The 41,217-nt window shown below is 66.9% G+C and carries 36 protein-coding genes and 2 tRNA genes; 27 read left to right on the top strand and 11 right to left on the bottom strand.

What is annotated here, in order from left to right; all coding sequences use genetic code 11:
• Positions 1 to 1,582 (bottom strand): glycosyl hydrolase family 18 protein (locus ACR2MZ_RS11480; protein WP_434005172.1); only part of this gene is annotated, 1,582 nt, incomplete at its 3' end.
• A 134-nt stretch (positions 1,583 to 1,716) separates the two neighbouring features.
• Here ACR2MZ_RS11480 and ACR2MZ_RS11485 point away from each other — a divergent pair.
• Together ACR2MZ_RS11485 and ACR2MZ_RS11490 are read left to right on the top strand one after the other, a co-directional pair.
• On the top strand, positions 1,717 to 2,865 hold the full coding sequence (locus ACR2MZ_RS11485) for a MiaB/RimO family radical SAM methylthiotransferase (RefSeq protein ID WP_434005173.1): 1,149 nt from the start codon (positions 1,717 to 1,719) through the stop codon (positions 2,863 to 2,865).
• The gene (locus ACR2MZ_RS11490; RefSeq protein WP_434005174.1) at positions 2,865 to 4,331 is read left to right on the top strand and encodes a sulfatase family protein; all 1,467 of its coding nucleotides are present in this window, start codon (positions 2,865 to 2,867) and stop codon (positions 4,329 to 4,331) included. Before ACR2MZ_RS11485 ends, ACR2MZ_RS11490 begins: the two co-directional genes overlap by 1 nt.
• An 89-nt stretch (positions 4,332 to 4,420) precedes the next feature.
• Here the strand turns inward: ACR2MZ_RS11490 and ACR2MZ_RS11495 are convergent, their stop codons facing one another.
• Together ACR2MZ_RS11495 and ACR2MZ_RS11500 are read right to left on the bottom strand one after the other, a co-directional pair.
• Positions 4,421 to 6,892: a DUF8189 domain-containing protein gene (locus tag ACR2MZ_RS11495; RefSeq protein ID WP_434005175.1), complete on the bottom strand. Its 2,472-nt coding sequence runs from the start codon at positions 6,890 to 6,892 to the stop codon at positions 4,421 to 4,423.
• Between the two features lie 471 nt (positions 6,893 to 7,363).
• Positions 7,364 to 8,368 (bottom strand): hypothetical protein, encoded by a 1,005-nt coding sequence (locus ACR2MZ_RS11500; RefSeq protein WP_434005176.1) that lies wholly within the window; start codon positions 8,366 to 8,368, stop codon positions 7,364 to 7,366.
• A 10-nt stretch (positions 8,369 to 8,378) separates the two neighbouring features.
• On the opposite strand from ACR2MZ_RS11500, the gene ACR2MZ_RS11505 reads away from it, so the two are divergent.
• The 3 genes from ACR2MZ_RS11505 to ACR2MZ_RS11515 all read left to right on the top strand — a co-directional run bounded on the left by ACR2MZ_RS11505 (position 8,379) and on the right by ACR2MZ_RS11515 (position 10,772).
• The gene (locus ACR2MZ_RS11505; protein WP_434005202.1) at positions 8,379 to 8,834 is read left to right on the top strand and encodes a YbaK/EbsC family protein; all 456 of its coding nucleotides are present in this window, start codon (positions 8,379 to 8,381) and stop codon (positions 8,832 to 8,834) included.
• Between the two features lie 55 nt (positions 8,835 to 8,889).
• Positions 8,890 to 10,005 carry a radical SAM family heme chaperone HemW gene (hemW, locus tag ACR2MZ_RS11510; protein WP_434005177.1) on the top strand — a complete coding sequence of 372 codons (1,116 nt, stop codon included), beginning with the start codon at positions 8,890 to 8,892 and terminating at the stop codon, positions 10,003 to 10,005.
• 113 nt (positions 10,006 to 10,118) lie between these two features.
• On the top strand, positions 10,119 to 10,772 hold the full coding sequence (locus ACR2MZ_RS11515; protein WP_434005178.1) for a DUF998 domain-containing protein: 654 nt from the start codon (positions 10,119 to 10,121) through the stop codon (positions 10,770 to 10,772).
• 14 nt (positions 10,773 to 10,786) lie between these two features.
• Here the strand turns inward: ACR2MZ_RS11515 and ACR2MZ_RS11520 are convergent, their stop codons facing one another.
• Positions 10,787 to 12,340, bottom strand: a complete 1,554-nt coding sequence (locus ACR2MZ_RS11520; RefSeq protein ID WP_434005179.1) for a DUF2142 domain-containing protein — start codon at positions 12,338 to 12,340, stop codon at positions 10,787 to 10,789.
• Between the two features lie 113 nt (positions 12,341 to 12,453).
• Between ACR2MZ_RS11520 and ACR2MZ_RS11525 the strand changes: the two genes are divergently transcribed.
• From ACR2MZ_RS11525 to ACR2MZ_RS11550, 6 genes are all read left to right on the top strand, one after another.
• Positions 12,454 to 13,965, top strand: a complete 1,512-nt coding sequence (locus tag ACR2MZ_RS11525) for an NAD(P)/FAD-dependent oxidoreductase (protein WP_434005180.1) — start codon at positions 12,454 to 12,456, stop codon at positions 13,963 to 13,965.
• Positions 13,966 to 15,075: 1,110 nt separating this feature from the next.
• Positions 15,076 to 16,092, top strand: coding sequence for a heat-inducible transcriptional repressor HrcA (gene hrcA, locus ACR2MZ_RS11530; protein ID WP_434005181.1), 1,017 nt, complete (start codon positions 15,076 to 15,078; stop codon positions 16,090 to 16,092).
• 119 nt (positions 16,093 to 16,211) lie between these two features.
• Positions 16,212 to 16,736, top strand: coding sequence for a nucleotide exchange factor GrpE (grpE, locus tag ACR2MZ_RS11535; protein ID WP_434005182.1), 525 nt, complete (start codon positions 16,212 to 16,214; stop codon positions 16,734 to 16,736).
• Between the two features lie 86 nt (positions 16,737 to 16,822).
• Positions 16,823 to 17,929, top strand: a complete 1,107-nt coding sequence (gene dnaJ, locus ACR2MZ_RS11540; RefSeq protein ID WP_434005183.1) for a molecular chaperone DnaJ — start codon at positions 16,823 to 16,825, stop codon at positions 17,927 to 17,929.
• A 99-nt stretch (positions 17,930 to 18,028) separates the two neighbouring features.
• A complete protein-coding gene (locus ACR2MZ_RS11545) occupies positions 18,029 to 19,069 on the top strand; it encodes a M4 family metallopeptidase (RefSeq protein WP_434005184.1) in 1,041 nt (346 codons plus the stop codon).
• 57 nt (positions 19,070 to 19,126) lie between these two features.
• On the top strand, positions 19,127 to 19,417 hold the full coding sequence (locus ACR2MZ_RS11550; protein WP_434005185.1) for a protealysin inhibitor emfourin: 291 nt from the start codon (positions 19,127 to 19,129) through the stop codon (positions 19,415 to 19,417).
• 24 nt (positions 19,418 to 19,441) lie between these two features.
• Here ACR2MZ_RS11550 and ACR2MZ_RS11555 read toward each other — a convergent pair whose 3' ends face one another.
• The 3 genes from ACR2MZ_RS11555 to ACR2MZ_RS11565 form a co-directional block, all read right to left on the bottom strand.
• On the bottom strand, positions 19,442 to 20,203 hold the full coding sequence (locus ACR2MZ_RS11555; RefSeq protein WP_434005186.1) for an ABC transporter permease: 762 nt from the start codon (positions 20,201 to 20,203) through the stop codon (positions 19,442 to 19,444).
• Positions 20,200 to 21,147 (bottom strand): ATP-binding cassette domain-containing protein, encoded by a 948-nt coding sequence (locus ACR2MZ_RS11560; protein WP_434005203.1) that lies wholly within the window; start codon positions 21,145 to 21,147, stop codon positions 20,200 to 20,202. Before ACR2MZ_RS11560 ends, ACR2MZ_RS11555 begins: the two co-directional genes overlap by 4 nt.
• 91 nt (positions 21,148 to 21,238) lie before the next feature.
• Positions 21,239 to 21,877, bottom strand: a complete 639-nt coding sequence (locus tag ACR2MZ_RS11565) for a PadR family transcriptional regulator (RefSeq protein ID WP_434005187.1) — start codon at positions 21,875 to 21,877, stop codon at positions 21,239 to 21,241.
• A 264-nt stretch (positions 21,878 to 22,141) separates the two neighbouring features.
• Here ACR2MZ_RS11565 and ACR2MZ_RS11570 point away from each other — a divergent pair, with 264 nt between their 5' ends.
• Positions 22,142 to 22,321 (top strand): hypothetical protein, encoded by a 180-nt coding sequence (locus ACR2MZ_RS11570; protein ID WP_434005188.1) that lies wholly within the window; start codon positions 22,142 to 22,144, stop codon positions 22,319 to 22,321.
• 37 nt (positions 22,322 to 22,358) lie between these two features.
• Here ACR2MZ_RS11570 and ACR2MZ_RS11575 read toward each other — a convergent pair whose 3' ends face one another.
• Positions 22,359 to 24,191, bottom strand: a complete 1,833-nt coding sequence (locus tag ACR2MZ_RS11575) for a bifunctional homocysteine S-methyltransferase/methylenetetrahydrofolate reductase (RefSeq protein ID WP_434005204.1) — start codon at positions 24,189 to 24,191, stop codon at positions 22,359 to 22,361.
• 19 nt (positions 24,192 to 24,210) lie between these two features.
• A complete protein-coding gene (locus ACR2MZ_RS11580; protein WP_434005189.1) occupies positions 24,211 to 24,582 on the bottom strand; it encodes a hypothetical protein in 372 nt (123 codons plus the stop codon).
• A gap of 45 nt (positions 24,583 to 24,627) precedes the next feature.
• On the opposite strand from ACR2MZ_RS11580, the gene ybeY reads away from it, so the two are divergent.
• Genes ybeY through mazG form a run of 4 tightly spaced genes read left to right on the top strand, consistent with a single transcriptional unit; the run spans position 24,628 to position 30,278 of the window.
• Positions 24,628 to 25,131 carry an rRNA maturation RNase YbeY gene (gene ybeY / locus ACR2MZ_RS11585; RefSeq protein WP_434005190.1) on the top strand — a complete coding sequence of 168 codons (504 nt, stop codon included), beginning with the start codon at positions 24,628 to 24,630 and terminating at the stop codon, positions 25,129 to 25,131.
• Positions 25,132 to 25,183: 52 nt separating this feature from the next.
• On the top strand, positions 25,184 to 25,870 hold the full coding sequence (gene pth, locus ACR2MZ_RS11590; RefSeq protein ID WP_434005191.1) for an aminoacyl-tRNA hydrolase: 687 nt from the start codon (positions 25,184 to 25,186) through the stop codon (positions 25,868 to 25,870).
• Complete coding sequence (gene mfd, locus ACR2MZ_RS11595; protein WP_434005192.1) at positions 25,867 to 29,424, top strand: transcription-repair coupling factor; 3,558 nt, start codon at positions 25,867 to 25,869, stop codon at positions 29,422 to 29,424. Before pth ends, mfd begins: the two co-directional genes overlap by 4 nt.
• Positions 29,421 to 30,278 carry a nucleoside triphosphate pyrophosphohydrolase gene (gene mazG, locus ACR2MZ_RS11600; protein WP_434005193.1) on the top strand — a complete coding sequence of 286 codons (858 nt, stop codon included), beginning with the start codon at positions 29,421 to 29,423 and terminating at the stop codon, positions 30,276 to 30,278. The genes mfd and mazG overlap by 4 nt, the downstream gene beginning before the upstream one ends.
• A gap of 39 nt (positions 30,279 to 30,317) precedes the next feature.
• Here the strand turns inward: mazG and ACR2MZ_RS11605 are convergent, their stop codons facing one another.
• Positions 30,318 to 31,040, bottom strand: a complete 723-nt coding sequence (locus tag ACR2MZ_RS11605; RefSeq protein ID WP_434005194.1) for an anti-sigma factor — start codon at positions 31,038 to 31,040, stop codon at positions 30,318 to 30,320.
• Positions 31,037 to 31,684 (bottom strand): RNA polymerase sigma factor, encoded by a 648-nt coding sequence (locus tag ACR2MZ_RS11610; RefSeq protein ID WP_434005195.1) that lies wholly within the window; start codon positions 31,682 to 31,684, stop codon positions 31,037 to 31,039. Before ACR2MZ_RS11610 ends, ACR2MZ_RS11605 begins: the two co-directional genes overlap by 4 nt.
• 188 nt (positions 31,685 to 31,872) lie before the next feature.
• Between ACR2MZ_RS11610 and ACR2MZ_RS11615 the strand changes: the two genes are divergently transcribed.
• The 11 genes from ACR2MZ_RS11615 to ACR2MZ_RS11665 all read left to right on the top strand — a co-directional run.
• Complete coding sequence (locus ACR2MZ_RS11615; protein WP_434005196.1) at positions 31,873 to 32,532, top strand: COG4315 family predicted lipoprotein; 660 nt, start codon at positions 31,873 to 31,875, stop codon at positions 32,530 to 32,532.
• A 327-nt stretch (positions 32,533 to 32,859) separates the two neighbouring features.
• Positions 32,860 to 33,213, top strand: coding sequence for a YciI family protein (locus tag ACR2MZ_RS11620; protein WP_434005197.1), 354 nt, complete (start codon positions 32,860 to 32,862; stop codon positions 33,211 to 33,213).
• Positions 33,214 to 33,421: 208 nt separating this feature from the next.
• The gene (locus ACR2MZ_RS11625; RefSeq protein ID WP_434005198.1) at positions 33,422 to 33,844 is read left to right on the top strand and encodes an FtsB family cell division protein; all 423 of its coding nucleotides are present in this window, start codon (positions 33,422 to 33,424) and stop codon (positions 33,842 to 33,844) included.
• 31 nt (positions 33,845 to 33,875) lie between these two features.
• Positions 33,876 to 33,947 (top strand) — tRNA-Met (locus tag ACR2MZ_RS11630).
• Between the two features lie 156 nt (positions 33,948 to 34,103).
• Positions 34,104 to 34,178 (top strand) — tRNA-Met (locus tag ACR2MZ_RS11635).
• A gap of 140 nt (positions 34,179 to 34,318) precedes the next feature.
• Positions 34,319 to 35,671 carry a tRNA lysidine(34) synthetase TilS gene (gene tilS / locus ACR2MZ_RS11640; RefSeq protein WP_434005199.1) on the top strand — a complete coding sequence of 451 codons (1,353 nt, stop codon included), beginning with the start codon at positions 34,319 to 34,321 and terminating at the stop codon, positions 35,669 to 35,671.
• 72 nt (positions 35,672 to 35,743) lie between these two features.
• The gene (gene ftsH / locus ACR2MZ_RS11645) at positions 35,744 to 37,540 is read left to right on the top strand and encodes an ATP-dependent zinc metalloprotease FtsH (RefSeq protein ID WP_434005205.1); all 1,797 of its coding nucleotides are present in this window, start codon (positions 35,744 to 35,746) and stop codon (positions 37,538 to 37,540) included.
• 205 nt (positions 37,541 to 37,745) lie between these two features.
• On the top strand, positions 37,746 to 38,894 hold the full coding sequence (rpsA, locus tag ACR2MZ_RS11650) for a 30S ribosomal protein S1 (protein ID WP_434005200.1): 1,149 nt from the start codon (positions 37,746 to 37,748) through the stop codon (positions 38,892 to 38,894).
• A gap of 100 nt (positions 38,895 to 38,994) precedes the next feature.
• Entirely contained in the window at positions 38,995 to 39,495 is a 501-nt protein-coding gene (locus ACR2MZ_RS11655) for a GNAT family N-acetyltransferase (protein ID WP_434005206.1), read from the top strand.
• Complete coding sequence (locus ACR2MZ_RS11660; protein WP_434005207.1) at positions 39,492 to 40,388, top strand: hydroxymethylglutaryl-CoA lyase; 897 nt, start codon at positions 39,492 to 39,494, stop codon at positions 40,386 to 40,388. The genes ACR2MZ_RS11655 and ACR2MZ_RS11660 overlap by 4 nt, the downstream gene beginning before the upstream one ends.
• A gap of 186 nt (positions 40,389 to 40,574) precedes the next feature.
• On the top strand, positions 40,575 to 41,217 hold a 643-nt coding region (locus ACR2MZ_RS11665), incomplete at its 3' end, for a Clp protease N-terminal domain-containing protein (RefSeq protein WP_434005201.1).

A 41,217-nucleotide genomic window follows, 5' to 3' on the forward strand; every position in this document is an offset into this window, starting at 1 on the left:
CGGAGCCGGTGGCGAACACCTCTCCCCGACCGTCCTGGTTGAGCGCCGTGGCGGGCGCGGTGAGCAGGGCGGGACCACCCTGGGCCAGCAGCGACCAGCTGCCCCAGGCGCCCTCCCAGCTGTGGACCATGGCACCGCTCTGGCTCCGACCGAACGCCTCCAGATGACCGTCCGCGTTGACCAGCAGCGAAGGCGAACCAGTAGCGGGCCCGAAGCGCAGAGTTTGGCCGCGGAAGTGGCTGGCCAAGGCGCTCCACAGCTCAGCGCCGCCGCCGCCGTAGTCGAGCGTGAACATGCCCGCGCCGCGGAAATTGCGCTGGTTGACGAGGTCGTACTTGTAGCCCAGCGAGAGGGGGTCGTCCCAGTACTCCTCCCGCCAGCAGGAGGCGTAGTCACTGATGAAGCTTGCCCAGGGTTCCTGGCCGGCTGGATCGAGTCCGTCGCGGCGCACGCCGCTCCAACTGTGGATCTTGGGATCGCCCGGATAGCTCTGGATGGTGAGGTACGAATCCGCGCCGAAGTTGCCCCGGCTCTGGGCGTTGGGCGGGGGGTTGGGGTCGACGCATGCCTTGTGCCCGTAGTAGGGAAAGCCCAGGATCACCTTGCTCGCCCACGGCGCATAGTCGTTCGCCGCCCGGGTGACGTTCCAGGGATACGCGTTCTGAGGGTTGTTGGCCAGCGGTGCGACAGCCCCCATGCAGGTGGAGCAGGGACCGTTGGAGATATCCATGTCGTAGGCCATCACGAAGATGCTGTCCACGATCTGGGCAAGCGAGGGAATGTCGAAAAAGCCGCCGCCCTCGGGCGCTCCCGCATACGCGTCGATGGAGAGGTAGCCCAGTCCCCGGTTCTTGAAAGCCTGCGCCAGCTGATTGATCTTGGCGGGCAGACTCTGGCCGTCCGGACAGCTGCCGCTGTTAACGCCCTCGTAGTCGAGGTTCACGCCGTCGGCGCCGAGCAGGTTGGCCGCCGTCTGATTGACAGTGTTTTGGATGCTGCCGGCGCTGAGGGTGCTGCAGAGCGTGGCCTGGTCATGCGCTGTCAGGCTCACCACGACCCGAACGCCGTTCTGATGGGCTGTGTTGAGGAGCCCGCTGGCGGTGCCCGAGTGCCACACGTTCCAGCCGGTGTTGCCCTGCGCCAGGCTGCCGTCAGCGTTCACCGCCAGACCGAAGTAGGCGACAGTGGAGAGCAGCGAGAAGTCCCAGGTGGTGTAGCCGACACCGCTATCGCCCAAGTTGCCGGCGTTCACGAAGCCGAAGACCTCGCGCTGCAGGGCGCTACCGGCAGCGATGGCGCCGCCCTGTGGCTTGAGCGGTCGCACAGAATTGCGCGGCGGCAGGGGAGCGCCAGGCTGCCTCACCGCGGACTCCAGGGCAGCCGTGATGATCGGCTTGGTGCCATCCGGTCCGGGTCTGGCCACAGGTTTGCTCGTCGCCTGACCCGGCATGGGGACCTGGCCGCGATACGGCTCGCCGGCCGGTACCGGTGCCGCGGCCGCGTCAAGAAGCGTGAGAGAGAGGAATAGGAAAAGCCCTGCCTTGGCAATGGCGGACCGTACCCCCCAGCGGTACAGGGTCATTTGGCGGTGCGAGCGGCACTCTACCGCGGACCGCCAACCTACGTCAAGTTGCCAGCCTGTGCCCCGTAGGCAGCCACGAGGCAGCGAGCTCGGCTGGCTTAGCTGGCGCGGCGCCTTTCCGGAACAATTGAGGGATGGCCCCGCCTCGCTTCATCAACCTCGGCTGCCGCACCAATGCCGCCGAGACCGAAGAGCTGGCCTCAGTCCTTCAGGACACAGAGGACATCGTCGTCGTCAACTCCTGCACAGTGACGCGAGCCGCCGACCGGGACACCCGTAAAGCGGTGGCGCGAGCCCGCCGGGAGCAGCCAGATGCCGCACTGCTGCTCATGGGCTGCTACGTCGACGCCCACCCGGGCGACTCACTGGGTGCCGACCTGGTGCTGCCCAACCGCTGGAAGCAGGCAGTGGAGAACGTAGCGCCGGAGGAGCCGCCAGGCACGAGGCGCTCCCGCTACGTGCTCAAGGTGCAGGACGGCTGCGACAACCGCTGCACCTTCTGCATTGTCTGGCAGGCTCGCGGCCGCTCGATCTCCCGGGTGCTGCCCTATCTGGAGCAGCGGGCTCGCCGCGCCGCCGAGGCCGGTTACCGAGAGATAGTCCTCACAGGGATCGACCTGGGCTCCTATCGTGGCGGCCTCGCAGCCTTGGTGGCCCGGCTGCTGGACGCGGCGGCGCCGGCCCGGATCCGGCTCTCCTCCATCGATCCTTCCCACGTCGATGCGGATCTGGCTCGGCTCTTCGAGCATCCCCGCTTGTGCCCCCACCTGCACCTGCCGCTCCAGTCCGGCTCCGATGCGGTCCTGGCGCGGATGCGGCGGCGCTATGATCTCGCCACCTTCGAGCGGGCAGTGGCCATGGTGCGTCAGGTCCAACCAGCTCTCGCCCTGACCGGGGACGTGATGGTCGGTTTTCCCGGCGAAACGGAGGGGGACTTCGAAGCCACTCTGGCGGCCATCGAACGCGCCGGCTTCATGGACCTGCACGTGTTCCGGTACTCCGCCCGGCCACGCACGGCGGCGGTGCGCTACTCGGACGCCGCTCCAGTCGCGGTCGCCCGGGAGCGCTCGCGCCGCACGATCGAGCTGGGCAAACGCCTGCATGCCCAGTACGAGGGCAGTTGGGCAGGCCTCGAGGTGGACGCGATCTGGGATCGGGAGAGGGACGGTCTGATCCGGGGCGTCGCCGAGAACTACCTCACCGTCACCGCTCCCGCCGCCGGCCGCCGTCCCGGCCAGTTGGAGAGACTGCCGTTCCGTCCTCTCGGTGTCCTCGAACCATGATGTCGCGCGTGCTGGTACTGGCGGTGGCTGTCCTGTTGGCGCTCGCGTCTTGCAGCCAGCCCACCGGGGTCGCGACCACGACGGCTACGCCGATCGGGCACCCCAATATCGTTTTCGTCTTGACTGACGATCTGTCTTGGAACCTTGTCGATCGCATGCCACATGTGAAGCAGCTGATGCAGCAGGGCGTCACGTTCGATCACTACTACGTGACCGATTCCCTCTGCTGCCCTTCGCGGTCGTCCATCTTCAGGGGCCAATTCCCCCACAACACCGGCATCTTCACGAACGGCGGCTCGGACGGCGGCTTTGCGGAGTTCTATAGACGCGGGGAGCAGAACTCGGCAATCAACACTTGGCTCCACTCGGGCGGGTACAGGACCGCCATGATGGGCAAGTACCTGAACGGCTACATGGAGGTCACCGACCCGCCCAGAACATACGTGCCGCCTGGTTGGGACGAGTGGGACGTGGGCGGCAACGGCTATCCCCAGTACGACTATGACCTCAACCTCGACGGCCAGATCGTCCATTACGGCACTTCCGAAGCCGACTACCTGACCGACGTCATCGCCAGCAGCGGTCAGCAGTTCATCCAGACGTCCACCAAGGCCGGCAAGCCGTTCTTCCTCGAGCTGGCCACTTTTGCGCCACACGCTCCCTACACGCCGCCCAAGCGCTATCTGGGGAAGCTGGGCGGTATTTCCTACCCGAAGACTCCGGCCTACGATGCCCAGGATCTCAACGCGCCCAGGTGGCGGGTGGCTGCGCCTCCGTTGACCCCGAAGGAGAATGACACCGTGAGAGCCGATTACGAGAAGCGCGTCGAGGCCGACCTTGCCGTCGACGACCTCATCGGCAACCTGGAGAAGACCCTGCGGGAGACAAACCAGCTCCAGAACACCTATTTCGTCTTCAGCTCCGACAACGGCTATCACATGGGCGAGCACCGCCTTCATGAGGGCAAGCAGACTGCCTTCGACACTGACATCAACGTGCCTCTGGTGATCAGCGGCCCGGGCGTCCCCCGGGGCCTCACTCAGCACCAGCTCGTCATGAACATCGACCTCGCCCCGACCTTCGCTCGTCTCGGCGGCGTCCCCGCTCCGGATGTGGATGGTGTCTCGCTCCTCCCGCTGCTGCGATCGAACGGCTCGCCAGCCTGGCGGCAGGCCGCGCTGGTCGAGCACCATGGTCCTAATGCCTCGCCAAACGATCCTGATTACACGCGATTTCGCAACGAGGATCCACCCTCATACAACGCCATCCGAACAGCGCAGTACACGTACGTGGAGTACCTGAACGCCCAGCAGCAGCCGGTCTACAACGAGATCTATGACGACCGGAAGGATCCGTATCAGTTGAGCAACCTGGCCGGTTCGGCGGATCCCGCGATTCAGCGCCAACTTCACGCACTGCTTCAGAAGCTGACAGCCTGCCACGGCGCCGACTGTTTCGTGACCTGATTCAATGGACCCAGCGGCGGCTTCAGAAACCGTCGATTCCCTAGACGAATTGCAAGGCCATTGGCGGCCCCGGACGATCGCTTATCGCGTCAGAGCTTGGAGGCGTCTCCCCGGTTCGGGGGCGCCATCGGTCTGGTCCGAGCCGGTGAAGCGCTGGAAAGCGGCTCGTGGTAGAGGGCACCGTCAGTCCCGGTCACGAACACTTCCGCGGCTCCCAGGTCCCGCTTTACGACGGACGGCGTCTGGGGAGTGGCACCCCCCAGGGATTGCCACGGGCGCCAGCCGCCGTTGTACTGCAGGCGCTGGAGCACGTTGGCGGTGCCGGAAACTATCACGTCGAGCTCGCCGTTCGCAGAGGCCGCCGCTGACGGCCCCGTACCGTTCGAGAGGCTGCCGGCGAACCACTCCCACGTCGACCACTGGCCGCCGTCGTACCAGCGGTGACCGAGGGTGCCGTCCACATTGCGGATGAAGAGGTCGAGCCGGCCGGCGCCCCAGGAGGTCACGGCCGGGTCGGAGTTGGTCTGGCCACCGAGCGGTTCCCAGCCGCTCCACTGACTGCCGTCCCAAAACTTGTGCCAGATCTGGCTGTCTGTTCCCTGGACCATGACGTCCAGCCGCCCCGCGCTCCAGGAGGCGGCGGTTGGGCTCGATCTGAGGACGCCGCCCAGCGCCTCCCAGCCGTTCCACTGTGTGCCGTCCCACCACCTGTGGTAGAGCTGGTCGTCAGTACCCCGGACGAAGACGTCCAGTAGTCCGGGGCCCCGCGCAGCAGCACCAGGGCCTGAGGCTAGCACGCCGCCCAGTGGCTCCCAGCCGTACCACTGTGTGCCGTCCCACCACAGGTGTCCCATCTGCTGATCCGGGCCGCGCGCGAAGACATCGAACCGGTTGGGCGCCCAGGAGGCCGCCCCCGGCTTCGAGGTGAGGGAGAGGCCGCCGATTCCCTGCCACGCGACAGGGAGCGCTGAGGGCCGGGGAAGCCCGGCGGTTTGTCGAAGCAGGGTGGGGTCGAGGGCGCCCGGCGCGACCTTCACCGCCCGGTACTCCAGGTCACCGTTGGGGTAGGTCACGTCCAGCAGTTGGGCGCCGGTGGCGTCGACCTCAGTGAAACCGGAACCGCTCTTGAATCCCCACGCGATCACGTTGTCATTACCGTCGGGTGACCGCCGGAAGCCCCCGGTGGCAGGAGCGTTCTGACCGTCGGGCGAACGGTACTCCCAGAGCCAATTCGCGGTTCCAGCCTGGTCGTTGATCGCGTACTCGACGCCTCGCGCGGGCGGACCCGGAGGGGATGCTGAGTTGTTACAGTCGAAGGGGGCCGAGCAACCAGGCGGCGAGGTGGAGTGATCGTCGTACAGCGTGACGTCTGTACTGCTCCCGTTCATCCGGAAGCGGGCATCGTGTTGGCCAAAGAACCCCCCTTCTGAATCACCAGTGAGGCTCAAGTGCTTGGCTCCAGGGTCCTTGAGTGGCGTTTGGTTCCCGCCCATCTTCCAGGCGACGAGGCCCGTCGCCTTCGTGATCCGGTAGACGGCGTCGGTATGGCGCATTGACACCAGCATGTCACCGGTCCCGGAGTCGTCAATGGAGTTGCAGTGAAAGATGTCCGCAACGTCCTTACCGTTGTAGTTGACGATGGCGGGGCGATTGGATTCTCCAACATTGATATGCTTGCTGGCCCTCCATAGTTGGCCCACCAGTTTTCCCTGGGGGTCAAGCTCCTCGATTACACAGTCCACGATGGTGCCGTTCTTGGCGTACTGGTATTGGGGAGTATTGAACTGCGCCAAGGGCGTCAGATCCACACCGTCCTGAAGCGGCGTGGCGATCATCATGCGATTCCCGTTGGCAAGTTGGAGCAGCTCGTGAGGGTCGGTTGGCGGCACAGGAGCCGCCAGAGACGATGATGTTTGTGTGTCCAGCTGGTAAAGGTTGTAGGCTCCGTTCGGGTTCGAACCCACTCCTGGGCCCAGGCTAGGTGCCCAGGCGAGGGTGTTTTTCGAGTACGGCAGCAGCTCAACGTTGATGGCCCCGCCGGGTGCCGGCTGGTACCAGACTGGAGTCCCGTTCTCGTCCAGGATCATCGCGTAGGTGCTGCTGCTGTTGTCCGGCGCCGGCACGACAGTGCCGGTGAGATACCAACCAGGCGACGGAGTCCCCGGCTTGCTCACGTTCATCTGCGGAAAGTCGTGAGGCAGGCAGCGGATCCAGTACTGAATCTGGCCGGCGGGATTGTTGGGGTCTGTTGCTTGAACAACGGCCGCCTGGCTCTCCGCGAGCCCCACAGTGACTGTCGCCGTGGAACCGCTCTGATAGCCCACCTGGATCGAGCCTGCGGGCATTGCCACGAGGGTAAAAGTGACCTGGTTCACGCCGGTTTGGCAGCGCACGACATAGTCGTGGACCGCCGGCAAGAAGCCAGGCGTGAGGCTGTAGGGGGAAGCTGTGACGATATTGGATAAGGGACTGCCCGCCACAGGAATGTCGACCTGGTCGGCGGGAACGTCAGCCCGGGCAGGCCTGATCGACAGCGCAGCCGAAAAGCTGGCGGCCGTCATCGCCAGAGCGGCAAGCAGGAGGAGCCGGTGTCTGGATCCAGTCCCGCGGCGTCGCCCAGCCATCGCCGGCTGCGGTGGAATCGGTGCCGCGAACAGGGACATCGGGGGATTATGGCACAAGCTCCACCAGCGCCGTGCGGTGTGCGCTCGACCTAAGTGAGGTGCGACCGATGGGTGTCGCTGGGCGCCCACCACCAGCCCAGGTCCAGCGCGTATCCCGGGCGGGGAGCGCCGCGAGCGGCCGTCCTCAGGGGAAGGAGTCGACGGCCTTGTTAGGTGCGCGCCTGAGAACGGTCGCGGTTCGCCTTTGGTTTCAGAGGCTCCCGGTGGCCGCGGGGATACACGCAATTTGCCAATCACCCCCCCAGCGGCCGGGACCCACGGGGCTAGTAATCGCGCTACCCGTTTAGATGAGACCTGTATCGCGGCCACTCAGGCGTTGAAGACTGGCTTTGCGCGCTGGGGGCTTTCTCAGTCCTGGAAGAATTGCCGAGCACGCTCAGCGAGCAACTCCGGCGCCTGATCCACAAGGGCGGTCCCGTGCAGGCGTTCGAAGTAGGTGACGTCCGAGCGGTAGGTCTCCTGGAGCCCGGCGCGAGCCACCAGGCGCAGGTTTAGCACGTGAGCCGGGCGCGGCGCCCCGAAGAGCGCCCAGTTGAAGCTGCTACAGCCGAGTTCGTTGTACAGCCGCAGGGCGGCGACCAGACCCTCGCCAAGCTCTTGGACCACCGGCTCCGGCAGCTGCTCTGGGCTCTCGAAGCGGGGCAGGAAGGCGCGCAGATCATGGAAACCGGCCGGTGCGAAAGCCGCCAGCCACTCGACCTCTCCGCTGCTGGCGATGTGCCGCTCACCCTTCGATCGCTCGGCCGCCAAATATTCGCCCACCAGCTCGCGCGGCACATCTGCTGAGATGGCCTGCTGGGTGGTGGGGAAGGGATCGACAGCACCCTGAACGTGGGGATGGAAGAGGGAGCTGCCGGACGGAAGCATGTGGTTGGCGCTCAGCGAGACCCAGGTCGCCTCTCCGTCCGCCCGGCGGGCGCCGCGGCAGAACTCGATCTGCGTCTGCAGGTTGTCGGCCACCAGCCTCGGTGTCATCTGGTCCAGCGGCAGGAAATGGCGTTCGGGGCCGTAGATCGAGACCGAGGCGTGTCGAGCGTAGCTGGCGAGGTTGGGGAAGCAGAGCGCCTCGCCGCGGCGGAACACGCCTTCCGCGGTGATCGCCGCTGCAAAGCGCGGCGTCACCCTTTCCACCCGCTCAGCGCAGAAGGGACACCAGCTCCTGCTCTGCTCTCCGAAAGCCGCCAGATCGAATTCGCTGCTGGGCAGGAGGTTGCTCTCCGGCAGCAGCTTGCAGGCCTGAGAAGTCAGCGGATCCCAGCGCATCTCGTAGCCCGTTCGGCGCGGCTCGTAGCCAGAGTCGCTCGGCACCAGGATCTCTCCCTCGACGCGCTCCCGGCGGAAACTCACGCTCATGCCCAGAATTATGGCCGTGAGCAGATTCGAAAGCTGGCTGCAGCAAGCCGGCCTGGAGCTGGAGGTTTGCCACTTTCCGCAGGGGACGCGGACGGCTCAGGATGCGGCGGCGGCGATTGGCTGCGAGGTGGGTCAGATAGTCAAATCCCTGGTCTTTCAGGTAGCTGGCCGGCCGATAGTCGCGCTGGTCAGCGGCAGCAACCGGGTCGATCTGACCCAACTTGCGACAGCGGCGGGCGGCAAGGTGGAGAGGGCGGATGCCGAGCTAGCTCGGACGGCGACCGGCTATGCGATCGGCGGCGTGCCCCCCTTCGGCCATGCCAGCGAGCTGCCTGTCTTCTTGGACCAGGACCTTCTGCGCTACGAGCTGATCTGGGCAGCCGCCGGGCGGCCGGATGCCGTGTTCGCGATCACCCCTCAGCGGCTGCAGGAGCTGGCCCAGGCGACAGTGGTGAGCCTGGCCTGAGCCAGTCGCGCTCTAGCGAGTCTCTTTGCAAGCCAACGGCCGATACTTAGAGCCAGTGCTCCCCTTCCGGCATCTCTACCTGCACATCCCCTTCTGCAAGCACAAGTGCGGTTACTGCGATTTCAACGCCTACGCGGGGATGGACAGGCTGATGCCTGACTACGTGGACGCGCTGCTGCGCGAGCTTGAAGCGGCCAGCGCAGCGCAAGAATTCGCCTCCCTGCAAACCGTCTATCTGGGCGGCGGGACCCCCAGCCTCCTGCCGCCTGCGCTGATCAGCCGCCTGCTGGCTCGAGTGCGGGAGCTGTTCAGCGTCGTTGCTGAAGCCGAGATCACTCTAGAGGCGAACCCCGCCTCCACCGATCCGGAGCGGCTGGCCGCCTGGCGGGCCGGCGGCGTGAACCGCCTGAGTTTGGGCGTGCAGGGCTTCGACCGCCAGGCCCTGGCGGTGCTGGAACGGCGCACGGACGGAGCGCTGGCCCGGCAGGCCTTCCAGCTGGCGCGCGCTGCGGGCTTCGAGAACATCAGCTTGGACCTCATCTATGCAGTGCCCTTTCAGAGTCGTGAGAGCTGGCTCGAGACAGTCCGTCAGGCGGCGGCTCTGGGGCCCGACCATCTCTCCTGCTACTGCCTCAGCTTCGAGTCTGGCACCCTCCTCCACAAGCGGCGGTCGGCCGGCGTTCTCCCCGAGGTGGACGCCGACTTCCAGTGGGAACTGCTCGACGCCGGAGATCGGGTCCTGAGCCGCTCGGGCTTCAAGCGCTATGAGGTTTCCTCCTGGGCCCTGCCCGGCCGCCGGTCTCGCCACAACCAGGCGTACTGGGACTGCCGCCCCGTCTACGGCGCCGGCGCAGGCGCCCACTCCTACGCCAGTGATGGTGAGCGCGCCTGGCGCTGGTGGAACGTCGCTCGGCCGCGCGAGTATCTGGCCGCCGTGACCGCCGGCAACGTCGTGGCGGGCTCAGAAGAGCTGGCTCCGCGGCTGGCGGCCGCCGAGCGCGTCATGCTCGGCCTGCGCACAACTTCCGGACTGCTGCCGCCGTCAGGTTTCGAGGCGGCGCTGGCGGAGCTGGCCAGCGCCGGCTTGGTAGGTGCAGATGAGAGTGGTGTCTGGGCGCCCACGCGGCGCGGTCTGGACCTCCACAACCAGATAGCGCTCGCCGTGCTTTAGGTGAGCTCTGCGCCTCTGAGCGGTGATCAGGCGCTGGGGAGGTCGACCACGGGAGGACGGTTCGCGTGATCAGTCCCGGATTGGAGGAGCAGAGTGTCGAGCAGCGGCGACCCGTGCCTCGTGCACCTCTGCTCTGGCTCACCGGCGGGATGGCGGGATGGGTACTCTTCACCGCCGTCTACCTCATCGAGAGAGCCACCCGGCCCGGCTATGACAGTTGGCAGCAAGCCATCAGCACACTCAGCCTGGGTCCTGGTGGATGGATTCAGCAGGCCAACTTCATCGGCCTCGGTCTGGTCACCCTGGGTCTGGCGGTCGTCTGGCGGGGAATCCTGAAGGGCGGGGTGGGCGCGACTTGGTATCCGATCATTCGCGGGATCGAAGGTTTGAGTCTTATCAGGATCGGCTTCTTCTCAACTGATCCCGCGCCGGGCTATCCTCCGGGAACTGCCACGACGGGACAGTTCGCCACCGCTCACGGAGTGATCCACTTCTCTTTTCTGTTCTTGATCATCGGCGCCATGATGATCGGGCTGTTCGTCATGGCCCGGCGCTTCTGGGGAGACCCGAGATGGCGCGGTTGGGTTTTCTACTCGGTGGCCAGCGGAATTCTGATCAACGTGTTCATTGCTCTCTTCGGCGTGGCCAATAGTCGTCACTTCGAGTACGCCGGAGTCCTTGAGCGGCTCGCGACCAACGTAGAGACCATCTGGGGGCTGGTGCTGCTCGCCCGCTTGTGGGCGGGGGCGAGATTCTTTAGCGGCTAATTGGCGGGTGCAGCTCAGGCCGCGCGGTCACTGGCGGTGTGAAGCCTCAGATGCCGAGCTGGAGAGACGTTCTGGACTATAGCCGCCGCCATCAGGGCCGAGCCGCCCACCAGGGCCAGCAAGAGCCACGGCCACCAGGTCAGCGCCGGCTGCCACTGGGGGTTCAGCATGAACAGCCAGGCGCCCCGGGTACCTGTCGCGTAGCGGCGGCTGTTGACCAGCCAGGCACCCACTTGCACGACCACAGTGGCGGCGGCGATCGCCAGCGGCAGCGATGCCCTCAAACCGACCGACAACCGACCGCGGTTGGCGTATACGACTTCGCCGCAGGCCATTGGCAGCAACACTCCCACGGGTAGCGCGTAGCGGCCCTGGCCTGCCACTCCAAACGGGAGATTGAAGATCCCTGTGGTCACGACTATGGCTGCCAGGTCAGCGACCAGCAGGCCGATCAGCGCCAACCTCTGGCGCCAGGTGCCCAGCCAGAGCGCCAGTCCGCCAAAGCCAGCCAAGGCCGAGAGCCAGAGGCCGGTCAGCGGCCTGGGCAGCGTGACGTCGAGCCAGCCGAAGCCCCCGATCTGCTGCGGCGCCAGCCAGCGCAGCTGCTGGGCCGCCTGGGCCATGCCATTGGCGACAGCAGCCAGCGTGACGACTGCGCCCTGGTTGATCCAAACGCCCCACGCGAGCGCCAGAATCAGCCCGCCGCCCACTGCGGCCAGTGCCATCCGGCCGCACCGGTCAGGCTGCAGCAGCCGCTGGCGGAAGCCCAGGCTCGGCACGAACGCGAGCACGGCGAAGATGTCGGCGATGAGCCAGCCGGGCCCCAAGGCACGACTCGTGGCCAGGAAGAAGCCGCCCAGAGCAAGCGCCGTCCACTCGAGCTTCAGCGGTTGACGGCGCCCTGTTGCGATCCGCAGAACTGCAGCGAAGAAACAGGCACTCGCCGCCACCTCGACCCCGCTCGGTGCCAGCGTCGTCGCGAGGAAGAGAACCATGGGCGTGATCGCCAGCTGGAATCCGGCCAGGGCGAGCAGGCTGCGGCGGCCCCGCCAGAGCGTCAGCGCCGTCAGAATCAGTAGGCCAGAACAGAGTAAAGCGATCCCCAACCTGCCCAGATAGAGCGCCTCCACCGGCTGCTCGGCCAGCGCCATCAGCGCGGCGGCGGGAAGGTAAGCGAAGGGCGGATAGACGCCCACGTAGCTCAGCCGACGACCGGCGTTGCCGGCCTGGCCCAGATCGGCGCATGCGGCGCTCCTGCCGGGAAGGAAGCGGTAGCAGGTGGAGAAGTCGGGAGGGGCCAGCTGGGCCGGCAGGTAGTAGGTGCGATCCACAGCCTCAGAGATGGCGGAACCCGGCGCGGGCTGACCTGCCGAGCGCTGGACCAACACCTTTCGACCCAGGACCTCGCCCTGGCTCAAACCCGCAGCCCGTACGTAGTGCGCATCCTCGTCCGGGCCGGCACCGGGCGGGTTGGCCGCCAGCCACGCTACCGCGAGGGTCAGATAGCCGGCCAGGAGCAGCAGGACGGGCCAGGGCCGGCGCGCGCCAAAATGTGCCTGGGTTCCCAATCCGGCTCGAACTTTACGCAGCCGGCTGTTTGGTAGCCTGAGAGTTCAGCGCCGGACGTCGACGCAGTCGCAGTTGCGCTCGCCCTTGCCAGGGCGCCTGACTGCTCCGAAGAATGAACAATCACACCTCTTTCACGCACGCCGTCGTCATGGGGGCGGGTCCGGCCGGGCTCACGACGGCGTACGAGCTGAGCAAGCATGGCATCGGCGCCACTGTCCTGGAGAAGGATCCCGAGTACGTCGGCGGCATCGCGCGCACCGCCCAGCACAACGGCTATCGCTTCGACATCGGCGGTCACCGCTTCTTCTCCAAGAACCTGGAGGTCGAGGACCTCTGGACCGAGATCCTGGGCGATGAGATGCTGACCTGCAACCGCCTCTCGAGGATCTACTACCGAGGCAAATTCTTCGACTACCCGCTGAAGGCGACCAATGCCCTGCTGAGTCTGGGTCCTGTCGAGACAGTGCGCTGCATGGCCAGCTACGCCTGGGCCAAGCTGACTCCGGTGAGGGAGCCGCGCAACCTGGAGGACTGGGTCCGAAACCAGTTCGGCGAACGGCTCTTCCGCATCTTTTTCAAGACCTACACGGAGAAGGTCTGGGGCATCTCGACCAGCGAGCTCTCCGCCGACTGGGCGGCCCAACGCATCAAGGGTCTGGATCTCGCCCAGGTCGTGAAGAACGCGCTGATCCCGCCGCGCCAGCCGAAGGAACGAGGCGAGGTCATCAAGACACTGATCGACCAGTTCCGCTATCCGCGCCTCGGACCGGGCCAGCTCTGGGAGACCGTGCGGGACCTCATGGCTGCGCAAGGTCAGCCAGTTCAGATGGGTCAAACCGTCGAGCGGATCCGGCACGAGAAGGGGCGGGTCGTCAGCGTCGAGGCCCGCGACACAGCCGGCAGCGTCCGGCAGGTCAGGGGCAGCGACTTCGTCTCCTCGCTCCCCATCCGCGAGCTGATGCTGAAGCTCGACCCGGCGCCGCCGCGGGCAGTGCTGGCGGCCGCGCGCTCACTCTCCTATCGGGACTTCTTGTCTGTGGTGCTCATGATCCGGCGCCGGGAGCTCTTCCCCGACAACTGGATCTACATTCACGAGCCGGGTGTTCAGGTCGGCCGGATCCAGAACTTCAAGAACTGGAGCCGCTGGATGGTGCCCGATGAGGAGACCACCTGCTTGGGGCTGGAGTACTTCTGCTTCGAGGACGATCAGCTCTGGCAAAGCACTGATGAGGAGTTGATAGCACTCGGCACCCGAGAAGTCGTCCAGCTAGGCATGTGCGAGGGGGCCGAGATCTTCGACGGTGCCGTCGTACGGCAGCGGAAGGCCTATCCCGTCTACAACGACGTCTACCTGGACCACCTTGGGACCATCCGGCAGTGGCTTGACGCCAACGTGCCCAACCTGTACCTCTGCGGCCGCAACGGCATGCACAAGTACAACAATCAGGATCACTCAATGCTCACCGCGCTCCTCGTCGCCCGGAACATCGCAGGAGTGACCAAGCTCGATCCCTGGAAGGTGAACGCCGACGCCGAGTACCACGAGGAGGTGCGCGACGGCGAACAGGATCTCTCGGGCCGGCAGATGCCCAGCCGGGTCAGGGAAGAGGAACCGGTCGCCTAGCGGCGGCAGCCGCGCCGGCAGGCGCGGGAGAGCGGTTCGGCGCCGGCGGCCGCTGTGGTCGTTCTTCCCCTCCCCCGTCCTACGGGGAAGCCCCCCGGCAACGGGCCGAGGGGCTCTGTTTCAGGGTCTTGCCGACCTAGGTACTGCTAACCCAAGCCTCCGGGCTGGATGCAGTTCTGGCCGGGGGTGAATACGTGGCCCTGCTCGCAGAAGGGCATGGGGGCCGGCTGCGCTGGCGCATCAGCTTGCACGGGCGCATCTGGCTGGACGGCCGGCTTCGGGGCGGAATTGTTAACGGCCGGCTTCGGGGCGGACGCCGGCGGCGCTGGTGCCTGATGCACCGGCGGTGGCGGCGCGTCCTTGGGCGGAGCGACGGGGGCGGGTGTCGGCGTAGGCGTTGCCGTTGGCGTTGGCGTTGGGGTTGGAGTGGGAGTGGGCCTGGGTGTCGGGGTCACGCAGTGCGCCGTAGTCGTGTCATAGGGCGCGCTGAAGTCAGCGGCAAAAAAGATCGATCCCTTGCTACCGGACGGAACCGTGACCGACTTCTCGGCTACGAACGTGCCAGTGGACGTGGACACAACGGCGGTCACTGTGACCGAGCTTGGCGGAACACACGCGTAGGTAACGCGCGCAGTGTCGCCGCTCCATGCCAGTGCGGCTGTGACGGACAGCAAGAGCAGTGCAGACACTGCAGCTGCCGCCATGAGGACTCGTTTCATCGGGGTTTTCTCCTACTGAGGCCTAGAGCCTCTTGATGCTCCGCGACGTTTCTTCCATCCGCGAGGGCGGATGCGTCGTGGAGGCCGGGTTTCTCACCCTTGATCCCCCCTTGTCGTCTGCCGACGCACCCCTTTGGATTTCCGAGCGCTTCGGTGGGTGCCTGGCTTAATGAGCCCCCAGCCGTGCACTGCGGGAGGCCCGGTAAAACCGTACCACAATCGGCCAGATGATGTCAATAAGCAAGAAATCCCCTCAAACTCCTTGGGATTACCAGGGTTGGATGGCCCAGAAGTGCTGGGTCCCCCCAAAGTCCCGGGTGCTGAAGCGTCAGTGCCGGACCGTAAGCGAAAACCGGCCTTAGCACTCGTAAGCTAGGAGTGCTAAGCAGCGATGCAGTCACGAAAGCAGGACATCCTGAAGGCAGTCGTCCGCGAGTTCACTGTGACGGCGACGCCAGTGGCCTCGCAGGCGCTGGTCAGCCGGCACTTCCTGAACCTGTCGTCCGCCACTGTGCGGAGTGAGCTCTCGGGCCTTGTCGACCTGGGCTACTTGATCCAGCCGCACACCTCCGCAGGGCGGATTCCCACCGATCGCGGCTACCGCTATTTCGTGGACTTCCTGATGGAGGCGGAGCCGGCTCCGCCCGCGGTGGAGGCCTATATCGAGGCGGAGTTCCGCTCCACTCCACCCGATCCCCAGAGCGTGGTCGAGAAGGTGGCCACGATCGCCGCCTCCGTGACCCGCAACGCTTCTGTGGTGACCGGCCCGCAGGGCGGTTTGGTGAGGGTCAAGCACCTGGACCTCGTGTCCCTGGAGCCCGAGGACGTGCTGGTGGTCCTGGTGGCGGAGGGCAACCTGATCCGGCAGCAGGTGGTCCGAGTGAGCTCTCCCATCCGGCAACAGGAGTTGACGCGGCTCTCCAGTCGTTTCAACCGAGAGCTGGCCGGCAGGGATCGGGATGAGCTGGAGCTGCGCTTGGGCCGGCTTGGTGAGGGCGTGGAGAAGGAGCTTCTGGGCAGCTTGGTCGAAGCTCTTGCGCTCTTCGAGAGCCGAGGCGGGGGCATGGTGGTCCACGATGGCGTGCGCAATCTGTTGAAGCAGCCGGAGTTCGCCGAGTCGAGCCGCCTGCACGAGGTGCTGGAGGTTTTGGAGGAGACCCGCTACCTGGTAGCTCTGCTCCAGGAGCTGGCAGCCAACGCCGACCTGCAGATAGTCATCGGCTCTGAGAACAGGACTGAGCAGCTGCGCTCGTGTGCGGTGATCCTGACCACCTGGGGGCCATCGCGGCGGGTGCAGGGAGTGCTGGGCGTCGTCGGTCCCACTCGGCTGGACTACGGCGCCACCGTCGGCCGCCTGCAGGCGATCGCTCGGCAGGCTGGCGCCCGGCTCGCTGAAGCCTACGCCTGAGCTTCAAACCAGAAGTAGGGCGGCGATCTTGGCGAAAGCCAGCCGACGATTGGCACTTTGAAGTTTGTTCGGCCTCCCCGCTGAGGTATCAATGCCAGAGACATGCAGGAGATGAACAGTTGATCGAGGATGAGGGGGGCGCCCCCGCTGGCCAGGCGGCGCCAACCGCCACTCAGGAAAAGGAAGCCGACGAGGAGGCTATTGCCTCGCTGCAGGAGGAGCTCGAGGAGCTGCGCTCACGCCACCTGCGTCTGGCGGCTGACTTCGAGAATTACAAAAAGCGGGTGCGGCAGGAGCAGGAGGACGCCTACCGCTACGCCGGGGCGCTGCTGGCTGAGAGGCTGCTGCCCGTGCTGGACGACGCCCAACTGGCCGTGGAGCACGCGCCGGCGCGCGTCGACAAGACCTGGCTCAAAGGCGTGCAGCTGACGTTTCAAAAACTCGAGGAGGCGCTTGCCACAGCGGGGGTGGAGGCCGTGCCCGCCCTGGAGACGAAATTCGACCCCAAGCTCCATGAGGCGATCGGCACTGTCGAGTCGGACGAGCATCCCGACGACACAGTTGTGACGGAGTTGCGGCGCGGCTACAGGATGCACGACAAGGTCCTGAGACCCGCGCTGGTGAAGGTCTCCCGGAAGGGCTAGTGGACGGCAGTTCTATCGGCATTGACAGGCGCCTGCCAGCGAAACGCTCGGCGGCCGGCGCGCGCCGAGGTTCGTGAGGGACTAGCTTGGCAGTCAAGCGGGATTACTACGAGGTGCTCGGCGTCAGCCGGCAGGCGTCGAGCGATGAGCTGCGGCGCTCGTTCCGCAAGCTGGCGATGGAATACCATCCCGACCGGAACGACGGGGATCCGAATGCCTCCGAGCGCTTCAAGGAGTGCAGCGAGGCTTACGGCGTTCTCTCGGATCCGGAGAAGCGACGCAGCTACGACATGTTCGGCCATTCTGGTGTCGGCGCCGGCGCGGCCCACGACTTCGGCGACTTCGGTTTCGGTGACATCTTCAACACCTTCTTCGGCGGCGGCGGGCGGCCGCGCCGGCGGAGCACGCGCGGCAACGACCTTCGTCACGACCTCACGATTGAGTTCGAAGAGGCCTACAGAGGTGTGGAGCGGGAGATCGACGTGGGTCGCCAGGCCGTCTGCTCGGTCTGTGCCGGTTCAGGCGCCGCCCCGGGCACCTCCAGTGAGACCTGCGGCACCTGCGCCGGCGCCGGTCAGGTTCGGCGTCAAGCGCAGTCCATCTTCGGGACAGTCGTCAACATAGTGGCCTGCCCGACCTGTGGCGGGGAGGGGCATGTGGTCAGAAAGCCCTGCGCCCATTGCCACGGCCAGGGCCGGACCGAGGAGCGCAGGCGACTCAGAGTGCGTATCCCCGCCGGCGTGGACACCGGATCGCAGATCCGGCTGACCGGAGAGGGCGAGGTGGGGTTGAGAGGTGGGCCGCCCGGCGACCTCTATGTAGTGATCCGAGTCCGTGCCCACCAGCACCTCCGCCGGCAGGACGATGACATCGTTTACGAGCTGCACGTGAACCTGGTGCAGGCGGCGCTGGGGGATCGGATCGAAGTTCCGTCGCTGGACGGTCCTGTCGAGCTGTTGCTGCCGCCGGGCACCCAGTATGGGCAGACGTTCAGGCTTCCCGGTCGAGGCATGCCCAACGTGCGCAGCGGGCGCCGGGGCCAGCAATTCGTAGTGGTCCAGGTGGTGGTCCCCAAGGACTACTCGGCCGAGCAGAAGGCGCTGCTGCGCAAGGTGGGAGGGCTGACCGGCAAGCCACAGAAGGTCTCCAAGGGATTCTTCGAGAAGCTCCGCGACGTGATCAACATCGATTAGCCGATTCATTCGGTCCACTAAGCTTGGCGCCACTCGCAATCCTGCCGGACTCGGTACCAGAGCCGGTCGGGAGCCGGAACAAGGAGGGAAGGTTCAGCCATGCGGAGTTACCACTTCATAGTTCCGCCGCAGCTCCTGGAGCAGAGGGCACTGCGCGGCTCGGCCGAGGAACGGGAGATCGCGCTGGCCACCCTCTCGATCGATCACTCAATCCGCGCCGGCCGCATCCAGAACGCGCTGCTGGCCGGTTCTGCCCAGCGGCTGCAGCTCGCGGTCACAAGAGGCGCCGGCCGGCCTGACAGAACCGTCTTCAACGCTAGGCATCGCCTGGACACTCACGCCACCAGCGTCCTGCGGACGGAGGAAGGACAGCCCTCCGCCGATGAGGCAGCCAATGAGGCCTTCGACGGGCTGGGCGCCACCTACGGCTTCTACTGGGATGTCTTCCGGCGAGATTCGATAGACAACGCCGCCCTGCCCCTGCTGGGCGAGGTGCACTTCGGCGAGCGCTACGACAACGCGTTCTGGGACGGCCAGCGGATGATGTTTGGCGATGGCGACGGGCAGCTCTTCACAGGCTTCACGAAGGCCATCGACGTCATCGGCCACGAGCTGACGCACGGGGTGACGGAGGCCACCCTGGGATTGCGCTACCTGGGTCAGCCGGGCGCGCTGAACGAATCCATCTCGGATGTGTTCGGCTCGATGGTGAAGCAGTACCAGCTTGGTCAGACCGCAGAGCAGGCTGACTGGCTGATCGGCGCCGGCATCTTGGGCCCGGTCATGCAGGGCCAGGCGCTTCGCTCCATGAAAGCGCCCGGCACCGCCTACGAGGGGGACAACCAGCCGGGCTCGATGTCCGGCTACGTCAGCACGGCCTCGGACAACGGGGGCGTCCACCTCAACTCGGGCATTCCCAACCACGCCTTCTATCTGGCCGCAGTCGCCCTGGGAGGCCATGCCTGGGACAGCGCGGGCAGGATCTGGTACGAGGTAATGGTGCGCGGGGCGGTGGGCCCACAGGCGGGCTTCGTGCAGTTCGCTCAGGCCACTACAACGATGGCGGCCAGCTTGTTCGGCCTCGGCTCGGCTGAGGCCAGGAGTGTGCAGGAGGCATGGCGGGAAACGCAGGTGCTCTAAGCGCCGACCGGCCGGAAGTTGAGCGCGCAAAATAGTCATGACAGCTCGTCTGGGGGGGTGAGCCCGAGCCGGGGCGGCGAGCAGCTCGAGCTCGAGCTCGAGCGATCAGGCGGCTTTGCGGGCCTCTTCTTGCGAGCCAGCTTCCAATACTCAGAGTTGAGCGAGTCGGAGCGCGGGGCGGTGGAGCTGTGCTTCGAGCACTGGCCGGGCAGCGATCCGGGCGCCGGCCAGCCCGACCGCTTCTGCTATCGCCTGGACCTAGCCGAGCGCACGGCCCTGGTTCCGGAGGCGCACTGGCCGCAAGCTCTGAACGCGCTGTTGACAGCCCTCCGTCCGGCTCCCGGCTGACCGCTCTAAGGCCCGGTCTTGAGCTCAGGCCGCAGCGCGATTGAAAGAGCGAGCCGCCCCCGCCACAGCTACCAGGGCCAGCACTGCCATGATCACCACGCCCTTCACCACGCTCGCATCGGCGAGGTGGTTATTGAAGATCGCCCGCGCTGCGTCGACGGCGTAGGCGAGAGGGTTCGCCGCCGCTATGGCTCGCAGCCAGTTGGGCGCCAGCGACAGCGGCAGCAGGACGCCTGAGAGCAGCAGGAGCGGCAGCGTAGCAGTGAAGAGCAGCGGCGCGAATGAGTTCTCGTCTCTCAACCAGAGCGCGAGCGTGTATGACACCGAGGCCGTCAGCAAACCGATCAGCGCGACCAGAGCGAGCACGACCAGCAGTCCCAGGGGCTCGATGCTCAGTCCGAACGGCAGCGAGAGCAGGACCAGCAGGATGGACTGGACGAGCAGCGTCAGCAGGTCGCGAACGGCTCGGCCGAGCAGCAGCGCCAGGCGGCTGACGGGCGTCACCCGCAGCCGCTCGATGATGCCCTGGCGCAGCTCCGCGATCAGCGTGAAGCCGACCCCCGACGCTCCGAAGAGGCCGAGCTGCACGAGAAGGCCTGGCACGAAGACGTTGTAGGCGCCGCCTGCCGGGAAGCCGGGTGTCGCGGCGATCGATTTGAGCAGCGGCGCGAAGAGCACCAGGTAGAGCAGCGGTTGGACGACGCCGATCACTATCCACGCGGGGTTGCGCAGAAGCAGTCCGAGATAGCGCTGGAAGACCAGCCAGGTGTCACGCAGAATCTTCATGCCGCGGTCTCCCGGAGTGATCGGCCGGTCTGGCGAAGAAAGACATCGTCAAGGCTCGGCCTGGTCAGGGAGATAGTGTCCAGTTCCAGTCCAGCGCCGTCCAAGAGGCGGAGGATGGCCGGCATCGCGCTCTCGCCCCGGTCGACGTAGAGGCGGAGGGTGCCGTCCTGCCAGCCCGCCTCGCGGACGAACGACTGGGGCCTCAGCAGCTCGAGGATCGCTTCCTGATCGCCTGCCACACCCACGCTGACGACGTCGCCGGCGATCTGGCGCTTCAGCTGGTCGGGCGTGCCCTCGGCGACTATGCGGCCGTGGTCGATGATCGCCACGCGGTCGCAGAGCGCATCCGCCTCTTCGAGGTAATGAGTGGTGAGGAAGATTGTCGTCCCACCCTCGCGCCGCAGCCGGACCTCATCCCACATGCGCGCTCGGCTCTGCGGATCGAGGCCGGTGGTGGGCTCATCGAGGAAGAGCACTTGAGGCTTGTGTGCCAAGCCGAGGCCGATGTCCAGCCTCCGCTTCTGGCCGCCGGAGTAGGTTTTGGTCTGGCGATCCGCGCAGTCCTCGAGCTCCAGACTGGAGATCAGTTCGGCGGCCCGCGCCCGCGCCTCGGACACTGACATCCCGTAGAGCCGCCCCTGGAAGACCAGCTCGGAGCGGCCGGTGATGGCAGGGTCGTTGCCGCCGGTCTGGCCCACATAGCCGATCCTGCGCCTGACTTCGGCCGCCTCCTGCCGAAGGTCGCAGCCGGCCACCGTCGCCTCACCCCCGCTCGGTGGCAGCAGCGTCGCCAGCATCCGCAGCGTGGTCGTCTTGCCCGCGCCGTTGGGGCCTAGGAAGCCGAAGATCTCGCCATGCTCGACCTGCAGGTCGACACCTGCAACCGCCTCGACGCTCTGGCGGCGGCTCTTGAAAACGCGACGGAGGCCTCGGGCCTGGATCACCGGGCCGGAGAGCGGGGTCTGGTCGTGATTCATTGCCATGCGACGGGGGGTGCCTCCTTTGCTAACGCTTTGCTGCCTGTCAGGGACGGGATCACTCGGTGCTCGTCGGCGGCGCGGCGCCGACAGTCGATCGCTGGCGGTGCGCTTCGAAGTCCGCGTCCCCCGTCCAGGTGAGCCGGCCGGCTCGGACGTCGTCGATCAGCGAACGCACCCATTGCAGCTCGGCTCGACGCAGCGCCTGGTCGTACTCATGCTCGAGCAGGACCACGCGGGGCAGGTGAAGCTGCCTGCGGAGCGCCTGGAGCGAGGCGTCAGCGCCGGCGAGATCGCCCTCGAGAGCGACCATCCGGCCGTCCAGCGCGACGATGGCCGCCTCCGCGGGCAGGTAGCCGAGAAAGCTGATGGCCGCCGAGAAGAGGGGGTGTTCGTTGAGCGGTGTGCTGAGCAGGGTCGTCAACCAGCTCTGAAGCTCGTCCCGGCCCTGATCTGTGATGCGGTAGACGGTCCGTTCCGGACGGCGCCCTTCGCGGCCCGTATCGGCCACCTCGATCAGTCCGCGGCGGACAAGCCAGTCAACCCGGTGGTAAAGGCTGCGGGGACTGCCGTCCACGAAGTCCTTGTGGCGATCGCGGATCAGGCGCTGGACCTCGTACGGATGCCGCGGCTGCTCGGAGAGCAGTGCCAGCACCGTCAGAGCGGCGAGGTCACGGAAAGCCCGCTTAGTGGTCATGCTGGACATACTGCGTTACGCACTATAGCATGTCGCATTGGTGCCTGACGCATCAAAAGTTTTTGCTTGAGAGCCACCGGTCTGCGGCTCGCCTGCAGCTCGGCGCACATGTACGTATACTTATATCACATCCCGGATTCGGCCTGTGCTCGCGACGCCAAGGGACTAACCAGTCAGCCCTGGATTCAGCCTTTGTCGTTAACCGCTTTGACCTTGAGAAACAGCGTTTGGCCTGCCAGAATGTCGATTGGAGGACCAGAAACAATGCACGCAATCGACCTCGAACTGACCAGCGCCGAAGGGGAGCTGCGACAGCTGCAGGCCAGGCTCCGGGTGGTGCCCGTTAACGACGTGCAGCTGCGCGAGGCTCTGGAGCGAGCGCTGATCAGCAAGCAAGAGCGAGTCGGTCGACTGCGCACGCGGCAGGTTTCCGTTCCGCTCTGAGCGGTGGTCGTTGAGGGCGAGGTAGCGCCCCGCCCGCTCAGCTCCTGTGGCTCTTGATCCCCTCGACCACCTGGGCGGCCAGGTCGTAGCGACCCCCCGAGGGGATCACGTAGGCGCCGGCGGCGACGCCGGCCAGTTCCTCGAAAAAGGCGATAGCCATCTCCACGCCAATCTGGGGGGCTTCTTCACCTGCGGCTTCCAGCCGCTTGGCCACCGTCTCGGGCACGACTATGCCCGGCACCTCGTTCTGCAGGTAGGCGGCTTGCTTGGCCGAGCGTAGGGGCATGGCGCCGATCAGCAGCGGCACCTCCACCTCCTGGAAGACCTGGCGGAGGAGCGCAAGCGCCGCGAAGTCATAGACGGGATTGGTCAGCACGAAGTGGGCGCCTGCGGCCAGCTTGCGGCGCAGCAGACGGAGCTCCTTCAAGGGGTCCTCGGCGGTGGGGTTGAAGGCAGCTCCGATATTGAAGAAGGCGCGCTCGCCGATGGGCGTGCCGTTCGCGTCGAGGCCCCGGTTCAGGTTGCTCAGGATAGTGATCAGGCCCACCGCGTTGACGTCCCAGACGGGAGTCGCCTTGGGGTAGTCACCCACCCTGGGTGGGTCACCACGCAGGGCAAAGATATTGCGGATGCCGAGCGCGTGGGCGCCGATCAGCTCTGACTGGATGGCCATGACATTCCTGTCCCGGCAGGTGAAGTGGGCGATGGTCTCCAGGCCCACCTGCTGCTGGACCAGAGCAGCGCAGCTGATCACCCCCATGCGCAGCCGAGCCATGGCCGAGTCGGTGACGTTGGCGAATTCGACGCCTGCCTCCTGCAGCAGCCGAGCGCCGGCCAGCATGCGGCTGGGATCAATCCCCCGCGGCGGCGTCAGCTCGACCGAGATCGGGAATTCACCGGCTCGCAGCTTGGCCGCGAGGCTGGTGCTGGGGGCCTCCACCTGCCGCTCGCCCGGTTCAGCCCGCCGGATTCGCGGAGAGACCGTCCGACCGGGCGCGGCGCCGTCAACTCGCCTGCGGAGCGCCTGGATGTGCGCCGGCCCTGTACCGCAGCAGCCGCCGACGACGCTGACTCCCAATTCCAAGAGCTCAGCCATCTGCTCAGCGAAGTACTGCGGGCCTGCGCTGTAGACCAGGCGGCCGGCTTCCCTGTGCGGCAGCCCCGCATTGGGCAGGATCGCCAGCCGCTGGGCGCCCAGCGAGGCGAGCTGGCGCGCGACGCTGAGCGCCGATTGGGGTCCCGCTCCGCAGTTGGCGCCCAAGGCGGTGACCCCTCTGGCACTGAGGCTCTCGACCAAAGCGCTGGCAGCGCGGGCGGGGTTGAGCTCATCGTCGAAGCTGAGCAGCGCCACCACCGGCAGGTCGGGCGCGGTCGCCCGGGCCGCGTCGACCGCCAGCTCCAGCTCATTGAGCGCCGTGAACGTCTCCAGGATCAGAAGATCGACGCCGCCTTCCGCCAGGGCCGCTATCTGCTCACTGAACACGCGCTCAGCGCCGCTGCGCTTGATGGCGCCGACAGGCTCGATCGGCCGGCCTAGAGGGCCGACGCTGCCCGCCACGAGCACCGGCCGGCCCGCTGCATTGCGGGCTTCCAGGGCCAGCCGGGCCCCGGCCAGGCAGAGCTGGCGGACCTCAGCTTCCCTGTAGTGCTCGCCCAGCCGGAAGCGGTTGGCCCCGAAGGTGTTGGTTTCGATGACGTCCGCCCCGGCGGCGATGTAATCGCGGTGGATGCGCGCGATCAGCGCCGGCTGAGAGACGTTCAACGCCTCCAGGCACTCCGCCTCAGCCACTCCCCGGGCATAGATCTCCGTGCCCATGGCGCCGTCGAAGAGCAGAGGGCCTCGCTCCAGGCGCTGCGCCAGCTTGTTCACAACCAACTCTGTCGGCGCCTCAGGCGCCTGTCAGGAAGCCGCGACCGTACGCGATGGCGACTATCCAGCAGCCAAACGGCATGAGAAACGCCTCCCGGAGCTTGGTGCCGCGGGCCGCGTAGAAGTAGACGCCGGGCAGGAACGCGATGGCGAAGATGCCGTAGACGATGTGGAGGAGCTCTCGCGGCCGCAGACCGAGGGCGAAGATGAGGATCCCGGCCAGACCCTGGGCGGCGGTCAGGGCGATCATCAGCAGGTAGCCCGAGCGGAAGCCGCCGCTCACCTGGCGGCGGGTCAGAAACTGGAAGCCGCCCCAGAGTCCGAGGATCACTGCAAAGAGGATGAGAGCAATCGCGAAGCGTTGGTGCAGGAAGTTGAAGACGTTGGCCATGCCCGGATCATTGTCGGGTTTCGCTTTCGAGGACTCAACACGAGGTTGAGCCAGTCGAGGAGCGCTGCGCCAACAGTTCGGCGGCTGCGGGTGGACGTGCGCAAGACAGTCGCCACGCCGCTCAGGCCAATCTGGTTCCGGCAGGTATTCGACGGCTGCTGCGAGGAGCGCGGCGTGGCAGCCCTTCTGCCCGCCAAAGCGCAGCTCACCCTTCTCGTCGCGGGCGATCGGACGCTGCGCCGCCTGAACCGCCGATTTTTGGGCGAGGACGAGTCCACGGACGTGCTCTCCTTTCCGAGCGGCGGGGGGGACGAGCCGGGCTACCTGGGCGACCTTGCCATCTCCTGGCCTGCCGTTCACCGCCAGGCCAGGCATTACTGCCACGCGGTCGAGAGCGAGGCAGGTCTGCTTCTCGTTCACGGACTGCTGCATCTCCTCGGCTTCGATCACGCTGATCGCGCGGGCGAGCAGGCGATGACTGCGCTCACCCGCCGCTGCCTGAACCGGCTGGGCCTCGGCCTCGGCGCCGGCAGACTGGGGCCTGCGTAGAATCCGACGGCCTACCGCGGCCCGGGGGCCGGCGGCTTTGTCATGCCCAGACATGCTTCGCACCGTTCGTCCTGGTCCTGCCGCCGGCACTGCCGGCGGTCTGCCCGTGCCTGAGGCTCAAATCGACCGAACGGCGCCGAGCGACCTGCTGGTGGTCGGCCTCGGCAATCCGGGACTTGAGTACAGCGAGACTCGGCACAACCTCGGTTGGCGCTGCCTCGACGCCTTGGCGGCGCGGCTCGGGACGAGCCTCGACGGCCGTCGCTGGCACTCACGCGTCAACAGCCTCGCCTCGGGCGGGCGGCGCGTCTGGTTGGTCCAGCCGCAGACGTTCATGAACGAGTCCGGCCGGGCTGTCAAGGCGGCCTGTCGAGACCTGGAGCTGGAGCCGGAGTCGCTCTGGCTCGTGCACGACGAGCTGGACCTGCCGCTCTGCCGGCTGAGGATCCGGCGCGGGGGCTCGGCAGCGGGCCACAACGGCGTCAAGTCGCTGATCACCTCCCTCGGCTCACCGGACTTCGTTCGCTTCCGGATCGGAGTCGGCAAACCGCCCACCTCCGGGGCAGAGGCCGGCCGTCGCTATGTGCTCAGCCGGTTCAGCCGGGCTGAGGCGCAGGCTGCGAAGACTGTGGTGGAAGGGGTTGCCCAGGCACTTCAGGTGGCGCTTTCCGACGGGCTCGACCAAGCGATGGCCGTCTACAACCGGGCCGGCTCCCTGGGCTGCGAGGAGATACCGTGAGCCCGCTGGCCGAGCGACTCTTTCCCGAGGCCCTGCGGCCATGGCTGGAACGGGCCCTGGCAGGTGGACCGCAGCCGGGCGAGCCCCTGCGGGTCGGCCGCTTGCCGCGCCCCGCCTGGGCGCCCTTCGCGGCATCGCTCTCCTACTGGGCTGCCGCTCAGCTGCCGGCGCCGCCGGTCATGGTGCTCTGCTCGCATCCCGCTCGCTTGCGGGACGAGCTGCGCCTCTGGCTGGCCTCTGGGCCGTCGGCAATCCTCTTCGCCGAGATCACAGTCTCGCTTCTCGACCGCCCGCCTGCCTTCGACGAAGCAGTGGCTCAGCGGCTGGAGGCGCTCGCCGGCCTGGCAGCTGCGCGCCCAGCGAAGGGCGCCGAGCCGCCCGCGGCCGGGGCCAGGGGCTGCCTGCTGGTCTCATCGCGCCGGGCGGCATTGCGCATGACCGTCTCGCCCCAGGACCTGGAGCAGGCGACCCTGGCGCTGCGACCCGGGCTTGAGTTGGAGCCGGGGGACCTGGCCAGGCGCCTGGTCGAGATGGGCTACGTGCGGGAGGCGCTGGCCGAGACACCCGGCCAGTTCTCCCTGCGGGGCGGCATCCTGGACGTCTTTCCGGCCGCCGCTCGCACCCCTGTGCGGGCCGAGTTCTTCGGTCCGGAGTTGGAGACCCTGCGGCTCTACGACCCGCAGAACCAGCGCTCGGTGATGGCCACTGCCGAGGTCCTGATCCGCCCCGGCCGCGAGCTGCTGTTGGGGCCGCGGAGGGGCGAGACAGCCGCCGCGCGCCTACGCGCTGAGGCAGGCCTGGAGCACCTGCGACAGGACGTCCGCGACGACTGGGAGGAGGAGCTCGGGCGCCTTCAGCAGGGGCATGGCTTCGCCGGCGTGGAGCTGTACGGCGCCTACTTGAACTCCGGCCGTCCCTCGCTCTTCGACCATCTGCCGGAGCGGGCGCTCGTGCTGGACTTCGAGCCGGAGCGCCAGATCGCCGAGGCTCAAGAGCACGAGCGGGAGACCCTCATGCTGGCCGAGGCGGAGGCCGGCGACGGCGAGCTTCCCCCCGGCTTCGTACCGCCGCTGGTGAGCACCGACCGGCTGCTTCGGCCACCTGTCGCGGCCTGGCTCCAGCTCTCCGCCGCCGAGCCGGCCGCCGGCGAGACAGTCGACCTTGGCTGGCGCGAGCTGGACCCGGTGGTAGGCCGCCAGGACGCGCTCGCCGCTGTCGTCCAGCGCGCCGGCGCCGGGCATTCGGTGGTGCTGGCCAGCGAGCAGTCCGAACGGCTGGGTGCCTTGCTGGCCGAGGCGGGCCGGACCGAGCCCCCGGTGGCGGTGGAGCTGGACCTCGCGGCAGCGCTGCCCCGCGGACTCAGCCTGGCCGACGTCGACCTCCCGGCCGGCTGCCGCCTGGAAGCGGCGCAGATCGAGTTCTGGTCGGACGCGGAGCTGTTCGGCCGCGTCCGCCGCCAGGCCGCCCGACCGCCGCGCCGCTCGAGCCGGGGCGAGGCCACCCTACATCTGGAGTTTCAGCCCGGCGAGCTGGTGGTCCATGTCGATCACGGCATTGCTCGCTTCACCGGCATGAGGCTGATCGACAGTGACGATCCGGACGGCGGCCGGGCCCAGATCCAGCGGGAGTACCTGGAGCTGGAGTACGCCGAGGGCGACCGCCTGTTCGTGCCTGTGGAGAGCCTGGATCGCGTTCAGAAGTACCTCGGGGGAACCGATGAGCACCCGCCGCTCCACCGGCTGGGCACCGGCGACTGGGAGCGGGCGCGCTCGCGGGTCAAGAAGAGCGTGCAGGACGTGGCGGAGGACCTGCTCCGCCTTTACTCACAGAAGGAGGCGCGGCCGGGCTTCGCCTTCTCGCCTGACGTGCCCTGGCAGGCGGAGCTGGAGATGTCCTTTCCCTACGAGGAGACGCCTGATCAGCTCAATGCCATGGCTGAGATCAAGGCTGACATGGAGTCCGAGCGCCCGATGGATCGCCTGCTCTGCGGTGACGTCGGCTTCGGCAAGACCGAGCTGGCGCTACGAGCCGCGTTCAAGGCAGTGATGAGCGGCAAGCAGGTGGCTGTCCTGGCGCCCACCACAGTACTCGTGCAGCAGCACTACCAGGTGTTCTCCGCGCGGTTGGCCAAGTACCCGGTCACCATCGAGGTGCTCTCGCGCTTTCGAACCGAGGAGGAGCAGAAGCGCACGCTGGCCGGCGTGAAGGCGGGCGCTGTCGACATAGTGATCGCGACCCACCGGTTGCTCCAGCGCGACGTCAGGTTCAAGCGGCTGGGGCTGCTCATCATCGACGAGGAGCAGCGCTTCGGCGTCATGCAGAAGGAGCGGCTGCGGCGCCTCCGCGCGAACCTGGACGTGCTCTCGCTGTCGGCCACGCCCATCCCTCGCACCATGCACATGGCGGTGGTTGGCATCCGGGACATGAGCGTGGTGCAGACGCCGCCTGAAGACCGGCAGCCGATCAAGACCTATGTCACAGCGGATGACGAGGAGCTGGTCCGGGAGGTGATAAGCCGCGAGATCGAGCGCGGCGGCCAGGCGTTCTACGTCCACAATCGCGTCCGCAGCATCGACAAGGCCGCCGAGCGCGTGCGCCGGCTGGTCAAGGGCGCTCGGGTGGCGGTCGGCCACGGCCAGATGGAGGAGGAGCAGCTGGCGCGGGTGATGATCGAGTTCGCTGAAGGCCGCCACGATGTGCTCGTCTGCACCACCATCATCGAGTCCGGCCTGGACATACCCAACGTCAACACGATGGTGGTGGAGCGGGCCGATCGCTTCGGGCTCTCGCAGCTGTACCAGCTGCGGGGCAGGGTGGGGCGTTCCGGCAAGCGAGCCTATGCGTACTTCCTCTACGACCCCAAGAGGTCGCTGACCGAGGCGGCGGACAAGCGGCTGGACGTCATGTCAGGGCTGCACGAGCTGGGTCAGGGCTTCAAGATCGCGCTCCGCGACCTGGAGATCCGGGGCGCCGGCAATCTACTGGGCACGGAGCAGCACGGTGCCATCGCCGCAGTCGGATTCGAGATGTATCTGCAGATGCTTCAGGCGGCCGTGGCCAGGCTTCGCTCAGGGTCGGAGGAGGCGGAGGTCGGCGACGTGCTGACCACTCCCGACATCAACATCGATCTGCCGCTCGACCACTTCGTGCCCCGCTCCTTCATCCGCGATGAGCGTCTCCGGCTGGGCGCCTACCGCGACCTGGCCGCCGCCGAGACCGAGGCGGAGCTGGAGAGCGCGTTGCGTTCGCTGCGTGATCGCTATGGACCGGCGCCGGCGCAGCTGGGCAACCTGGTCTACTCGCTCCGTGTCAAGATCAAGGGCCAGAAGCTGGGCCTGCGCTCGGTCGCCGGCGACGGTCAGGCCATCGTGATCAAGGTGGACCCCGATCGTTACCTGGATGTCGCCGAGCTGGAGCGACGGCTGCCGGGCCGGCTCAAGATCGGACCGAACCGCCTCACCATGCGGCGCCAGGGTGAAGGCTGGCGGCAGGACCTGCTGTCCCTGCTGGACCAGATGTATGAGCTATACGAGCTGAAGGGGGTGGCAAGTTGAGCGAAGGATCGGAAAGCCAGAAGCAGGCTCAGGCGGAGCCAGAGGGAGGAGCGGGAGCTGCTGCCCAACGTCCGTACCCGCAGGATCTGAGCGCGGTCTTCCAAATCGCTCGGCGCCTCCGCGCTCAAGACGGCTGTCCTTGGGACAGGCAGCAAACCCACGCCTCCCTGCGGCCCTACCTGCTGGAGGAGGCCTACGAGCTGCTGGAGGTCTTGGACCAGGGCGACGAGGACTTGAAGCTGCGAGAAGAGCTGGGCGACGTGCTTCTGCAGGTGGCCATGCACGCCGCCATCGCCGAGGAGGAGGGCCGCTTCGACGCCAGCGACGTGTCGGTCGGCGCGGCGGCCAAGATGGTGGCCCGGCATCCGCACGTATTCGCCGGCGAGCAGGTGGCCGACGCCGAGGAGGTGCTGAAACACTGGGAGGAGCGCAAAGCCACCGAGGCCGAGCGCGCAGGCCAACCTCCTGGGCTTTCACTCGACCGGGTCCCGCGGGCTCTGCCCGCGCTCGCCTGGACCTACAACATGCAGAAGCGAGCAGCTCGCCTCGGCTTCGATCTGGAGAGCCAGGTGGCGGCGGCGGCAGCTGTTTCGGATCAGGCCAACGTGCTCGGAGCGGCAGCTCCTGATGGCGCCGCCGAGCGTGCGGTGGGCGAGCTGCTCTTCGCCGCCGTCAGTCTGGCGCGCACGCTCAAGGTCAATCCCGAGGATGCGCTGCGCTCGGCGGGCCAGCGCTACCGGGACAGGTTTGCGGCACTGGAAAGCCGGCTGCGCGCAGACGGCCGCAGCTACCGGGAGCTGGAGCAGTCAGAGCTAGCGCAGCACTGGGACGAGACTGTCCCACCTTCACACTGAAGACAGCCGACGCCATACTCGGTCTTCAGCCGAAGCTGACTACTTCGCTCTGAGCACCGCTGGGCCGCTGTGCTGCGGGCTGCCCTCGGCCCGCTCCAGAGTCACCTCGAGCCTGTAGTGCGCCGTGTCGGCGCCGGTCGTCCAGCGCATGGTCACAGGTCCTGGGCCTGACACGCTGAAAGTGCCGACAGCCAAGCGGTTCTGCTGCTCGCTGGCGTCGCCCTGGTCCACGAGCCAGCAGACGTACAGCTGCCCGGGCGGATTGGCGGGCAGACCCTCGACTGTCAGTGCCACCACCTTGCCGCTCGGGCCGTCCTCGATGCGAGCTGCACCGCTAGCGGCGCTGCCGTCGGTGGCCACCAGCCGCTGAGTCTGCGCCGCCGGCGGTGGCGCTGTGCCGCTCCCGCCAGGCGCACGCGAGTGAGAGAGGCTTGATACCGTGAGGCCGCCGACCGCCAGCAGCAGGACCGCGACCGCCCCTGCCCAAACCGGGGCCCAGCGTGGCGTCCGGCGCGGCCACGGGAGCCACGACCGGTGTCTGCCTGGCGCCCGCTCTCGCCGGACAGCCTGGAGCACGAGGCCCTCCAGGTGGGCGGGTGGCGTGACGGAGGGCGCGGCAGCCGCCACCAGTCCAGGCAGCTTGCGGAGCCCTGCCAACTCACTGGTGCACCTCTCACAGCCGTCCAGGTGGCGGCGGGTGGCCTCCAGTTCGTTGTCGCCGGCATTGCCCAGCAGGTATTCGGTCAGATCCGGATGGGTCACTGCTGACGCTCCTCGAAGGCGCGCTTGAACGCTCGCAGCGCGTGATAGGTGCGGGACTTGACGGTGCCCAATGGGATCTGCAGCCGTCCGGCGATCTCCTCCTGCGTCAAATCTCCTCCGTAGTGGAGCTCCAGCACCTGACGCTGCTGGTCCGGGAGCGAATCGAGCGCGTCGCGCACCGTCAGCGAGAGGAGCAGCTCGTCGAACTGGTCGTCCGCCCGGGCGTCGACCTCCAGCTCCGGCAGGAAGGGCCGCGAGGAGGGCCGCCGCCAGAGGTCGACCGCCAGGCGGCGGGCGATCGCGAAGACGAAGGCGCTCACCGACCCGCGCTCCGGGTCGAAGCGCGCGGCGGTGCGCCAGACGCGAAGGGACGTCTCCTGGACCAGCTCCTCGGCCAGACCTTCGTCTCCCAGGACGCGCAAGCCGAGGCCGTAGAGGCGCCGCTCATAAAGGCGATAGAGCTGTAGGAAGGCGTCCTCGCGCCGGTCCCGTCCCACCGCCAGGAGCAGCGCCGCCTCGGTGGAGGGCTCAGTCTCGCGCTGAACTGCTGGTTCTGCCGCGCTGTGCAGGGCGGTGTGCGCTGGGGCCGCTCTCGGTCGGTTCAGCACCAGACCGACGGTGGGCGCCTCCGTCTGTGCATACAACTTGCCGCCGAGTACGGACTCACAGCACGAAAGGGTTCAAACCACCGAGGTGAACCTTCGTGAAGCGCCACACCGTAGAGCAACGCAGGCGGCGACAACGCTGTCCGGCTAAGGGCCATAGCCGGATTCGTCTCGCCAGTCGCAGCACCTGTCAACCACTTCTAGAGGAACCAATGAATCGTATGCGAATGACCACGCCTGTTTTGGCGGCCGCCGGATTGTCTCTGTGGGCAGCCGCAGCTTGCGGCGGCGCCACCAACCAGAGCGATGTCAGTGCCGCTGCGGCCACCCCTAGACCGACTCTTACTACTGCCGTCAGGGGAAATCTCGGCGAGGTTCTGACTGACGGTCAGGGCCGCACCCTCTATCACTTCCTGCCCGAGAAGGACGGGAACGTCTCCTGCACCGGCAGCTGCGCGACCATCTGGCCGCCGCTGCTGGTCCCTGCGAGCGCGAGTCAGAAGCAGTCTTCGGGTCTGCCCGGAACCGTCGGTGTTGTCACGCGGCCCGACGGCGGCACCCAGGTCACCTACGACGAGTGGCCGCTCTACACCTTCAGCGGGGACGGGCGCCCGGGGGATGTGACGGGGCAGGGGATTGCCGGAGAGTGGTTTGCGCAGACCGCGCAGACCCCAGTCGACCAGGACAACGACCACGATGGGACGGCGCCCCCAACTCCCTCTCCAGCTGCCGCGCCGGGTCCCACCGCCGCACCAGCGCCGCTGCCGCCAGCCGGCCAGGCGCCGGTCCCAGCACCGCCGCCGGCCGTGCCCACCGCGCGACCTGCGTTTAACGATGGCGACGCGGACAACCGCGGCGGCGCCAGCGACGGCGACGGCAACGGCTGACCTCTTTCCCTTCCGAGCGCCCCTGCGCCGCATCCCTGCGGCGTGGGGGGCCAACCCCCGGCGCTGGCGGATCGTTCCGCATGCGCGAGCGAGAACCCGAGGAGGTACGCCGCTCAGAGCTGATTGAGCATCCGCTGGGTGGGGACTTTCACCTGCCGAAAGTGAAGACTTTGAGATGGCCATTGACACGGAGGCGGACGCGCGGGCCACAGGCCCTCAGGGTGCTTAGCAAATAGTCCCTTGCTCAGGGTGTCCATTACTGCCGTGGCGGTTCGTCGTAGCAGTGGAACCGGCGGGAGCAGCAGACCACATGAAGGAGGAGACGACATGAAGTACGCGATGACCTGCGGCCGCGCGGCCTGGGAGGACGACAGCGCCTTCCCGGAGTCTGCGAAGCAGGAGATGTACGGAGCTGCAGTGGAGTGGTTCGGCCGGCTTGCCGCTCAGGGCAAGGTCACGGGCGGCGAGCAGCTCCAGGGACCCGAAACCGCGAGAACCGTGGCACTGACAAAGGGGGGTGGCTCAACAGTCGTCGATGGCCCGTTCTTGGTGGATGGCAAATTGGCGCTGGGCGGTTACATAATCCTCGAAGTCGCCGACTTCGACGAAGCAATCGCGCTGACCCGCACCTTTCCAATTCCGGAGAGCAAAGTCGAGGTCCGGCCGGTCATCGAGCGCTAGTCGCAAGGCGGGGCGGCCGGGCTCAACGTGAGCTCGGCCGCCTCTGCAGATCAGGGAGATCGGCCACTAGGCGGAGGTTCAGACGCGCGCGGTCAAGGGACATGCCGGTTGCAATCCGCGCGTGGACCCGACAGTCGCTGTTATAGTGGAGCGGTTCGCGCGATTCCTGCATTTCGTTCCTGCACTTCGTCCAACCACCTGATCCACCATGCGCCAACGCACTGCCTCTGTCAGCAACGGCCGGTTCAACCGGCGTCTCCCTCTCGCGCACGAGTGGGTGGCGGTAGTCGCCATCGCTTTGGCAGTGCTGTGGATCCTCCTCTCCTTCGCCCAGGAACTGCGCTTCACCAACGGCCTGAAGCACCAGGCGAGCGACTTGAGCAGTCAGAACGCAGTGCTTCAGAAGCAGAACGACAGCTACCGCCGGGACATCGCGGCGTCCAACTCGGGGGCAGCCGCGGAAGAGGAGGCGCGTCAGAACGGCTACGCCAGGCCCGACGAGCGGCAGTTCGTGGTCGGGCAGCCGCCCGGTCCGCCCTCGCCGCCCCTGGCGAGCCACTCTCAGCCCGGGCGCCAAACCCCCGAGGCCAACCCTCTGCAGCGGTTCTGGAACTGGCTCAGCGGCCGCTGATTTTGCGCCCCCAAGCCGGTATGATCTATGCCGTGCGGTGGAGCAGTGGAAGCTCGTCGGGCTCATAACCCGAAGGTCGTTGGTTCGAATCCAACCCGCACAACTTCACTGTCCCAGACAAGAGCGCTTCGGGCCCGGAGCGCTCTTTCATTCTCCAAACGGGAGTAGCAAGGATCAATAAGCGAAAGCGCGTGGCACTCGGCAAGCACAGGTTGAAGAAGCGCAAGACGAAGGCTCGGGCCCGCTCCTAGCCCTCCGGGGCGGCGTAGCTCAGTGGTAGAGCGCACGACTCATAATCGTGTGGTCGGTGGTTCGATCCCACCCGCCGCCACCACAGCCACTGCAGCGGCGCCGGCCGACCGCTTGACAAGCCACGGCACCGGGCCCGCGGCATCATCTGCCGGTGGCCGACACCAGCCGCCAAACGAAATACCTCCTGCCAAGAGGAGCCGAGGCTCCGTCAAACGCCGGCGCGTGCTGATCGAGCTGGCGGGCGATCTCTCACTGGTGGCGGGCCGGAGAGTCCTCGTGGCAGTCTCCGGAGGGCCCGACTCGACAGCCCTGCTGCGCTGGCTGCTGGAGCACGGCGTCGAGGTGAGCGCGGCTCACTTCGATCATGGCCTGCGACCGGAATCGGCTTCTGAAGCCGATCAGGTGCAGCGCCTCGCCGCCCGCCTGGGCGTTCAGCTGATCAGTAAACGCCGGAGCGTCCCGCTCGCCCGCGGCAACCGCCAGGCCGCCGCGCGGGCGGCCCGCTATGAGTTCCTGAGCACCGCCCGGCGGGACGCCGGCGCCGAGGTGGTGGCGCTCGCCCACACCGCCGACGACGTGGTGGAGGGCGCTCTCATGCACCTGAGTCGCGGAGCTGCGCTGGCCGGGCTCCGGGGAATGCCGAATGTGAGAGGCCATCACGTCCGCCCCTTCTTGGCTGTGTGGCGCAGTGACATCGAGCGCTATCTCAGCGAGCGGGGGGAGACGCCCGTGCGCGACCCTACGAACCGGGAAGTGCAGCGATCCCGCCGGGCCTGGGTCAGGCACGTCCTGCTCCCGCAGCTCAGCTCGGATCGGCCGGGGCTCGAGCGGCGCATCTGGCGGGCGGCTCAGGCCGCCGCCGCGCGGCAGGAGGATCTGGAGACCGGTGCCCAGGCCCTCCTGAACGAGATCTGCAGCGGTGCAGCCCCGACGCTGATTCTTGCCCGAGCGCGGTTGCTCAAGGCTCCGAAGTCCGTGCGCCTGGAGGCGTACCGCCAGGTTTACGGTCAGCTCGCGGGCCTGCCCGGCCTGAACCGTCGCCAGCTCGAGCAGTCGGACCAGCTGACCAGGAGCGGCAGCACCGGTCAGAGCTGCGATCTCCCGCGCAGGGTTAGTTTCCACGTCGAACGGGAATCCGTAACCGTGCTTGTGGAGCAACCCCCACCCACGTACCGCCTGTCGATGCGGCCCTGTGCGGGCTGTCCGGATCCCCTGGCCGCACATCTCCGCTCGGATCTCGAGCTCCATCTGGGCAAGCGCGCACCCGGTTTGCGCCTGCGCCCGAGCGAGGCAGGCAGCCGCAAGCTACAGGACGTCCTGACCGATGCCGGAGTTCCCCGGCGGCTGCGCGACGAGTGGCCCCTGGTGTTCGCGGGAGAGCGCCTGGCCTGGGTACCGGGCGTGGCGATGGATGTGGACCTGGCAGCCGTTCCTGGCGCGCCGGGAATGCATGTCAGCGTTGAGCCGGTTGGTGGTGACGTGGGACAGGCCGCCGGTGACAGCGCCGCAACCCAACTTCTCGAACTCCAGACACGCCCCGATCCGCGAGCGGGTGGCCGCCAGGGGCGGTGCTAGTATCAAGAACACCATCAACTTGGAGACCCCTTTTTCGTGACTCGCATCCCCCGCTCCGCTGCGCTTTACATCATGGTGGCCCTGGGCCTGCTCGCTGTCTTCTACTTCACTTTCCAGAGCATTGAGAGCGGCACCAAGGGCGACGAGTGGACCTACTCCCAACTACTCACGGCGGCCGACCACGGTGAGCTGAGCAGCGTCGACATCAAGGGCACCACCGCCACAGTCATCTCCAAGAAAGACGGCGTCCGACATGACGTGACGCTCGGTGACTCAACGCAGAACCTGGAGCAGATCCTGCATAACGACAACGTCTCCTTCAAGTACAGCAGTGCCAACACGGGGCTCGGCTACCTGCTCGCGCTGGCGCCCAACCTCATAGTCCTGCTGCTGATCGGTGGCTTCATGTACTACATCCTTCGCCAGACGCAGAGCGGCAACAACCAGGCCATGTCGTTCGGACGCTCGCGAGCGCGACTGGTGGCAGGCGATAAGCCGACAGTCACCTTTGCCGATGTGGCAGGCGTGGATGAGGCCAAGCAGGAGCTGACCGAGATCGTCGAGTTCCTCAAATTCCCTGAGAAATTTGTCGCGCTGGGTGCGCGCATTCCGAAGGGCGTCCTCATGGTGGGCCCCCCCGGAACGGGCAAGACGCTGCTCAGCAAGGCTGTCGCGGGCGAAGCAGGCGTTGCCTTCTTCAGCATCTCAGGCTCTGAGTTCGTGGAGATGTTCGTCGGTGTCGGTGCCTCCCGCGTGCGCGACCTGTTCGACCAAGCGAAGAAGAACAGCCCATGCATAGTGTTCGTGGACGAGATCGACGCAGTCGGCCGCCAGCGCGGCGCCGGCTTGGGCGGCGGCCATGACGAGCGCGAGCAGACCCTGAACCAGCTGCTAGTGGAGATGGATGGCTTCGACACCGGTACCCATGTGATCGTCATCGCTGCCACCAACCGACCTGACGTGCTGGATCCGGCGCTGTTGCGGCCGGGCCGCTTCGACCGTCATGTCACCCTCGACCGGCCCGACATCAAGGGCCGCCGCCAGATACTTGACGTGCACGCCCGCAACAAGCCGCTGGAGGCAGCCGTCGACCTGGAGGTGCTGGCCCGGCAGACGCCAGGCTTCAGCGGCGCCGACCTGGCCAACCTCATCAACGAGGCAGCCATCCTCACGGCTCGCGCCAACAAGAAGGTGATTGGGATGGAGGAGGCGGAGGAGGCGATCGCCAGGGTCATCGCCGGGCCTGAGAAGAAATCGCGTCGAATCTCCGAAAAGGAGAAGGAAGTGATCGCCTACCACGAGGTCGGTCACGCCCTGGTCATGAAGGCTTTGCCCCTCTGCAACCCCGTCCACAAGGTGAGCATCATCAGCCGCGGTCAAGCTCTGGGCTGGACGTTGAGCCTGCCGACAGAGGACAAATACTTGGTGAGCAAAGAGGAGCTGAGGCAGGAGATCGCCGGCACCATGGGCGGTAGAGCGGCGGAGGAGATTGTCTTCGGCGACGTCACCAGCGGCGCCGAGAACGACATCCAGCGCGCCACCGCCATGGCTCGACGAATGGTCACGCAATGGGGCATGAGCGAAAAGCTCGGCACTGTGACCATGGGCCAGAAGGACGAGCTTGTCTTCCTGGGCCGGGATTTGGGCGAGCAGCGCAATTACTCAGAGGAGGTGGCTGCCATCATCGACGAAGAGATCAAGTCCTTCGTGAGCGGTGGCTTCGAGGTGGCCAAGCGGATCCTCACCGAGCAACGAGCTCAGATGGACCGGGTGGTTCAGCGCCTGAAGCAGGTGGAGACCATCGACGCGGCCGAGCTCGACCAGCTGGTTGCCGGGGTGCCGGCCCAGGCAGCTCAGGAGGTCGGCTGACAGCGTTCCTCGCATGCCGTGGGAGCGCGGAGGCTGAACGCGGCCCGATTCGGTCTGAACTTGACTTCAGCGCGGCTGGCGCTGGTATCATGGGCATTCGTTTTGGCGCGGCTTCTGTTTTGGAGCCGTCGGCTGCGCAGTGGGGTGGCCGGGCAGCACCTGACGACCAAGACCAACAAGATTTTGTGAAGGAGCCCAGGGATATTTGTCTGAGGATGTAGGCGCGGTCATGACCGAGGAGAAGGACTCCTCGATGATGACGATGGAAGATTATCTTCGCGATGATCAGGACGCTTTCGGAGCGCCCAAGCATGGCGACATAGTGGACGGTGTGGTCGTCCGCGTGGATGCCGACGAAGTCCTGGTCGACATCGGCGCGAAGGCCGAAGGCATCATCTCGGGCCGCGAGCTTGGCTTTAAGGGAGATCCCGACCAGGAACTGAGCCCGGGCGAGACCATCAAGGTCTACGTCCTTCAGCCGGAGAACGAGGAGGGCAACGTAGTCCTCAGCCTCCGCCGCGCTAGGGCCGAGACGACCTGGCTGGTCGCCGCCGAAAAGCAGGAGAACGGCGAGGTGATCGAGGCCGAGGTTCGCGAGCAGAACAAGGGCGGCCTGATAGTCAACGTGCTCGGCCTGCGCGGCTTCCTGCCCTCCAGCCAGGTAGGCCGCAATCAGTCAGCCACCGCCGAGCAGCTGGTGGGCCAGCGCATCCTGGTCAAGATCCTGGAGGTCAACCGCAAGCGAAACCGCCTGATCGTCAGCCAGAAGGCAGCCGAGGACGAGGATCGCGCCAAGAAGCGCGAGAACCTGTTCAGCCGCGTCCAGGTCGGCGATGTGGTCAGGGGCACTGTCAGCGGACTCACCACCTACGGGGCCTTTGTCGATATCGGCGGCGCTGATGGGCTGATCCACATCTCGGAGCTCTCCTGGGACCGCGTCAGCCGCGTCACCGACGTGCTGACTGTCGGCCAGGAGATCGACGTCAAGGTCATCAAGCTGGACGCCGACCAGACCCGCATCAGTCTCTCGCTGCGCCAGCTGGAGGAGGATCCCTGGGAGCGCCTGGTCAGGACGGTGCCGGTCGGCGAGATAGTCAGCGGCCAGGTGACGAAGACCAAGAAGTACGGCGCCTTCCTCCAGATCATGTCCGGCATCGAGGGCCTGCTTCACATCTCCGAGCTCTCCTGGGATCACGTCGAGAAGACCGAGGACGTGCTCAAGGTGGGTGAGGACATCCAGGTCAAGGTGATAGGTATCGACACCGCCCGCCGGCGCGTCTCCCTGTCGTTGAAGCAGCTGGCCGGCCAGCCACCGGGCTACCGCGGCGGCGGCACCTACGTCTTCGACGACTGACTGCCTGAACCGGGGCAGCGGACCTCGACCTGACGCTCCAACGCTGACGGCAAAAGCTGAGCCTGCCGGCCTGGCGGCCCTGTTCGACTTCTCACCCCGGCTGCGCTTGCGGCCGATGTACGTGGGCCAGGCCCGCCGGCTGCTGGCCGGCGACGACGCGCTTGCGGCCGACAGCTCAGGCTGGGCACCCGGCTACCCCAGCGAGGAGACCTTGCAGGCTGCGCGGATGCTGGTCCGGCAGGCCGAGGCCGGTGAGCTGGAGCGCGGCTTCGGCGTGTACCTGGTGGTGCGCCGGAGCGATGACCTAGTCATCGGCGGCATAGGCTTTCACGGCAGGCCCGAGAGGGGCCAAGTGGAGGTGGGGTACGACGTGACGCCGAGCGCTCGGGGCCAGGGCTATGCCACCGAAGCTTTGCGGGCACTGGCCGGCTGGGCGCTGCAGCAGCCCGGCGTGCAGGCGGTGCTGGGCCGGACGGAGGCCGGGAACGTCCCCTCCTTGCGCGTCCTGGCGAAGGCGGGCTTCGTCCCTTGCGGCGGCCCTGACGCTGAGGGCCTGTTCTCCTTCGAGCGGCGGAACGGCGGTCTGAGCACTGGCGGCTGAAGGTGATCATCTGTGACGTCAGCCCCCGCGACGGGCTGCAGAACGAGAGCAGGACGCTCAGCCCTGGCATCAGGGCGGACCTCGTCCGACGACTTGCGGCAGCGGGCGTCCCGCGCATCGAAGCGGTCAGCTTCGTCAACCCCGCCCGCGTGCCGCAGATGAGTGGCGCTGAGGAGGTCCTGAAGCTGGTCGAGAGGCGGCCGGCCGTCGTCTACGCCGGGCTGGTCCTGAACGAGCGCGGCTTCGACAGGGCTGTGAGCGCCCAGGTGGATGAGGTCCACTACGCTTTCCCACTCACCGACCGGTTCGCGCGGGAGAACCAGAACACCACTGTGGCTCAGGCCATCGATCTCTCGCGCCGCCTGGCCGCCCGGGCTCGCGAGCGTCAGATCCCCTTCACTGTGACTCTCAGCGCCGCCTTCGGTTGTCCCTTCGAGGGCAGGGTGCCGGCGGCCAAGGTCCTCCGGGTGGCAGAGCAGCTGCAGACGGAGCCGCCCGCCGAGCTGGTCCTAGCGGACACGATCGGGGTTGGGGTGCCGAGCCAGGTGAGAGAGTTGGTGACGGGCCTGGCGGGCCTGGGCGTCGCGCAGATCGGCTGCCACTTCCACAACACGCGCAACACTGCGGTCGCCAACGCGGTGACGGCGCTCGAGTGCGGTGCCACCGTGCTGGACGCCTCGGTTGGCGGCACCGGCGGCTGCCCCTTCGCGCCCCGGGCTGGCGGCAATGTGGCCACCGAGGATCTGCTCTACACGCTGCACGGCATGGGCATCGCCACTGGCATCGACCTCGACGCCATGATCGCCCTCGGTCATTGGCTCGGCGAGCAGCTCGGCCGCGAGCTGCCGAGCCAGGTGGGACGGGCCGGCACGTTTGCCCCGGTAGCCGGCTGACGCCCGCGCTCAAAATGCGAGCCATCACGCCGGCAGCGAGGGAGGCGCTGCTGGGCAAGAGTGAAATGAACTGAGCTGATCGACCGTTATAGTGATGTCAGCCTGCGCTGAACAGGCCTGACATTCGTATTCACAGGAGGTGCCCGCCCCCACCGCAACCAAACCGTCCGGCCAGGAGGAACAGCTTTGTACCCGCCCTTTGAACGCTTCACAGAACGCGCCAAGAAAGTCCTGACTCTGGCTCAAGAAGAGGCCGAGCGGTCGCATCACAGCTATATCGGCACCGAGCACCTGTTGCTGGGCCTGCTCCGCGAAGGCGACGGCCTGGCGGCGAAGGTGCTCAACAACCTCGGAGTGGAGATCGGCAAGGTCAGGCAGACCATCGAGTCTGTACTGGGCCGCAACGAGCGGATAGTGATCCAGCAGATCATCCCCACCTCGCGCGTGAAGAAGGTGATCGAGATCTCCTTCGAAGAGGCCCGGCGCATGGGCCACAACTACGTTGGCACGGAGCATTTGCTGCTGGGCCTGCTGATCGAGGGCGAGGGTATCGCCGCCCACGTGCTGGAGGACCTGGGTGCCAGCCTGGACAAGGTTCGCGCCGAGACGGAGCGCATGCTCCACGACTCGACAGTGGAGGAGTCCGAGCCCAAGCCCAAGAAGCCGTCGAAGACGCCCCTGTTGGATCAGTTCGGCAGGGATCTGACGGAGCTGGCGCGGAAGAACAGCCTGGACCCGGTGATCGGTCGGGAGATGGAGATCGAGCGGGTGATCCAGGTCCTCTCCCGGCGGACGAAGAACAACCCGGCCCTGATCGGGGAGCCTGGGG

This window comes from Candidatus Dormiibacter sp. (assembly GCF_050999135.1).
Classification (GTDB): domain Bacteria; phylum Chloroflexota; class Dormibacteria; order Dormibacterales; family Dormibacteraceae; genus Dormiibacter; species Dormiibacter spiritus.

What these genes read in the sequence shown, in the direction of transcription:
- ACR2MZ_RS11620 (WP_434005197.1), top strand. Translation starts at nt 32,860, where the DNA reads ATGAAGTACGCGATGACCTGCGGCCGCGCGGCCTGGGAGGACGACAGC.
- hrcA (WP_434005181.1), top strand. Translation starts at nt 15,076, where the DNA reads ATGCAGTCACGAAAGCAGGACATCCTGAAGGCAGTCGTCCGCGAGTTC.
- ACR2MZ_RS11545 (WP_434005184.1), top strand. Translation starts at nt 18,029, where the DNA reads ATGCGGAGTTACCACTTCATAGTTCCGCCGCAGCTCCTGGAGCAGAGG.
- ACR2MZ_RS11525 (WP_434005180.1), top strand. Translation starts at nt 12,454, where the DNA reads ATGAACAATCACACCTCTTTCACGCACGCCGTCGTCATGGGGGCGGGT.
- ACR2MZ_RS11495 (WP_434005175.1), bottom strand. Translation starts at nt 6,892, where the DNA reads ATGACGGCCGCCAGCTTTTCGGCTGCGCTGTCGATCAGGCCTGCCCGG.
- ACR2MZ_RS11615 (WP_434005196.1), top strand. Translation starts at nt 31,873, where the DNA reads ATGACCACGCCTGTTTTGGCGGCCGCCGGATTGTCTCTGTGGGCAGCC.
- ACR2MZ_RS11555 (WP_434005186.1), bottom strand. Translation starts at nt 20,203, where the DNA reads ATGAAGATTCTGCGTGACACCTGGCTGGTCTTCCAGCGCTATCTCGGA.
- ACR2MZ_RS11565 (WP_434005187.1), bottom strand. Translation starts at nt 21,877, where the DNA reads ATGACCACTAAGCGGGCTTTCCGTGACCTCGCCGCTCTGACGGTGCTG.
- ACR2MZ_RS11580 (WP_434005189.1), bottom strand. Translation starts at nt 24,582, where the DNA reads ATGGCCAACGTCTTCAACTTCCTGCACCAACGCTTCGCGATTGCTCTC.
- pth (WP_434005191.1), top strand. Translation starts at nt 25,184, where the DNA reads ATGCTTCGCACCGTTCGTCCTGGTCCTGCCGCCGGCACTGCCGGCGGT.
- ACR2MZ_RS11505 (WP_434005202.1), top strand. Translation starts at nt 8,379, where the DNA reads ATGGCCGTGAGCAGATTCGAAAGCTGGCTGCAGCAAGCCGGCCTGGAG.
- ACR2MZ_RS11570 (WP_434005188.1), top strand. Translation starts at nt 22,142, where the DNA reads ATGCACGCAATCGACCTCGAACTGACCAGCGCCGAAGGGGAGCTGCGA.
- ftsH (WP_434005205.1), top strand. Translation starts at nt 35,744, where the DNA reads ATGGTGGCCCTGGGCCTGCTCGCTGTCTTCTACTTCACTTTCCAGAGC.
- ACR2MZ_RS11500 (WP_434005176.1), bottom strand. Translation starts at nt 8,368, where the DNA reads ATGAGCGTGAGTTTCCGCCGGGAGCGCGTCGAGGGAGAGATCCTGGTG.
- ACR2MZ_RS11490 (WP_434005174.1), top strand. Translation starts at nt 2,865, where the DNA reads ATGTCGCGCGTGCTGGTACTGGCGGTGGCTGTCCTGTTGGCGCTCGCG.
- ACR2MZ_RS11625 (WP_434005198.1), top strand. Translation starts at nt 33,422, where the DNA reads ATGCGCCAACGCACTGCCTCTGTCAGCAACGGCCGGTTCAACCGGCGT.
- ACR2MZ_RS11485 (WP_434005173.1), top strand. Translation starts at nt 1,717, where the DNA reads ATGGCCCCGCCTCGCTTCATCAACCTCGGCTGCCGCACCAATGCCGCC.